Source organism: Paenibacillus sp. JT22N1, assembly GCF_059692155.1.
The window spans coordinates 1-56,558 of record NZ_JCAUAW010000033.1 but is presented as its reverse complement, the minus strand read 5'-3'; the positions used below and the strand labels follow the sequence as shown (position 1 = coordinate 56,558).

Here is a 56,558-nt window from a genome sequence, read left to right as displayed (position 1 = left end):
CTGAAACGAATATGTACTTGTGCTATCCCCAATTTTCCTAAAGTTTGCTGAATATAAACCTTCGCTTTTTCTTTGAAAGCCTCATCCTCGGTCGTCACAATTAAACTTAAAGATACGTTATCCTCTTTAAACATCACATCTCTAATTAAATTAAGTTCCACAACGCTTTTATTGTAATGAGGTTCCACAAGAGGTTGTAACGCTTCTAATAGTTGGTCTTTATTTATCATAGCCACACCACACCTTTATTCGGACATTGTAATTGTGGCCTTAATTATAACACATTTTGATTAAGAACCCACTTTTTCCCCAGCATAAAATCTTAAGATCCCTTGATAAACAGATGCTGCCACCATCTTCTGATATTTCTCACTTGCAAGCAGTCTTGCTTCTTCTGGATTTGAAAGGAAACCCACTTCCACGAGAGCACTCGGAATTTTCAGCGTTTTTAATAAATAAACGGTCTTGTCCGCCGGCTTGGCAACACGATCGGTATTCTCTAAGTTCTTCTTTAATTCCATCTGAATGAGTGCGGCTAGATTAGGGTTCTTTGGATTATTCGGGTAATAGAACGTTTGTGCGCCTCTCCATTTCTGAGAAGGTATGCTGTTTAAGTGGACACTGAGAAACAAATCCGCATTTTTCTCATCGATGAGATCTGCACGGTTGTGGAGATCTTGTGTCTTTCTTTTACTATATCCTTTCGTGCCGGGTTCAGCCAAATCGGTATCCGTTTCCCTTGTCATAATGACTAGTGCACCCGCCTGCTGCAAATAATCACGAAGATGAAGTGTGATCGCTAAATTGATATCTTTCTCAACAACTCCTTCCTTACTGGAAGCTCCACCATCAGGTCCACCATGGCCTGCATCCAGAGCAATTGTTTTACCTGACAAAGGTAAATTCCAATCCGACCACGTCTTCGTAGCCGGCAGCTCATAGGCATAGATGAAAACAACAAGTGCGACCAGCAAGGTCGAGAGAACAAGCTTAAGACTACTGTTAAAAGTCAGCCAGACGACCAGCCTCTTATTCCTTTTGCGCATAAAAAATCCACCTCTGTTCCCCATAGACTCTGTAACATCTATATGGGACAGGGTGGACAAATATACCTTGTTTAAACTTGATATTCAGGGTCTCTTAGACCTTCAATAAGAACCTGAGCTACCTCAGGACGCGTGAACTCCGGAGGCGGGCATTGACCGTCTCTAAGCAATCCACGAACCTTGGTGCCGGAGAGATGCATATGGTGGGACTTATCATGCGGACAAGTTTTACTAGAAGCCATATTGCCACATTTCGTACAGAAAAAGCTGTGCTCAAAGAATAGCGGAGTAATCCCAATTTCTTCTGCTGTAAAATTACTAAAAATCTCTTGCGCTTCGTACGTGCCGTAGTAGTCGCCAACACCCGCGTGATCGCGTCCTACGATGAAATGCGTACATCCATAGTTTCTACGCACAATTGCGTGTAGAATCGCCTCACGAGGTCCTGCATAACGCATAGCAGCCGGGTATACACCCAAGAAAGTTCGATCCTTCGGATAGTAGTTCTCGAGCAATACCAAGTAACTCTTCATACGAACATCTGCAGAGATGTCATCGGATTTAGTCTCACCTACAAGCGGATTAAGGAAAAGAGCATCCACGATTTCCATGGCTGACTTTTGAATGTATTCATGAGCACGGTGGACGGGATTACGTGTTTGAAAACCAACGACGGTTTTCCAACCATTTTCCGCAAAAATACGACGTGTTTCGGATGGATCAAAGTAAAATTCTTCAAACTTCTTAGGCTTTGGTCTGTTAAGCAGTTGAATAGGTCCTCCGATATTCGTAGAAGAACGCGAGAACAGTTTATCCACGCCAGGGTGAGCCATATCATCTGTCTTGAAGATCTTAATTGCTTCATTTTGTTGATCAACTGTGTAGATGCTAGTCGCATCTAAAATAGCATATATCACATCATCTTCTTCACCGATAAGTGCTACTTGTTCACCGATTGAGATGGAACCTGCAACTTCTGGGTCGATCGATAATGTAACAGGTATACTCCACACAGTACCATCAGTAAGACGCATGGTCTCTACAACAGAGGTATAGTTTTTCTCGTCCAGGAATCCAACCAATGGAGAAAATGCTCCCACCGCGATAAGATCAAGGTCAGAAATTGTCCAAGCATTTACACGAATTTGTTTTAATTCAGCTGCGCGTTTGAGAAGCTCTTCTCTTTGTTCCGCTGGAACCAAGCGGTTAATTAATTCCCCGCCATGAGGCTTTATTGTTGTCATTCCTTAGTACCTCCATGATCTCTATATCTACAATTATTTATGAAGTCCGCATTCTGTTTTCTCGATACTAGCCCAACGGCCTGCACGTGGATCTTCACCTTCAGCTACAGGACGCGTACAATGTGTACAACCGATACTTGGGAAGTTGCGATCATGTAAGGGATTGTAGATAACATCATTCTCACGGATGTAATTCCATACATCTTCCGAAGTCCAACCAGCAAGTGGATTAAATTTGATCAAACCAAATTTCACGTCATATTCCACTTTTTTAGCATTTGCACGAGTAGGTGCTTGGTCGCGGCGAATTCCTGTGATCCAAGCATCATAATTTTTAAGAATATCTGTTAATGGATCTACTTTTCGGATGTTACAGCATTGGTTAGCATCGCTTTTCCATAGCTCATCGCCAAATTTCTCAGCTTGTTCATCAAGTGTAAGCTTTGGCAGTACCTGAACGAATTTAGTGCCGTAATGCTGTTCTAGGCGATCTCTTGTCTCATAGGTTTCAGCGAAATGAACGTTTGTATCCAAGTAAAAAATATCTACATTCGGATTAATTTTTTGCAGCATATCAACAAGCACAACATCTTCTGCACCAAAACTGCAAGCAAGCGTTAAGCTTGGGAATGTTTCAACGGCAAGTTTCAATATCGCTTCTGGTGATTGATTTTCGAATTCTTCAGCAGCTTTCGTTACAAAAGCTTCTTTTTCAAAGAGATTCATATTAAATACCTCCTAAAGTTTATAATCCCGACTGTTATTGTATGATTTATATTTAATTATAGCTGAGTTCTTCTTTGTGTCAATTACTTTTTATCATTTTGGTATTAACTTCATTAAAATCCTTGTTGTTGGTTGGCTCATGTATATCTTTATGTACAAAAAGAAAAACCTTTCCAGCATAATGCAGGAAAGGTCCCTCTTGAGCGCCAAAGGCGCAAAATCTTAACGTTTGGAGAATTGAGGAGCGCGACGAGCGGCTTTCAATCCATATTTTTTACGCTCTTTCATACGGGAATCACGTGTTAAGAAACCTGCTTTTTTCAGGGATCCACGGTATTCCGGATCAGCTTTCAACAATGCACGGGAAATCCCGTGACGAATTGCTCCAGCTTGTCCGCTGATTCCACCACCATTTGCAAGAACTAGAACATCGTATTTACCGACAGTTTCAGTTAATGTCAATGGTTGTTTAACGATCAGTTTCAACGTTTCTAGACCGAAATACTCATCTAGATCACGTTTATTGATAATGATGCGTCCTTCACCCGGTACTAAGCGCACGCGCGCTACCGAGTGTTTACGACGACCCGTTCCATAATATTGAACTTGTGCCACGAAACGTTCCTCCTTATATTAACCGCGAAGATTCCAGACTTCTGGTAGTTGTGCTTGGTGCGGGTGCTCTGCTCCACCGTAGACTTTAAGCTTAGTTTTCAAGCTGTCGCCAAGACGGTTCTTAGGAAGCATACCGTGTACGGCAAATTCGATCATGCGATCAGGCTTGCTATTCAGCAAATCCTGAGCAGAAGTCACTTTTAAACCACCTTGGTATAAAGAGTGACGGTAGTACATTTTGTTTTGCATTTTCTTACCTGATAGCTTAATTTGGGAAGCATTGATAACAACAACGAAATCGCCAGTATCTACGTGTGGAGTGAACTCCGGTTTGTGCTTACCGCGGATAATGCTAGCAACTTCACTTGCAAGACGGCCAAGTGTTTGGCCTGCAGCGTCAACAATGTACCATTTACGCTCTACTTCATTTGGCTTAGCCATATATGTGGTGCGCATGCTTAATCCTCCTAAAAATATATCTCAAACATAATTATTATTGTTAATTTACATAAATGATGGATGGTTGACGGCCATTTGTGATCAGGGGCTGTGGGGTAGCCGATCACGAAACGCCAAGTTATATTTTACACGAAATATCGATAAGAAGCAAGTAGTGTTTTAAGCTTTTTAATAGTCGACTCTCCATAACGTTAAACCCATAGCTTCGGCCGTAGGACCTGCTTGAGATCGGTCTCTAGCCTCAAGAATCCGCTGCATATCGCTGCTGGGTCTCTTGCCTTCACCAATCTGAATTAGCGTTCCTGCGATAATCCTAACCATGTTATAAAGGAAACCATTACCCGTTACGATTAATCGTATTCGGGCAATTTTCCCCGTCGTAGATAACTCGTCAACTTCCGTCTCCAGACGAACCTCGTAGAGGGTTCTCACCTTTACTTCCTTATCTGTTCTCACCGTACAAAACGAAGTAAAATCATGCTCACCTAGCAAGCAAGAGAGCGCCTCTCTCATGGCTTCCACATTCAAATGTGTAGGATGATGGTATTCATAGTTGCGGTGAAAGACATCAGGGAAGCGCGCCGAGCGAATTGAAAAGCAGTACGTTTTGCGTTTCGCGGCTTTGCGAGAATGAAAGGAAGGAAGGACTTCTTCCGCGGTATGTGCGACGATATCTCTGGGTAGTCTAGCATTTAGAGCTAAACACCAACGTTCCACTGGTATCTTTGAATTCGTGCTGAAATTAATAACTTGCGCTTTCGCGTGTACACCGGCATCTGTACGCCCGGATGAGATGACTTTCACCCTCTCACCAGTCAACATGAAAACAGCCTGCTCTAAACGGAATTGAATCGTGTCTGCTTTGGGCTGAATCTGAAAACCTGAATAAGCAGTTCCATCATAACTTATGGTAAAGCGTAGATTTCTCAAGGCTTGTTCCTCCATGAGTCATCCTTCCTATCTAAGTGATTAGCCTTAGCTAAATTCACTTCTAGAGAGCGTGCTAAGACTGCAAAAAAAGGGCTTCACCAGAATCTATGATTCCGTCCACCCTTTCCCATCCGTCTTTATGCGCGATCTACTAGCTCTAGGTAAACCATTGGTGCTGCGTCACCGCGGCGTGGTCCCAGTTTAAGGATACGAGTGTATCCACCTGGACGCTCGGAGTAACGAGTAGCCAAATCGGAGAACAGTTTTTGAATCGCATCTTGATTCTCGTTTACAGCTTCTCTACGAACAAAAGCAGCAACCTGACGGCGTGCGTGAAGATCTCCGCGCTTCGCAAGAGTGATTAACTTCTCAGCGATGGAACGAATTTCTTTTGCTTTTGCTTCTGTAGTTTGGATGCGTTCATGTATGAACAGATCTGTAACCAGATCACGGAATAATGCTTTACGATTACTGGAATCGCGGTTCAACTTTCTGTAGTTCATTGAATTAACCTCCTTCTGACAAGATTATTCCTCAGTACGTAGTCCCAAACCCAGCTCTTCGAGCTTCTCTTGAACTTCTTCAAGTGATTTGCGGCCTAAGTTCCGAACTTTCATCATGTCTTCTTCTGTTTTGGTAATCAGCTCTTGTACGGTGTTAATCCCTGCACGCTTGAGGCAGTTGTAAGAACGAACAGATAGATCAAGTTCTTCAATAGTCATCTCCAGAACTTTCTCTTTCTTATCTTCTTCTTTCTCTACCATAATCTCAGCATCTTTTGCTTCATCCGTCAAACCGACGAACAAGTTCAAATGTTCAGTTAAGATTTTGGCACCCAAGCTCACTGCTTCTTCTGGTCGAATACTTCCATCGGTCCACACTTCGAGGGTCAACTTATCATAGTTAGTCACTTGGCCGACGCGAGTATTCTCAATAGCATAGTTTACTCGGGTAATAGGCGTGTAGATCGAATCAATTGGAATCACACCAATTGGTTGTTCTTCATGCTTATTTTTGTCCGATTGGACGTAACCGCGACCTCTGCCCGCATGAATCCTCATATGAAGACGCGCATCTGGAGATAAGGTAGCGATATGCAGATCCGGGTTAAGAATCTCCACATCACTATCACCACGAATATCTGCCGCGGTAATATTACCTTCCCCTTCTGCATCAATTTCAAGCACTTTCTCCTCATCGGAGTGAATTTTCAACGATAGGCCTTTCAAGTTGAGGATAATTTCCGTTACATCCTCAAGCACGCCAGGAATCGTTGAAAACTCATGTAAAACGCCATCGATTTGGACAGAGGTTACTGCTGCCCCCGGTAAAGAGGACAGTAAGATACGACGTAGTGAGTTACCTAAGGTTGTACCATAGCCACGCTCCAACGGCTCGATGATAAATCTACCATAAGCGCCATCTTCACTTAATGCTACGGTTTCTATTTTTGGCTTTTCGATTTCGATCATGAAATGTACCCTCCATTCAATACGTCGTTTCCCTCTGGATACTTCGCCTGAAAATTTCATAGTATTCCTATCCTTCAAACCATTATTCACGATTTTGGGATAATTATACTACAAAGTGATCCTGAATTATACGCGACGACGTTTTGGAGGACGGCAGCCATTATGAGGAACCGGAGTCACGTCTTTAATCAGGTTAACTTCAAGACCTGCTGCTTGCAAAGAACGAATTGCTGCTTCGCGGCCAGCTCCTGGACCTTTAACCATTACTTCAACAGTTTTCAAGCCGTGCTCCATAGCTGCTTTAGCTGCTTTTTCAGCTGCCATTTGTGCCGCAAAAGGAGTACTTTTACGGGAACCTTTGAATCCAAGGTTTCCTGAACTTGCCCAGGAAATTGCGTTACCATGCGGATCCGTGATCGTTACGATCGTGTTGTTAAATGTTGAACGGATGTGTGCTACACCGCTCTCAATATTTTTCCGGTCACGACGTTTCGTACGGACTACTTTTTTAGGTTTTGCCATTAGCTCTAACCCCCTTTATTATTTCTTCTTATTAGCTACCGTACGACGAGGACCTTTACGTGTACGAGCATTAGTTTTAGTACGTTGTCCACGAACAGGAAGACCACGGCGGTGACGAAGACCACGGTAGGATCCGATTTCGATTAGACGTTTGATGTTTAGGGAAATTTCGCGGCGAAGGTCGCCTTCTACTTTAAGGGTTTTGTCAATTACATCACGGATCTTGCTCACTTCATCTTCAGTCAAGTCACGAACGCGAGTACTAGCGTCGATACCTGTGGAAGCAATGATTTTCTGAGCAGTTGTAGTGCCGATACCGAAAATGTAAGTTAACGCGATTACAACTCGTTTGTCACGAGGTAAGTCAACTCCAGCTAAACGTGCCATCTACAGATTGCACCTCCTTTTAACCTTGTTTTTGTTTGTGCTTAGGATTTTCACAAATAACCATTACATTACCTTTACGGCGAATAACTTTGCATTTCTCGCAAATCGGTTTTACTGACGGTCTAACTTTCATTTTTAAGCCCTCCTTATCATCGTAAGCAACCATGTTGCGTTTTCTGTTAGAAAACTTGCTTCGTAAGCATACGCCTTGAGAGAGTAACTTACATGTAAGCCGAACATTTATTTAAAACGGTAGGTTATACGGCCTCTCGTTAAATCGTAAGGCGATAATTCTACGGTAACCTTATCTCCAGGCAAAATGCGGATAAAATGCATTCTGATCTTACCGGATACATGGGCTAGGATTTTATGACCATTTTCCAATTCAACCTTAAACATTGCATTCGGAAGAGGTTCAATCACTGTACCTTCTACTTCAATTACATCTTCTTTGGCCACAGTCATTCTCCTTTCTCTATTGTGCTTCATCTTGCATAAGTTCAACGAATTTGGCAATTGCGAAGCGCAACTTTCCATTAGTAACACGACCTGTTTCCCTAATGCTTGACTCCACTTCACTGCTAATCGTTTCTTGTAACTGAAGATGATTCAGGTTCTTCTTCTTCGGTTGATCGAATTTGCGATTATCACCGTCGGCAAGCCAGACAAAGCGATGATCGACAATTCCAATTACGACCGCATATTCTCCGGGATCTCGACCGCGAAGCACCTTTACGATTTGACCCACCTTCGGAATCTTGCTATCCATTCATCATCACCTACGATCTAGGCAAAGTTAATATTTCATAACCGGCTGCCGTAATTGCAATCGTATGTTCAAAATGAGCACATAGGGTCCGATCCGCAGTGACTACAGTCCAATCGTCTTCGAGTGTTTGGACAAATCTTTCGCCAACGACCACCATCGGTTCAATGGCTAGGACCATGCCTGGTTTGAGACGAGGACCTTTGTCAGGTACACCATAATTCGGAATTTGAGGTTCTTCGTGAAGTTCCGTTCCGATACCGTGACCGACATACTCTATAACCACGGAGAAGCCTGCGTCTTCAATACAAGTTTGGATTGCATGCGACAACGTGTAGAGTCTAGCATCCGGTTTAGCTTCTGCTATGCCTCGATACAGTGATTGTTCTGTCACAGCTAACAAACGCGCAGCTGTTTCAGAAATTTCACCGACAGGATACGTCCAAGCAGAATCTCCATGATAACCTTTATACTGAGCACCAATATCTATACTGATAATATCGCCCTCAGTCAGCTTTCTTGGACCAGGAATACCATGAACTAATTCTTCGTTGACTGAAGCACAAATGCTTCCAGGAAAACCGTTATAGCCTTTAAAAGATGGAATCGCTCCCTGACTGCGAATGAATTCCTCTGCGATCTGATCAAGTTCTTTCGTTGTAATGTTCGGACGAATCGCCCTTGCCAATAAGCGGTGCGTTTCGGCTACGATACGACCAGCTTCTCGCATTAGGTCTAGTTCAACCTCGGACTTACAAATGATCATTACGCTAGACCTCGTAGCAGTGAGCTAATTTGTTCGGTTACCGCATGAATGTCTTGTTCCCCGTTAACCTCACGCAATAATTCCCTCTTTTGGTAGTAATCCAGCAGCGGAGCCGTTTTATTGATGTATTCATCCAAACGCGTTCCGACTTTCTCTTCCGTATCATCAGATCGTTGGTACAACTCACCCGAACATTTATCGCATACGCCTTCTTGCTTTGGTGGGTTGAAGATTACATGATACGTAGAACCACAGGATTTACAAATTCTTCGGCCAGTTAGTCTTGCAAGCAAGAAACTGCGATCAACGGAAAGATTGATAACTACTTCAATCTTCTTACCTAATGAATCTACGATTTCAGACAATGCATCTGCTTGAGCAACAGTTCTTGGGAACCCATCAAGCAAAAACCCTTTATCGCAATCCGGTTGGGCAAGACGCTCTCTCACAATACCGTTCGTTATTTCATCAGGAACAAGAAGTCCCTTATCCACATAACCTTTGGCTTCAACACCAAGTGGTGTTCCTTGACTCATCGCCAAGCGAAAAGCATCTCCAGTCGAGATATGAGGAATTTGAAATTCGTTAACGATCTTTTCAGCTTGCGTACCTTTGCCTGCACCAGGAGGCCCCATAAAAATTACGTTCACATTTAAAACCTCCCATCGCACTCGGCATTACGAACAGCACAATAGGTGCCGATGTCGCAGATATTGCCCCATCAGAACCTATTAGCTATTTATTGATAAACCCTTTGTAATGACGCTTAATCAATTGGCTCTCGATTTGTTTCATCGTCTCAAGACCAACGCCTACTACGATAAGTAAAGATGTACCACCAATCCGAACCGAACTAGGCAAACCGGCAAGTCCTCCGAATAGCATTGGAAGAATCGAGATCGCTGAGAGAAACAAAGCTCCAGAAAGAGTAATTCTAGTCATTACGCGTGTCAGATAAGTCGATGTTGTCTTACCGGGTCTAATACCTGGTATGTAGCCACCATTTTTCTTCATCTGGTCAGCCATTTGAACTGGATTAATTTGTACGAAGGTATAAAAGTATGTGAATCCAATAATCAGCAGTACGTATAGTACAATCGCTAGTGGTGCAGTTTGGTTAATACTTAAATTGTTAATTATCCATTCTGCAACAACATTACCTCGCCAGTAACTAGCAATGGTAGGAGGGAACATCAATAACGATAGCGCAAAGATTACAGGGATTACACCAGCCGCATTCACTTTAAGAGGAATGTGAGTGGTTTGACCACCATACATTTTACGACCAACTACCCGTTTCGCATATTGTACAGGTATCTTACGGATACCTTGCTGCACGAATATGACCCCGGCAATAATCAGTATAACAACCAAAGCAATAATGATCAGTTTCACGATATTCAGGAACAAAGCTCCTTCGGTCGCAAAAAGTGTTTTGTAAATTTGTTGAATGCTTGTTGGAATCGCCGCGACGATACCAGCAAAGATGATAATGGAAATACCGTTTCCAATCCCATATTCCGTGATTTGCTCACCGAGCCACATCAAGAAAGCTGTACCAGCTGTCAGTACGAGAGCGATTAGAGCAAAGGTTGTGACACCTGGATCAATCACGAGTCCGCTATACAAACGGTTAAACCCAATTGAAAGTCCAAAAGCCTGAATCACACCCAGAATAATCGTACCGTAACGAGTTACTTGTGTCATTTTCTTTCTTCCGACATCGCCTTCTTTTGCCCATTGCGCAAAGCGTGGAATTACATCCATGGACAAAAGCTGAACAATGATAGAAGCTGTGATGTAAGGCGTAATTCCCATCGCGAAGAGGGAAAATTGGAAGAGCGCACCGCCAGAAAACGTGTTAAGCAAACCAAAGACATCACTCTGATTCGCTTGGTCTTGAAGTTTCAGAACATCCGTATTAATGTTAGGTACCGGAATAAAGGCACCTAAGCGGTAGACGATTAGCAAGATGAGCGTAAAGAAAATTCTTCTGCGTAAATCTTCTACTTTGAAGATGTTGGCTATGGTATTAAACATTAAATCACCTCGGTTTGACCGCCGGCAGCTTGGATTTTCTCAATTGCTGATTGAGAGAACTTATTCGCTTTAACGGTTAATTTTACTGTGATTTCACCGTTTCCTAAAATCTTGATACCATCTTTAGGAGCTTTAACAATACCAGTCTCCATTAATACTTGTGGAGTAACTTCGGTACCAGCTGCGAAATTGTTCAAATCTTCAAGGTTTACGATTGCGTATTCCGTACGGAAACGATTCGTGAAACCACGTTTAGGTAAACGACGGTATAACGGATTTTGTCCACCCTCGAATCCAGGACGAACGCCTCCACCGGAACGTGCGTTTTGACCTTTATGCCCGCGAGTTGATGTTTTACCCATGCCGCTACTTGTACCACGGCCAACACGTTTACGAGTGTGACGAGAACCAGTAGCAGAACTTAGCTCATGTAACTTCATCGTTGCACACCTCCTCTAGATCTTAATATCTTGCTACTATGCTTCGATTTCTTTAACTTCTACCAAATGGCTCACTTGATTAACCATGCCTCTGATCGCAGCATTATCTTGATGAAGAACAGTTTGGTGCATCTTGCGAAGACCAAGTGTTTTCACAGTAACGCGTTGTGTTTCAGGGCGGCCAATCAGGCTGCGTTTTAGGGTAATTTGTAATTGTTTCGCCATGTTTACCCCTCCTAACCTAATAGCTCTTGAACTGTTTTACCGCGAAGCTTTGCAACTTCTTCCGCTTTTTTCAAGCGGCTTAAGCCTTCAAGCGTTGCGTTAACCATGTTCATGGAGTTCGATGAACCAAGGGATTTTGTCAAGATATCGCCGATACCAGCAAGTTCAAGTACTGCACGAACTGGTCCTCCTGCGATAACTCCTGTACCTTGGGAAGCTGGTTTAAGCAGAACGCGTCCTGCACCAAACTTACCTGTTACAAGGTGAGGAATCGAAGTGCCTACGATAGGAACATGAATCAAGTTCTTTTTCGCATCTTCAATGCCTTTGCGGATTGCATCAGGAACTTCGGAAGCTTTACCGATTCCTGCGCCAACCCAGCCATTGCCATCGCCAACGACAACAAGTGCGCTGAAGCTGAAACGACGTCCGCCTTTTACTACTTTAGCTACGCGATTAATATTAACAACTTTTTCTGTTAGCTCTAAAGTATTAGGATCTACACGCAAGTCTTTTACCTCCTTATATATGTTTTTCCTAGAATTCAAGTCCAGCTTCACGAGCTGCGTCAGCTAATGCTTGAACACGTCCATGATAAAGGTATCCACCGCGGTCAAAAACCACTTTGTCTAAACCTTTTTCTTTCGCGCGTTGAGCGATTAATGCGCCAACTTTACGAGCAGCTTCAACGTTACCGCCATTACCAATTTCACTTTTCAGTTCTTTATCTTGAGTCGATGCAGCAACGATTGTAATACCCGTTGTATCATCGATAAGTTGAGCATACATGTGTTTGGAAGAGCGGAATATGTTCAAGCGCGGACGAACAGTTGTACCTTCGATTTTCTTACGAACACGAAGATGTCTTTTCAAACGAGCTTTATTTTTATCGCTTTTAGTAATCATCTATACTTACACTCCTTTCATCATCTTATGATGCGAGGCTTATGCTTACGTAGCAAGTTTTCACTCGAAAACTCTTAGCTATTACCCGCGATCTAACGATCTTATTTCTTCTTACCAGCCTTACCTTCTTTACGAAGAATACGTTCGCCTTCATACTTGATACCTTTACCTTTATACGGCTCTGGCTCACGTACGGAACGAACTTTAGCTGCCATAGCGCCCACTAATTCTTTATCAATACCTTTAACGATGATTTTCGTGTTCGTAGGAACATCGAACTCAATGCCGTTTTCAGGAGTGATTTCAACTGGATGGGAGTACCCAACGTTGAGAACTAATTTGTCGCCGCTCTTGTTAGCACGGTAACCAACGCCAACTAGATCCAAAGATTTCGTGAAACCTTCCGTTACGCCACTTACCATGTTGGCAACAACACTACGTGTTGTACCATGCAGGGAACGGTGGAGTTTGTTATCGGAAGGACGCTCAACGGAAATCTCGTTTTCTAGAACATTTACTTTCATATCTTTATGAAGTTCACGGGACAAAGAACCTTTAGGGCCTTTAACCGTGATTTGAGTATTGTCTAGTGTTACATTTACACCACTTGGAATGGTGATTGGCTTACGACCAATACGAGACATGTTTGCACCTCCATTCAATTACAATTGTATTACCAAACGTAGCAGATAACCTCTCCGCCAGCTTTGGATTGACGAGCATCTTTATCCGTCATAACTCCTTTAGATGTGGAGATGATGGCAATCCCTAATCCGCCCAATACACGAGGGATTTCTTGTGATTTAGTGTAAACGCGTAGACCTGGTTTGGAAATTCTTTTCAAACCGGAGATAACACGCTCATTGTTTGAACCGTATTTCAGGAACAAACGAATGATACCTTGTTTGCTATCTTCAACGTACTCAGCGTCACGGATAAATCCTTCTTTTTTAAGGATTTCAGCGATTTCCCTCTTCACTTTTGACGCAGGAATTTCAACTGTTTCATGACGTACGATATTCGCATTACGAATGCGAGTTAGCATATCTGCAATTGGATCTGACATGACCATTTTGTGTAAACCTCCTTCCCGAAAATAGGGTGATTACCAGCTTGCTTTTTTAACGCCTGGAATCTGACCTTTGTGTGCTAATTCGCGGAAACAAATCCGACAAATTTTGAACTTGCGAAGCACTGAATGCGGACGTCCGCAGCGCTCACAACGTGTGTATGCTTGCACTTTAAACTTCGGGGTACGTTGCTGTTTGACTTTCATCGAAGTTTTTGCCACTTAATATAACACCTCCTGATAGGTACGACTGGTAACCTATTTAACGAAAGGCGCTCCGAGTTGTGTTAAAAGCTCGCGAGCTTCCTCGTCGGACTTAGCCGTTGTAACGATAACAATATCCATACCACGAACTTTATCAACTTTATCATACTCAATTTCTGGGAAAATGAGTTGTTCTTTCAGACCAAGTGTGTAGTTTCCACGGCCATCAAAAGCCTTGTTGGAAATACCACGGAAGTCACGTACACGTGGAAGTGATACGTTGAAAAGTTTATCCAAGAAATGATACATACGCTCGCCGCGAAGAGTTACTTTCACGCCGATTGGCATATTTTCACGAAGTTTGAAACCCGCGATCGCTTTTTTGGATTTTGTTACAACTGGTTTTTGACCAGAGATCTTTTGAAGATCTTCTACTGCAGTGTCAAGTACTTTGGAGTTCGATACAGCCTCACCAACACCCATGTTGATAACGATTTTCTCGACTTTAGGAACTTGCATAACTGTTGAGTAGTTAAACTTTTGAATTAACGCTGGAGTGATTTCGTTCAAATAACGATCTTTCATTCTTACTGCCATGACTCATTTGCCTCCTTTCCATGCTTGTTTGTATTAATCGATAACTTCGCCGGATTTTTTCGCGATACGAACTTTCGTTCCGTTATCCAATACTTTGTATCCTACGCGAGTAGGTTTGCCGCTCTTAGGATCAATTAGCATCACGTTAGAAACGTGGATTGCAGCTTCTTGATTCAAGATACCGCCTTGTGGATTTTGTTGAGATGGTTTCGCATGTTTCTTAACCATGTTTACACCTTCTACTAGCACACGGTTTTGACGAGGATAAGCAGCGATAACGCGACCCTTCTTACCTTTGTCTTTACCAGTGATTACAAAAACCGTATCGTCTTTTTTCACGTGCAGTTTATTGTTATGAGATTCTAATCTCTTTTTTAATCTTGGCATTAGCTTCTACACCTCCTGAGGTTTCCCGTTAGGAAAACAAACATCGTAACTGTTCTTAGATAACTTCTGGAGCCAAGGATACGATCTTCATGAAGTCTCTGTCACGAAGTTCGCGTGCAACTGGTCCAAAGATACGTGTACCACGTGGACTTTTATCTTCTTTCACGATAACAGCCGCATTCTCATCGAATGAGATATATGATCCGTCTTTACGGCGAGCACCGCTCTTCGTACGAACGATAACTGCTTTAACAACGTCACCTTTTTTGACAACGCCACCTGGTGTTGCTTCTTTTACTGAACAGACGATCAAATCACCAATGTGACCAACGCGACGACCAGTACCACCCAAAACGCGGATACACATTAATTGTTTCGCACCTGAGTTGTCAGCGACAGCCAAACGAGTAAATGGTTGAATCATCGTATTCCCTCCTTTCGGGGTTCATGTCTAGATTATTAGATAACAACAGCAACTTCAATAATTTCAACCAATCTCCAGCTTTTATCTTTGGATAACGGTCTAGTTTCACTGATTTTTACAGTGTCACCAATTTTAGCTTGGTTGTTTTCATCATGAGCTTTAAATTTTTTCGTATATTTGATTCTCTTGTGATAGAGATCATGTTTTTTGTAAGTTTCAACAGCAACAACAATGGTTTTATCCATTTTATCACTGACAACTTTACCGACCTGCACTTTACGATCGTTGCGTTCAGCCATCTAAGGAACCCTCCCTTCTAGATTTGGTTACCCAATCCCCAATTCTCTTTCACGCAAAATAGTCTTGGCACGAGCGATCTCTTTACGCAAATCACGAATTTGAGTCGGGTTGTCCAATTGACCAGTAGCTAGTTGAAAACGGAGGTTAAAGAGTTCTTCTTTAAAACCATTAACTTTTTGCTCAATTTCAGCAGTGGTTAAGTTCCGGAATTCACTACCCTTCATTTGCTTCACCGCCTACTTCTTCTCTTTTCACGAATTTCGTTTTGATTGGAAGCTTGTGAGCAGCAAGACGCATCGCTTCACGAGCGACCTCTTCACTTACACCAGCAAGTTCAAACAAAATTTTACCCGGTTTTACTACTGCTACCCATTTCTCCACGTTACCTTTACCACTACCCATACGGACTTCAAGCGGTTTTTGTGTAACTGGTTTAGCTGGGAAGATTTTAATCCAAACTTTACCGCCACGTTTGATGTAACGTGTCATGGCAATACGTGCTGCTTCGATTTGACGGTTGGATACCCAAGCCGGTTCTACCGCTTGCAGACCATATTCGCCAAAAGCTACTTCCGTTCCGCCTTTAGCGCGACCTTTCATGTTACCGCGGTGTTCTTTACGGTGTTTTACACGTTTAGGTACTAACATGATTTAAATTCCTCCTTCCGGCTGAGCCTTTTTCTTAGCTGGCGGAAGCACTTCTCCACGATAAATCCATACTTTTACACCGATACGTCCATAAGTAGTGGCTGCTTCAGCAGTACCATAGTCGATATCCGCACGAAGCGTATGAAGTGGAACTGTTCCTTCGCTATATCCTTCCGTACGAGCAATCTCAGCACCGCCAAGACGTCCGCTAGTTGCTACTTTGATACCTTTAGCGCCGGATCTCATTGTTCTTTGCATAGCTTGTTTCATAGCACGACGGAATGAAACGCGACGTTCCAATTGAAGTGCGATAGCTTCAGCTACGAGAATTGCATCAAGATCTGGGCTTTTGATTTCAGAAATGTTGATGTGAACTTTTTTATTGGACATACCAGCGATGTAGTTGCGAATAACTTCAACTTCAGCTCCGCCTTTACCAATAACCATTCCTGGTTTAGCAGTATGAATCGTAACGTTCACACGGTTAGCCGCGCGTTCGATATCGATATGGGAAACTGCTGAGTCTTTAAGTTTATTTTTTAAGTATTCGCGGATTTTGACGTCTTCAAGCAACAGAGTTCCGAAATCTTTCTCTGCGAACCATTTGGACTCCCAATCACGAATAATACCAATTCTAAAGCCTACCGGGTTTACTTTCTGACCCACACGTTATCCCTCCTTATTTTTCAGATACCACGATTGTGATGTGGCTGGTACGTTTTTTGATCGCGCTAGCGCGGCCCATTGCACGTTGTTGGAACCTTTTCATTGTAGGTCCTTGGTTAACAAACGTCTCAGATACCACTAATTTATTAGGATCTAATGAATAGTTATGCTCTGCATTGGCAATTGCGGAATTCAGTAGTTTCTCCAGAATTGGAGAAGCTGCTTTAGGTGTGTGACGCAGAATCGCAATCGCTTCACCTACCGCTTTTCCCCGAATCAAGTCAACAACTAGCTTTGCTTTACGAGGAGCAATCCGAGCGTGGTTCAATATTGCTTTAGCTTGCATGGTAGTACCTCCTCTCGGTTAAAAATGAAATTAACGTTTTCCGGTTTTCTTGTCGTCATCGTGACCTTTGTAAGTACGAGTTGGTGCAAATTCACCAAGCTTGTGTCCAACCATATCTTCGGTTACATACACAGGCACGTGTTTTCTTCCATCATATACTCCGAAAGTGTGACCAACGAATTGCGGGTAAATCGTAGAACGACGGGACCACGTTTTGATAACCAGTTTTTTGCTGGAAGTGTTCAAGTCTTCTACTTTTTTCAGTAAGTATCCATCAATAAATGGACCTTTCTTTAAGCTGCGACCCATGGGTGTTCCTCCCTTCCTTGAACCTCAAGAGAATTCATATATCCTAGATTACTTCGTACGGCGACGTACAATGTATTTATCGGATGCTTTGCCTTTTTTACGAGTTTTGAAACCAAGCGTCGGTTTACCCCATGGTGACATAGGTGATTTACGTCCGATTGGTGCGCGTCCTTCACCACCACCGTGTGGGTGATCATTCGGGTTCATTACGACCCCACGAACTTGTGGACGATTGCCTTTCCAACGATTACGTCCTGCTTTACCGATTTTCACGAGCTCGTGATCTTCGTTACCAACAGAACCGATTGTTGCGCGGCAAACTTTAAGGACTTTACGAACTTCACCGGATGAAAGGCGAATGGTTACGTAAGTTTCTTCTTTACCAAGAAGTTGAGCTTCCGTACCGGCAGCGCGCACTAATTGTGCACCTTTACCAGGCTTCAACTCGATGTTGTGGATAACTGTACCAACTGGAATGTTTTCCAATGGAAGAGCGTTACCTACTTTGATATCTGCTTGTGGTCCAGAAACGATACGATCGTCCACTTTAAGACCTTTAGGAGCGATGATGTATTTTTTCTCACCATCAGCATAATGAATCAATGCGATGTTTGCGGAACGGTTAGGATCGTACTCAACTGTAGCAACGCGTCCTGGTATTCCATCTTTAGTACGTTTGAAATCGATAATACGGTATTTACGCTTGTGTCCACCACCGTGGTGACGAACCGTAATTTTACCTTGGTTGTTACGACCAGCATGCTTGAACAGAGGAGCAAGCAATGATTTCTCTGGTGTTGATGTTGTGATTTCTTCAAAAGTAGAAACCGACATCGCACGTCGAGCTGGTGAGGTTGGTTTGTATTTTTTAATTGGCACTCTGATTTCCTCCTTACTTCAAGAAATGGGTTATACCGATTCAAAGAATTCCAATTCTTTGCTTTCTGCGCTTAGGGACACGATAGCTTTCTTCCAAATGGAAGTGTAACCGGAGTGTTTGCCATAACGTTTAGGCTTAGCTGGCATTCTCAATGTGTTTACATTTGTAACTTTTACTTTGAAGATAGCTTCAATAGCTTGTTTAATTTCTGTTTTGTTAGCGCGAAGACCCACTTCGAAAACATACTTTTTGTTAGCCATTAGGTCGCTTGTACGCTCAGTGATGATCGGGCGCTTGATAATGTCGCGTGGATTTTTCATTGTGCAAGCACCTCCTCAACTTTCTGTACAGCCTCTTGTGTTAAGATCAATTTGTCATAAAGCATGACATCAAGAACGTTAACTCCATCAGCAGCAACAAATTTCACACCTGGGATATTACGAGCAGACAAAGCAACATTGGAGTCGTTAGCAACGCCCACAACTAGTACTTTGCTATCTACTTTCAGGTTGTTCAGAATAGCAACGAAATCTTTCGTTTTCGGAGCATTCAATTGAAGTTGATCCAATACGATCAAGTTGTTATCGATAAGTTTCGAGGACAAAGCGGATTTAATCGCTAAGCGACGAACTTTTCTAGGCAATTTGAAACCATAGCTACGAGGTGTCGGTCCGAATACGGTACCGCCGCCTTTCCACTGTGGAGCACGAATACTACCTTGACGCGCACGACCTGTACCTTTTTGTTTCCAAGGTTTACGACCACCGCCGCGAACTTCCGAACGACCTTTTGTTTTGTGTGTTCCTTGACGCACAGCTGCTTGTTGCAAAAGAACAGCTTCGTGGATCGCATGAACGTGAGGCTCAATTCCGAAAACAACGTCAGACAGTTCAACTTCTCCTACCTGAGCACCTGTTACATTATATAAAGCTACTTTTGGCATCTGTCTTCCTCCTTTCTTACTTTTTCACAGCAGACTTCACGCTAACGTAGCTGTTTCTAGGACCCGGAATGGAACCTTTAACTAGCAACACGTTACGCTCAGCATCTACTTTAATGATTTGCAGGTTTTGCAAAGTTACTGTTTCGTTACCCATGTGCCCTGGCAATTTCTTACCTTTAGGAACGCGGTTTGCTTGAATGGAACCCATGGAACCTGGTCCGCGGTGATAACGTGATCCGTGAGCCATAGGGCCTGTGGATTGGTTATGTCTTTTGATGTTACCTTGGAAACCTTTACCTTTGGAAGTACCCGTTACATCAACGAATTCGCCCTCTGTAAACAGATCTGCTTTCAGTTCTTGACCAACTTCATAGTCACCCAACTGAATGCCACGAATTTCTTTAACGTAGCGCTTAGGCGTTGCCCCTGCTTTTTTCGCATGGCCAAGCTCTGGTTTAATGATTCTGCTTGCTTTCACATCATCAAAACCGATTTGGATGGACTCATAACCGTCGTTATCCACATCTTTCTTTTGCAGTACCACACATGGTCCCGCTTGAATGACAGTTACCGGAACTACATTACCCTCCGGAGTAAACAACTGTGTCATCCCAAGTTTTTTTCCTAAGATACCTTTCATCGTTGACACCTCATTTCCTTCCTAAACGTTCATTCTATAGTTGTTTTACAGTTTGATCTCAATATCAACGCCAGACGGTAAGTCTAAACGCATTAGAGCATCAACTGTTTGTGGTGTTGGATTCACAATATCGATAAGACGCTTATGCGTACGCATTTCGAATTGCTCACGCGAATCCTTGTACTTGTGCACCGCACGAAGAATCGTGATGATTTGCTTCTCTGTCGGAAGCGGAATCGGACCGGATACACCTGCACCGGAACGCTTGGCAGTTTCCACGATTTTCTCAGCTGATTGATCAATAATTCTGTGATCATAAGCTTTCAAACGGATACGAATTTTTTGCTTTGCCATGATAAGTCCCTCCTTCTATCGCCCAATTTATTATCGGACATACTCCGCGAAAATTCTCCAACAACCATCCCCATGGCAAAGGGGCCTGGTGTGTCGGCAACCTTTCGCATCATCGCAACGTCACAGACCAACGTTTTATATTATATAAAATTTGAAAACGAAAAGCAAGCGAAATTTTAGGCATATGCATAAAAAAAACACCCACCGCCTAAACGATGAGTGTTTCTTCTATATATAGGTATTATTTTTGAATTGTTGCAACCGCGCCCGCACCAACTGTACGTCCGCCTTCACGAATCGCGAAGCGTGTTCCTTCTTCGATTGCGATTGGGTTGATTAGTTCAACAGTAACAGTGATGTTATCACCAGGCATAACCATCTCTGTACCTTCTGGAAGAGAGATGATACCCGTTACGTCAGTTGTACGGAAGTAGAACTGTGGACGGTAACCTGTGAAGAAAGGCTTATGACGGCCACCCTCTTCTTTAGTTAGAACGTAGATTTGTGCAGTGAAGTTCGTGTGTGGTTTAACTGAACCTGGTTTCGCAAGTACTTGTCCACGCTCGATATCTTTACGGTCTACACCACGAAGCAAAGCTCCAATGTTGTCACCAGCTTGAGCGGAATCAAGCAATTTACGGAACATCTCTACACCAGTTACGATGCATTTACGAGTTTCTTCAGCGATACCAACGATTTCAACTTCTTCTTGTACTTTAACAGTACCACGCTCAACACGACCAGTTGCAACTGTTCCACGACCAGTGATTGAGAATACATCCTCAACTGGCATAAGGAAAGGCTTGTCAGTTTGACGTTCAGGAGTTGGGATGTAAGTATCAACTTGTTCGAACAACTCGATGATTTTGTCAGCCCAAGGACCTTCTGGGTTAGCAAGAGCTTCACGAGCTGCACCACGGATGATTGGAGTATCATCGCCTGGGAACTCATATTCGTTAAGAAGGTCGCGAACTTCCATCTCAACCAATTCAAGCAACTCTTCGTCTTCAACCATATCACATTTGTTAAGGAATACTACGATGTAAGGTACGCCTACTTGACGGGAAAGAAGGATGTGCTCGCGAGTTTGCGGCATAGGGCCGTCAGCTGCGGATACAACCAGGATCGCTCCGTCCATTTGAGCAGCACCAGTGATCATGTTTTTAACATAGTCAGCATGTCCTGGGCAGTCAACGTGTGCGTAGTGACGGTTAGGTGTTTCGTACTCAACGTGAGCTGTGGAGATTGTGATACCGCGCTCGCGCTCTTCTGGTGCTTTATCGATTTGGTCGAATGCTACTGCAGCTCCACCGTATCTTTTGGACAGTACTGTAGTGATAGCAGCTGTCAAAGTTGTTTTACCATGATCGACGTGACCAATAGTCCCGATGTTAACATGCGGTTTGTTACGTTCAAATTTAGCCTTTGCCATTTTAAACGATTCCTCCTTAGAGTAACTAGTATTTTTATATTAAGCGCCTTTGCCTTTTGCAATAATTTCTTCTGCAATGGACTTAGGTACTTCTTCATAATGCGAAAGTTCCATGGAGTAAACACCACGGCCTTGTGTTCTCGAACGAAGTGTTGTGGAATATCCAAACATTTCGGACAAAGGCACCTTAGCACGGATGATTTGCGCGCCATGACGGTTATCCATACCTTCAATACGTCCACGACGGGAGTTAAGGTCACCCATAACATCGCCCATGTACTCTTCTGGTACAGTAACTTCAACCTTCATGATTGGCTCAAGAAGAACCGGCTTACATTTTTCTTTAGCTGCTTTAAGTGCCATGGAACCTGCGATTTTGAACGCCATTTCATTGGAGTCAACATCATGGTAAGATCCATCAACAACTGTAGCTTTGATATCCACGAGCGGGAATCCTGCGATTACACCATTCTTCATGGACTCTTCGATACCCGCTTGAATAGGAGCAATATATTCTCTAGGAATAGATCCACCCACTACTTTGCTTTCGAAAATGAAACCTGTACCAGCTTCTTGAGGTTCGAACTCAACCCAACAATGTCCGTATTGACCACGACCACCGGATTGACGAACGAATTTACCTTCAACTTTAGCTGATGCACGGAACGTTTCACGATAAGCTACTTGCGGTTTACCAACATTGGTTTCTACTTTGAACTCACGAAGCATACGGTCAACGAGGATTTCAAGGTGAAGCTCACCCATACCTGCGATGATCGTTTGTCCTGTTTCTTCGTCTGTGGAAGCACGGAAAGTCGGATCTTCTTCAGCAAGTTTTTGCAATGCGATACCCATTTTATCTTGGTCGGCTTTCGTCTTCGGTTCAACAGCAAGCTGGATAACCGGTTCAGGGAAGACCATTTTCTCAAGAATAACTGGATTTTTCTCATCACAAAGTGTATCACCTGTCGTTGTATCTTTCAATCCAACGGCCGCGGCAATGTCACCAGAGTATACAATGCTGATTTCTTGACGGCTGTTCGCATGCATTTGCAAGATACGACCAACGCGCTCACGTTTGCCTTTCGTTGCGTTAACAACGTAGGAACCGGAGTTCAAGGTACCAGAGTAAACACGGAAGAACGTAAGACGACCAACGAAAGGATCTGTCATGATTTTGAATGCAAGCGCTGAGAAAGGTTGATCGTCAGCAGACTTACGAACCACTTCAGTACCATCGTCAAGTACACCTTTAATGTCAGGTACATCAAGAGGGGATGGCAGGTAGTTAATTACCGCATCCAACATCAATTGAACACCTTTGTTTCTGTAAGAAGACCCTACGATAACTGGGAAGATTTTCACTTCGCAGACACCTTTACGTAGAGCTGCTTTGATTTCGTCAACAGAAATTTCTTCGCCTTCAAGATACTTCATTGTAAGCTCTTCATCGAGCTCAGCAACTTTCTCAATCAATTCCAAGCGAAGTTCTGCAACTTGATCTTTGAACTCAGCAGGAATCTCGATTTTCTCGATATCCTTACCAAGATCGTCTTTGTACATATAAGCAACTTCATCAACCAAATCAATGATACCTTTGAATTCATTCTCAGCACCGATTGGAAGTTGAATAGCTACTGCATTTGCACCAAGTTTTTGACGCATGGATTCAACAACTTGCAAGAAGTCTGCACCGATGATATCCATTTTGTTTACGTAAGCAATCCGTGGAACGTTGTATTTATCAGCTTGTCTCCAAACTGTTTCCGATTGAGGCTCAACGCCCTCTTTCGCACTAAATACACCAACTGCTCCATCCAACACACGAAGGGAACGCTCTACCTCAACAGTAAAGTCAACGTGTCCCGGGGTATCAATAATATTGATGCGGTGACCTTCCCATTGCGCAGTTGTAGCGGCGGAAGTAATCGTGATTCCACGCTCTTGTTCCTGCTCCATCCAGTCCATCGTAGCTGCACCTTCGTGCACTTCTCCGATTTTGTGAACTTTACCTGTATAGTACAGAATGCGCTCTGTTGTTGTCGTTTTACCAGCATCGATATGAGCCATGATCCCGATATTACGTGTGTTTTTTAAGGAGAACTCTCTAGCCATAGGTCGTTATGTCTCCTTTCTGATATTGATTTAGAATTCTACCAACGATAGTGAGCGAATGCTTTATTAGCTTCAGCCATTTTGTGTGTATCTTCACGTTTCTTAACGGAAGAGCCTGTGCTGTTGCTAGCATCGATGATTTCATAAGCCAATCTTTCTTCCATCGTCTTCTCACCGCGTAGACGTGAGTAGTTTACCAACCAACGCAAGCCTAATGTCGAACGACGATCAGGTCTTACTTCGATAGGCACTTGATAGTTTGCTCCACCAACACGGCGAGCTTTAACTTCTAGCACTGGCATAATATTTTTGATAGCAGCTTCAAACACTTCCATCGGCTCTTTACCTGTACGATCTTTCACGAGGTTAAAAGCGTTGTATAGAATGGTTTGTGCTACCCCTCTTTTTCCATCAACCATAATGCGATTGATAAGACGAGTAACTAGTTTGCTATTATAAATTGGATCTGGCAATACGTCTCTGCGAGTAACTGGACCTTTACGAGGCATAGTTATCCCCCTTTCTTATAAGAATCATCACTGATTATTATCTCTTATTTTTTAACTTTCGGACGTTTTGTACCGTATTTGGAACGGGATTGCTTACGGTTGTTAACACCGGAAGTATCCAGCGCGCCACGCACGATGTGATAACGTACCCCTGGAAGATCTTTAATTCTACCTCCACGGATCAATACAACACTGTGTTCTTGCAGGTTGTGACCGATACCTGGAATGTAAGCTGTCACCTCTACGCGGTTCGTTAAACGAACACGTGCATATTTACGAAGTGCGGAGTTAGGCTTCTTAGGAGTCATAGTACCTACACGCGTGCAGACACCACGTTTTTGAGGTGCACTCAAATCCGTTGCTTCTCTTTTCAAAGCGTTAAAACCTTTTTGCAAAGCTGGTGATTTAGACTTATCCACCTTCGCTTGACGACCTTTACGTACTAGTTGGTTAATTGTTGGCATATCGCCACCTCCTCCCTACATTCATAACATGATGTTCTTCTTGCAAGCCCACAGATCCAGGCGAGTCATAAATGAGCAAAGAGAAAGTCCTTGCCATGGATAGCTGCGAAAAGTTATAAAAACTTATGTAGGCTATGGCCACTAACAAAAACGTCTTTAGCGTTTATTCATTTACAACAGCTGCTACCGCAGCTCCAACTTCAATTCCACATGCTTTACCTAGCATCTTCATAGAATCCACATAGGTAATAGGTACACCCTTCTGCGTACAGAGAGTTACCAGATTTATCGTCAATCGCGGATCTGCATCTTTGGAAACAAAAACTTCGACTGCCTTACCTTGTTCGACTATTTTTGTAACTTTCTTCGTACCTACACTTATATTCTTCGCCTGTTTGACTTTATCATAAGACATAAGGCACCCCCTTCAAAGAAAAGGAAAGAATATCGACTTAGGCACACTACGATATAGTAGCACTTTGAAACTCGGGTGTCAAGGAATTACTTCATATATTTTATTAGTCTTGCTAGATTAGTAAAAGTAAATCAGAAGGGACAGCGCACTTCATTATAAAGTGGCTATCCCTCCTGATTACATAGCGAATCTATTCAACAGTGACAGTTTCTTTTTCAAGATCCTCGTCTTGTACAACCACTTCGTTCGGATCCGTAATACGGATATTCCGGTAACGAGGCATACCCGTACCTGCAGGTATAAGTTTACCGATAATAACGTTCTCCTTAAGACCAAGTAATTGGTCAACCTTGCCTTTAATTGCTGCATCCGTCAAGACACGTGTCGTTTCTTGGAAAGACGCCGCAGATAGGAAGGAATCGGTCTCTAGGGACGCTTTAGTAATACCGAGCAAGATAGGTCTTGCAACAGCAGGTTCACTACCAGCGAACAAGGCAACTTTGTTGGCAGCTTCATATTCATGAATGTCTACGAAGGAACCAGGAAGAAGCGTTGTATCTCCAGCGTCAACGATACGGATTTTCCGTAACATTTGGCGAACCATAACTTCGATATGTTTATCGTTAATTTCTACCCCTTGGTTACGATATACGCGTTGAACCTCTTGCAGAATGTAGTTCTGCACGCCGCGGATACCTTTGATACGGAGCATTTCCTTCGGATCGATAGAACCGTCAGTCAACTCGTCTCCAGCTTCCACTTGTTGATTCAATGAAACACGTACACGTGAACCGTAAGGAACTGCATATACTTTGGATTCCGCTTCCCCTTGGACTTCGATCTCACGACGGTCCTTAGCTTCACGGATTTCTTTCACAGTACCATCAATTTCGGAAATGATCGCTTGACCTTTCGGATTCCGAGCTTCGAAGAGCTCTTGAATACGCGGCAAACCTTGCGTAATATCATCTCCGGCAACACCACCGGTATGGAACGTACGCATCGTTAACTGTGTTCCTGGCTCACCAATGGATTGAGCAGCGATAATACCAACTGCTTCACCAACCTCAACAAACTGGCCAGTAGCTAAGTTACGACCGTAACATTTCTTACAAACACCATGATTGGTACGGCAGCTAAGAACGGAACGAATTTGAAGTTTCTCGATACCTGCTTCAATAATTGTATCTGCAATACCCGATTCGATGAGTTCATTGCGTTGAACAATGACTTCACCTGTTTTCGGATGACGAAGAGTTTCATAAGCATAGCGACCCTCAATACGGTCATAGAGATCTTCAATAACCTCTTTACCATCTTGAATTTTGCTAACCATGAAGCCTTTGTCAGTTCCACAATCATCTTCACGAACGATAACGTCTTGTGCTACGTCAACGAGACGACGAGTCAGGTAACCGGAGTCAGCTGTACGTAACGCTGTATCGGCAAGACCTTTACGCGCTCCGTGCGTGGAAATAAAGTACTCCAAGATTGTCAAACCTTCACGGAAGTTCGATTTAATTGGCAACTCCATAATTTTACCGGATGGATTCGCCATCAAACCACGCATACCACCAAGCTGTGTAATCTGAGATTTATTACCCCGCGCTTTGGATTCAACCATCATGCTAATAGAGTTGTATTTATCAAGGGATTTCATCAAAATATCTGTGATTTCATCCTTCGCTTTACTCCAGATCGCAATAACTCGGTCATAACGCTCTTCATCTGTAATCAAACCACGGCGGTATTGGTTCGTAACTACACGTACTTTCTCTTCACATTCTTTGAGGATTGCTACTTTTTCAGTAGGAACAACAACGTCAGAGACAGCTACGGTAATACCCGCTTTGGTGGAGTACGTGAATCCAAGCTCTTTAATTTTATCAAGGATCATGGACGTTTGAGTTGTGTGGTATTTACGGAAACACTCAGCAATGATAGAACCGAGATATTCTTTACCTACCGCTTTGTTCTCTTCACGTTCCAACATAATAGCTCTAAGATCAGCACCTTTTTCAAAAACAAAGTGAGCATCAGGAATCCCATTCAGCAGGTTTGTTTTAGTTGGTTCATTAATGAATGGGAAGTCGCTAGGGAAAATCTCATTCATAATGATTTTACCGATCGTCGTGATCAAGATTGCATTTTGCTGTTTCTCAGTGAAACTAACTTTGTTCAATGCTCTTGCAGGAATAGCAACCCGAGCGTGCAGTGCCATTTTGCCCGATTGGTAGGAAGAAACTGCTTCATGCACCGTTCTAATAATAGAACCAGCACCTTTAGCGAATTTGTTATCTGTTGTTAAATAGAAGCTTCCCAGAACCATATCCTGTGAAGGCGTAACAACAGGCTTACCGTCTTTCGGATTCAAGATGTTACCTGACGCCAGCATGAGCAAGCGAGCTTCGGCTTGAGCTTCAGAAGACAATGGTACGTGAACGGCCATTTGGTCACCGTCGAAGTCAGCGTTGTAAGCTGTACAAACGAGCGGATGAAGCTTAATAGCGCGGCCTTCTACCAGAATCGGTTCAAAAGCTTGAATACCAAGTCTATGCAGCGTAGGGGCACGGTTCAGAAGAACCGGATGCTCCTTAATTACTTCTTCAAGAACATCCCAAACATCTGGACTTACGCGCTCAACTTTACGTTTTGCACTTTTGATGTTATGGGCCAAACCTTTATTCACAAGCTCTTTCATCACGAAAGGCTTGAACAACTCAAGTGCCATTTCCTTCGGAAGACCACATTGGTACATCTTCAGGTTAGGACCTACAACGATAACGGAACGACCGGAATAGTCAACACGTTTACCGAGCAAGTTTTGACGGAAACGTCCTTGTTTACCTTTTAGCATATGGCTGAGGGATTTCAAAGGACGGTTACCAGGGCCTGTTACCGGACGGCCGCGACGACCGTTGTCGATAAGAGCATCAACAGCCTCTTGCAGCATCCGTTTCTCATTTTGAACAATGATATCCGGAGCGCCTAGGTCGAGCAATCTTTTCAAACGGTTGTTACGGTTGATAACGCGGCGATACAGATCATTCAAGTCAGAAGTCGCGAAGCGGCCACCATCGAGCTGTACCATCGGACGAAGCTCCGGAGGGATGACTGGAAGTACATCCAGAACCATCCAACCTGGTAAATTCTTCGAGTTACGGAATGCTTCCATAACTTCCAGACGCTTAATCGCACGATTTCGACGTTGACCTTGCGCTGTTTTGAGTTCTTCTTTGAGTGTATCTACTTCACGCTCGATATCAATATCGACTAGAAGTTTTTTAACGGCTTCCGCACCCATTCCCGCTTGGAAAGCATAACCGTACTTCTCGCGATAGCTTCGGTATTCTTTCTCGGAAAGCAGCTGTTTCTTCTCCAAAGGTGTATCCCCTGGATCAGTTACCACATAGGAAGCGAAGTAGATAATTTCCTCCAACGATCTTGGAGACATATCTAACGCAAGCCCCATACGGCTTGGAATACCTTTGAAGTACCAAATGTGGGATACCGGAGCGGCAAGTTCAATATGACCCATGCGCTCACGACGTACCTTTTGACGTGTTACTTCAACGCCACAACGGTCACAAACAACGCCTTTATAACGAACTCGTTTGTATTTACCGCAATGACATTCCCAATCTTTGGTAGGCCCGAAGATCTTTTCGCAGAAAAGACCTTCTTTCTCAGGCTTTAAGGTTCTGTAGTTAATCGTTTCCGGCTTCTTTACTTCCCCACGGGACCAAGAGCGAATTTTATCGGGTGATGCCAAGCCGATTTTCATAAACTCGAAGTTGTTAACGTCCATCAAGGAGCAACCCTCCTTTAAGAATTTAAACCCACTATACAGTGAATCGTTCTCGATCTATTGTGGTGTTCTTTATTCATTGACTCCTAATTCAGAGCCCTCTAAGTTTAGGTTTAATTTATCGCTAGTGACTTCGTCGTCATCGTCGGCTTCTCTCATTTCGATCTCTTCTTCGTCGCCGGAAAGGATTTTAACATCCATACCTAAGCTTTGAAGCTCTTTGATCAAAACTTTGAATGATTCCGGAACACCAGGTTCTGGAACATTCTCGCCTTTAACGATAGACTCATATGTTTTCACACGGCCTACAACGTCATCGGACTTCACGGTAAGAATTTCTTGCAGTGTATAAGCAGCTCCATAAGCCTCGAGTGCCCATACCTCCATCTCCCCGAAACGTTGTCCACCGAACTGCGCTTTACCACCCAGCGGCTGCTGAGTAACAAGGGAGTAAGGTCCTGTTGAACGGGCATGGATTTTATCATCAACCATGTGTGCCAGTTTAATCATGTACATGACACCAACGGTAACTTCGCGTTCGAACGATTCGCCTGTACGACCATCGTACAGAATCGTTTTACCGCTACGCTGCATACCTGCTTCTTCCATCGCATCGAACACGTCATACTCACGCGCTCCATCGAATACTGGCGTTGCAGCATGGATACCCAGGTACTTGGAAGCCATACCTAAGTGAACTTCAAGCACTTGACCGATGTTCATCCGTGAAGGAACCCCTAGTGGATTCAATACAACTTCAACCGGTGTACCATCTGGAAGGAAAGGCATATCTTCTTCCGGAAGAATACGTGCAACTACCCCTTTGTTACCGTGACGTCCTGCCATTTTATCGCCTTCGGAAATTTTCCGCTTTTGTGCGATATAGACACGAACGAGTTGGTTCACACCAGGAGGCAGCTCATCGCCGTTCTCACGAGTAAATACTTTCACATCTACAACAATACCGTCTGTACCATGCGGTACGCGAAGGGATGTATCACGAACCTCACGAGCCTTCTCACCGAAGATCGCATGCAGCAATCTTTCTTCCGCAGTCAACTCAGTTACACCTTTAGGTGTTACTTTACCAACAAGGATATCGCCTGCGCCGATTTCGGCACCGACTCGGATAATACCGCGCTCGTCAAGATTTTTCAGTGCATCTTCCCCAACGTTCGGGATATCACGTGTGATTTCTTCAGGTCCCAGCTTCGTATCACGAGCTTCGGACTCGTATTCCTCGATGTGAATAGAAGTGTATACATCTTCTTTAACAAGCTTTTGGCTAAGCAAGATCGCATCCTCGTAGTTGTAACCTTCCCAAGTCATGAAGGCTACGACAACGTTACGCCCAAGCGCCAATTCGCCTTGTTCTGTTGAAGGTCCATCTGCAAGAATATCGCCCGCTTTAACCAATTGGCCTTTTTTCACAATCGGACGTTGATTAATACATGTACCTTGGTTAGAACGCATAAATTTGTGCAGTTTATATTTGACGATGTTGCCGCTAACTAGCTTGCCATCGACCAATTCTTGGCGACGCAGCCAAATTTCATTCGCAGCAGCTTTCTCAATAATTCCATCGAATTTGGAGACAATACATACTCCTGAGTCTTTTGCGACCTTATGCTCCATACCTGTTCCTACAAGAGGTGCTTTCGGGATCAAAAGCGGAACCGCTTGACGCTGCATGTTTGAACCCATAAGCGCACGGTTGGAGTCATCATTTTCAAGGAACGGAATTAACGCCGTTGCCACGGAAACAACTTGCTTCGGAGAAACGTCCATGTAATCGACACGTTCAACCGGAAGTGTTAAGTTGTCATCCTTATAACGAACGATAATTGCGTCTTCAACGAATTTATTATCTTCCGTCAATTGTGCATTCGCCTGAGCGATAACATAGTTATCCTCTTCGTCTGCTGTCAGGTAAGCGATTTGGTCGGTTACAAGTCCTGACTTCGGATCTACCCAACGATATGGCGCCTCAATGAAGCCATACTCATTAATACGGGCAAACGTAGACAAGGAGTTGATCAAACCAATGTTCGGTCCCTCTGGCGTCTCAATTGGACACATACGGCCATAGTGAGAGTGATGCACGTCACGAACTTCCATACCTGCGCGCTCTCTCGTCAAACCGCCGGGTCCGAGTGCAGACAGACGTCTTTTGTGCGTCAATTCAGCAAGCGGATTCGTTTGGTCCATAAACTGAGAAAGCTGTGAGCTACCGAAGAACTCTTTGATCGATGCGATAACAGGTCGAATGTTGATTAATGCTTGTGGTGTAATCACATTCGCGTCTTGAATCGACATACGCTCACGAACAACACGTTCCATACGGGAAAGACCAATACGGAATTGATTTTGCAGCAATTCACCTACAGAACGAAGTCTACGGTTACCTAAGTGGTCAATATCATCCGTATTTCCGATACCGTGAAGCAAATTGATGAAATAGTTAATGGATGAAATAATATCGGCAGGCGTGATGTTTTTGACAGTTTTATCAATAACACCGTTAGAAATAACTTTAACGACCTTGCCCTCTTCTGTTGGTGAATAAACGTTGATGCACTGAACTGGAATCGTATCCGCGCCCGTTACACCTTTAGGAATCGTAAATTCTTTATACCCTGCACCTTTTTCAATAAAAGGAAGGATTTCATCTAAAACACGACGATCAAGCAATTGCCCAGCTTCTGCAATGATTTCTCCAGTCTCGGAGTCCACCAGTGTTTCAGCCAAACGTTGATTGAACAATCTGTTTTTGATGTGAAGTTTTTTATTGATTTTGTAGCGACCTACATTCGCCAAATCGTAACGCTTCGGATCAAAGAAACGAGCAACGATCAAGCTTCTAGCATTATCAAGTGTAGGAGGCTCGCCCGGACGAAGACGCTCGTAGATTTCGATTAACGCTTTTTCCGTAGAATCCGTGTTATCTTTATCGAGCGTATTACGGATGTATTCATTGTCACCCAGCAAATCCAAAATCTCAGCATCTGTACCAAATCCTAAGGAACGAAGAAGGACAGTTACTGGGATTTTACGCGTGCGATCGATACGAACATAGATGATATCCTTCGCATCAGTCTCAAGCTCTAGCCACGCTCCACGGTTCGGAATGACGGTTGCGGTATATGTTTTTTTGCCGTTTTTATCCACTTTCGTGCTATAATAAACACTGGGTGAACGAACGAGCTGGGAGACGATTACACGCTCCGCACCGTTAATAATGAACGTTCCCGTGTCAGTCATGATAGGGAAATCCCCCATGAACACTTCTTGTTCTTTGACTTCACCGGTTTCCTTATTAATCAAACGGACTTTGACTCTTAACGGCGCCGCATAAGTTACGTCGCGTTCTTTGGATTCATCAACTGAATACTTAGGCTCGCCTAAGCTATAGTCAATAAACTCCAGTACTAGGTTACCTGTAAAATCCTGGATCGGAGAGATATCCTGAAACATCTCGCGAAGTCCTTCTTCCAAAAACCACTCATACGATTTTTGCTGGATTTCAATCAGGTTTGGAATGCCCAGCACCTCATTAATTCGTGCATAAGTCCTGCGTTTACGTCGTCCAAATTGAACAAGATGTCCCGCCAACTTTCATTCACCCCTCAACTCTACTCAATAAATAAAAAGAAGAAGAAAAACTTCTACCGACGTACACTCAGGACGCCTCCGTTAGTGGAGCCCGTCCGAATTAAGCGACTGTATGAAGGAAGGTTTTTCCCTGTAATCAATAAGACTTTTCCAAATATTTCTTCCCATCCTGTTAGAGTTTCCTAAAATTCAAACATTATACGTTACAAGTTCAAATTTTATTCATCCAGGAAGAAAAAAACACTTGACATTTTTGTTAACTAAAGACATGTGTCCCATCTTAATACTGACATTTTTTAATAATACCACATTTGAAATGTCAAGTCAAACAAATTCCCACGATTGTCAGTTACGATTTCATCCCACTTCAATGAGCTTTCGATTACTTCGTAGCTTTGAGAATTTTGTACCCTTTATCTTTGGATACCTCAGTAACTTCACTGTACAAGGACTCGAGTTTTTTCATGGCCGATGGAGCACCCTGCTTTTTTTGAATAACAACCCAGATAGCCCCGCCGTCAACTAAGCAATCATAAGCATCCGTAAAAATGCGATGAACGACTTCCTTGCCGGCACGAATCGGCGGATTGGTTAAAACAGCATCAAAGCGCTGCCCCTGCACTTGTTCCAAGAGATCACTTTGGAGGATGGTCACATTCGTAATTCCGTTACGCTTCGCATTATCAGCTGAAAGCTCGATCGCTCTCTCGTTGATGTCGACCATTGTCACATGCCCTTTCGGACACATGACAGCAGCGCTTAGCCCAATAGGACCGTAACCACACCCTACATCAAGAACCTTAGCATCCTCGCACAGCTCCATGGTTTCAATTAAATGCTTACTACCATAATCGACACCTTTTTTCGAAAAGACTCCCGCATCCGTCAGGAACGTATATGTTTTACCACGCAGCACTTCTTGCATAGTGTGGACATCTCGTTTAACCGTCGGTCGCTCAGTATAGTAATGCTCTGACACGTTATGAATTCCTCCTTCACTTTTACCTTTAGGAAAATCAAATAACGAGAGCGTTCCTAAGGCTTTCCTAAGGGTAAAAACCTCATCTTATAACGGTTAAAAAAACCTCTTGAAGTCAAGCTTCAAGAGGTTTCCTATTGAAAGATTACTTAACTTCTACGGAAGCGCCAGCTTCAGTAAGCTTAGCTTTAACAGCTTCTGCTTCTTCGGAGCTAACTTTTTCTTTAACTGCTTTAGGAGCTCCATCAACCAAGTCTTTCGCTTCTTTCAGACCAAGACCTGTGATTTCGCGAACTACTTTAATTACGTTGATTTTGGATGCGCCAGCGCCAGTCAAGATAACATCAAACTCAGTTTGAGCTTCTTCAACTGCTACTGCTGCGCCACCGCCAGCTGCTACTGGAGCTGCTGCTGTTACGCCAAACTCTTCTTCAATTGCTTTAACCAGGTCGTTCAATTCCAAGATTGTCATGCCTTTGATTGCTTCTAGGATCGTTGCATTGTTGCTCATGGTTAAACCTCCATTATCATTCATATATTTTGTGGTTGTTGTGGTAAAACAAAATTAAGCTTGACCTTCAGCTTCTTGTTTCTCAGCAACTGCTTTAACAGCAAGTGCAAAGTTACGAACTGGAGCTTGAAGAACGCTAAGCAACATGGAGAGAAGACCATCTCTGGATGGAAGTTCAGCAAGTGCTTTGATTTGATCATATCCAACTACGCGGCCTTCGACCACGCCGCCTTTTACGCTCAATTGATCATTCTTTTTCGCAAATTCAGTCAAGATTTTCGCTGGAGCGACTAGATCGTCATTGCTGAAAGCAATAGCAGTTGGACCTGTTAGGTACTCATCCAATGCGCTTAATTCAGCATTTGCCGATGCGCGTCTAGCCAACGAGTTCTTGAGAACTACGAATTCAATACCAGCTTCGCGCAAGGTTTTGCGCAGCTGCGTTACTTGAGCTACGTTCAAACCGCGGTAGTCTGCTATGATTGTAGAAGCACTAGCTTTAAACTTCTCAGTTACTTCAGCTACTGCTTGTTCTTTCTGTGCAAGAATTTTCGCGTTTGCCATAGTACACCTCACTTCTTATGCATTTATCTTTCAAGATCGCAAACAGTAGGAGCATCAGCATTCCTTATCTAAAATAAGAAATGCCTTCGTAGACGCTACGAAGGCATGATGTGTTCACTATTTCCCTGAAGTACAAAGAAATCGCTATATATATCATAACACCTCGGTAGGAAATTAAGCACGTTGGCACCTACTGTCTACGGTTTGCATATTCATTTTTATGACCTTTGATAGAGTATCACGCCCAGCAACCGAAGTCAACTGGTAGCTTTTACTTATCTGAAGGATTGCAGGTTCACACGAACGCTTGGGCCCATTGTGGAGGATACAGCAATGTTTTTCAGGTAAACACCTTTAGCAGCTGCTGGTTTCGCTCTTACAAGTGCATCAACCAATGCTTTGAAGTTTTCGTTCAACTTATCAGCATCGAAAGATACTTTGCCAAGTGGAGCATGGATTTGGCCCGCTTTGTCAAGACGGTACTCGATTTTACCTGCTTTGATCTCTTGAACAGCTTTGGTAACGTCGAAAGTAACTGTTCCTGCTTTAGGGTTTGGCATTAAACCTTTACCCCCGAGGATACGACCCAGTTTACCAACTTCGCTCATCATGTCCGGAGTAGCTACGCAAACGTCAAATTCGAACCAACCTTGTTGAATTTTGTTGATCATGTCAGCATCACCAACAAAATCTGCACCAGCTGCTTCAGCTTCTTTCGCTTTCTCGCCTTTAGCAAATACAAGTACACGTTTCGTTTTACCAGTACCGTGCGGAAGTACAACGACACCACGAACAGCCTGATCTTGTTTTCTTGGGTCAACACCCAGACGAACTGCAACATCTACAGTTTCATCAAATTTAGCAGTAGCTGTTTTCTTAACAAGCTCGATTGCTTCTGACGGATCATACAAAGCTTCAGCATTTACAAGCTGAGATGCTTCGCGGTATTTTTTACCGTGTTTAGGCATTTTAAAATCCTCCTTAGTGGTTTTAGCGGATAATCCTCCCACCGAGCGGCTGAAGAGTTTCCTCGAAGAAAACCCACTTCGATAGCTTGCGCTTATCGTTTAACCGCATTCCTTGCGGAATTAATCTTCGATAGTGATTCCCATGCTGCGAGCAGTACCTTCAACCATACGCATTGCAGCCTCAACGGATGCAGCATTCAGGTCAGGCATTTTTTGTTCAGCGATTTCGCGAACTTTTGCGCGTTTCACAGTTGCAACTTTCTTTTTGTTTGGTTCACCGGATCCTTTTTCGATACCAGCAACGACGCGAAGAAGAACTGCAGCCGGAGGCGTTTTAGTGATGAATGTAAAGGAACGATCCTCGAATACTGTGATTTCAACCGGAATGATAAGACCAACTTGATCAGCAGTACGAGCGTTAAACTCTTTACAGAAAGCCATGATGTTCACACCTGCTTGACCCAATGCTGGACCGATCGGTGGTGCTGGATTTGCTTTCGCAGCTTGAACTTGAAGCTTAACGATTTTAATAACCTTTTTTGCCATGATAGACACCTCCTTGCTTTTAATATGGGATCTCATTGCCATCCCACTAACGAAGGTCTATCCCGAGGAATAGACCTGGTAGAAACCCTTGGTTGTCTTGTTTTATAGCTTTTCCACTTGGTCGAAATCGAGCTCAAGCGGGGTTTCTCTACCAAACATGTTGACATGTACCTTAAGTTTACCCTTGTCAGCAACAATTTCTTCAACAGAGCCGACAAAGTTTGCGAAAGGTCCTACCTTGACGCGTACGGTTTCTTTGAGTTCGAAGTCGATTTTCTCCTTCGGCTCTTCCATACCCATATGCTTCAGGATAGATTCAACTTCCTCAGGTAATAATGCAGTCGGTTTAGAGCCGGATCCTGTAGAACCTACGAATCCAGTTACTCCTGGCGTATTACGTACAACATACCAAGAGTCATCCGTTTGAATCATTTCTACGAGGACATAACCTGGATAAACTTTACGCATGACGACTTTTTTCTTGCCGTCTTTGTTTACCAGCTCTTCTTCCATAGGCACAAGCACACGGAAGATCTTGTCCGTCATTTCCATAGATTCAACGCGTTTCTCTAAGTTGGCTTTTACTTTGTTCTCATACCCTGAATAGGTATGTACGACGTACCATCTTTTTTCCATGAATAAATTCACCTATAGTCCTGTTTATTTAAAAACAAGGCGCAGCAACTCAGAAATTCCTAGATCCAGCACAAAAAAATAGATGGCAACAAAAGTTACGGTACCCAATACGACAAGCGTATAAGTAGTCATCTCTTTGCGACTTGGCCACTTGACCTTTTTGAGTTCTGACCAACTGTCGGTGAAGAAGGAAAAAGTGGATCCGAAGCTTTGTCTCATTCTAGCCAAGAACGCCACAAACTACACCTCCAAAGAACTACCTAGTCTCGCGATGAGCAGTATGTTCATTGCAAAATTTGCAATATTTCTTCAACTCAATACGGTCGGGATTGTTGCGCTTATTTTTAGTGGATGCATAGTTTCTTTGTTTGCAATTTGTGCACGCTAATGTGATGATGACCCGCATGATGTACACCTCCTACAGACACTTTCTAATTAAAGCCCTTCTAAGCGCGTCAAAAAGAAAGCGACTTTTAGGGCTACCTGAAATACTTTATCACAACCCGTAATAGGGTGTCAAGGCAGAAGTCTCATAAATGCGAGAGTATCACCAGTATAGACTCTCTAGGCAATTGTTAAACACTCTCCCAAAGAAAAACACCCGCACAGCTTAAGCGGCACGGGTACTTCCTACAAATCTCGGACTTCTAGATAACGTTCAAGCTTGCGTTTAACACGTTGAAGAGCATTATCAATAGACTTCACATGACGATCGAGATCAACGGCAATTTCTTGATACGATCTGCCATCGAGATAGAGCATCAGTACCCTGCGCTCTAGGTCACTTAATATCTCTCCCATTTTATCTTCAAGGCCCGTAAACTCTTCTTGATTGATTACAAGCTCCTCAGGATCTGTAACCCGGGAACCGCTAATAACGTCAAGCAGCGTACGATCAGAATCTTCATCATAGATAGGCTTGTCCAGTGACACGTAGGAATTAAGAGGAATGTGCTTCTGACGCGTTGCTGTCTTGATCGCCGTGATGATCTGTCGCGTGATGCACAGTTCAGCAAAGGCTTTGAATGAAGCAAGCTTGTCTCCTCGGAAGTCGCGAATAGATTTATATAAACCTATCATACCTTCCTGCACAATGTCTTCTCGGTCTGCACCTATCAAAAAATAAGAACGTGCTTTGGCACGTACGAAATTCTTATATTTATTGATAAGATATTCCAACGCTTCGCTACTGCCTTCACGAACTGCTTCGACGATGTCTTCATCTGGCTTGAGGTCATAATCATACATTCTCAGTTCTTTGAGGTCGACACTCACCAACAATCCCTCCGGCCTGCAGGACTACCCAGATTCACTATAAAAGTTTAGGTTAAGTATACATGAAGCAAACTCACACCGTCAACGGGGAACCGCACCATTTCTAGCATTTGGAGGATTCACTCTCCTCTTCGCCACCGCTCGAACTGCTCTTTGAGCTCATGGCTCAGTTTACTTTCGAACGGATTACGCTTGGATGAAGTTTCAGGATGAATACGTTCTCTCACTTCTTTGCGATTCTGTTTGATTTTGACTAGCAGTTCACCAGCGGGCATCCGAAGAGCTCCTTTGCCGAAAATGACATGCTGCTCAATCATATCCGAGGTGGCTACGTAGATCTGCTTACGCCTTCCCATCAGATTCGTGACCAGGCGTTCGATCCGTTCATCTGCTGTTTCCTTCTCTTTGGTATAGAGTACTATAAGCTTACTCTGCACATATTTCTTACCAAGTCCAGGTACCATATAGGCATCAAAAACGAGGTATACCTTCATACCCGAGTAGGATTGATACTCCGCCAGCATATGAATTAACTGATCGCGAGCGCCCTCCAAATCCGTGTCCTTCAGCTTACTCAGCTCCGGCCATGCGCCAATAATATTGTAGCCATCAACAATCAGAAACTGTTCCATTTCATTTAACTCTTATTACGCTGTCTAACCACTTCATACATCAATACACCCGCGGCGACGGACGCATTCAAAGAATTCACATGTCCTGCCATTGGAAGCTTAACTAAGAAGTCACATTTCTCTTTAATTAATCGACCTACACCTTTACCTTCATTCCCTATAACAAGTGCTATTGGAATACTAAAGTTGGCTTTATACACATCTTGAGCAGCGGACACATCCGTTCCAGCGACCCAAACTCCCTGCTCTTTTAATTTCTCAATCGTCTGCGCGATATTCGTCACACGTGCAACGGGAACATATTCAACAGCCCCAGCCGAAGTCTTGGAAACTGTAGCCGTAAGTCCAACGGAACGCCGCTTAGGGATAATGACGCCATGAACACCTGTGCAGTCTGCTGTTCGCAGAATCGAACCCAGATTATGCGGATCCTCGATCTCATCAAGAATTAGGATAAAAGGTTCTTGCCCGAGCTCTTTAGCCTTATCCAGAATATCCTCTACTTCGACATATTCATAGGCAGCAACTTGCGCTACAACCCCTTGGTGTTGTAGTCCTTCGGCCATTTGGTCCAGCTTGCGCTTATCCGTAAACTGAACGATAATGCCTACATTTTTGGCTTCCGCTACAATAGGACCTGCGAATTGCTTCTGAGCACTCTCTGCGATCCATATTTTATTAATCGTCCGACCAGCACGAAGCGCCTCTAGAACGGAGTGCTTCCCGCCGATATATTCTTCATCCATTCCTGTTCCTCCTAAAAGTTTTGCTTGAACAATACTATCATCGTTAGCTTTAGCTACTTGTTCTGCTTGTAAGCAATCGCAAAGTCTAATATTTCCTTCAATCTCTCAAAAGATTGTTTATAGTACAAATATCCGATTAAGCACTCAAACGCGGTGCTGTGCCGGTATTCCAGCACCTCCGCGTTTTTGGCTGTAGTTCCTGATTTGGCATTGCGTCCCCGCTTTACCATGTCTACTTCTTCTTCCGATAGCATCGGCATCAAAGCCTCCAGCAATTTGGATTGTGCTTTGGCTGAGACATATCCCGTCGATGCTTTGTGCAAATGGTTCGGCCGATGATTAGCTCCAGAAATCACATATTGCCTGATGTACACTTCATACACAGCATCCCCTATATAAGCCAATACAAGCGGATTCAGTAAATGGGGACTTTTAGATGGCGGGAAAACAAAAAGGTTCGCAGCATCATGGATGGACTCACTCATTTACGGCGCCAGCGTATTCCCTGCGGTGTATCCTCAAGGAATATCCCTTTCTCCGTGAGCAGGTCACGAATTTCATCTGCGCGGGCCCAGTTCTTCGACTTACGCGATTCAGTTCGTTCGATAATCAACTGCTCAATCTCTTCATCTAACAGCTCATCCGTTTGCTGTGAAAGAAACCCTAAGGTTTGGTCGAACGCTTGCAGCTGATCCAAGAAAAGCTGCAGTGCGGCAGCATTTACCCGCTCCTGTTGCAGATACAGGTTAGCTTCAGCAACAAGGTCGAATACCGCTGTAATAGCATCCGGAGTATTGAAATCATCATTCATCTTATCATCAAACTGGCTCGAAATCGCAGCCAAACGATCGGTTAGTGCTGATTCTATTTCGTTAGTCGCAGAAGCAGTAGTAAGTCGATGTTTCAGGTTGTCATAAGCATTCTGGATACGTTCTAAAGCATTAGAGGCTTGTTTCAAGCTTTCATCGCTGAAATTCAGCGGATTGCGATAGTGCGCGGACAACATGAAGAAACGGAATACTTGTGGCTTGATTTGTTTAACTAGATCACGAATAAGAATCCCGTTACCAAGTGACTTGGACATCTTCTCATTGTCAATGTTAAGGAAGGCATTGTGCAGCCAATAATTAGCCATTGGATGCCCCGTTACAGCTTCCGTCTGAGCGATTTCACACTCATGATGCGGGAATGTCAAATCTTGTCCTCCACCATGTATATCAATGGTTTCACCCAAATATTTGCGCACCATGGCGGAGCACTCGATATGCCAGCCTGGACGGCCTTGCCCCCATGGACTATCCCAATAAATTTCTCCCGGTTTGGCCGCTTTCCACAGAACAAAATCCTGAGGACTCTCTTTGCGATCGTCTACTTCAATACGGATACCGTATTGGAGCTCTTCCAGATTTTGATTGGATAACTTGCCATACTCGGCAAATTTACTTGTTCTGTAATAAACGTCACCGCGGGCTTCATAAGCGAAATCTTTCTCAACGAGAGCAGCAATGAAATCGATAATTTCCTGGATGTTCTCCGTAACGCGCGGATTCAAGGTAGCATCGTGAACGCCAAGCGTTTTGACGTCGTCCAAAAAGGCTTGAATGAATGTTTCTGCAAGCTCTGGAACGGTAACAGCCAACTCCTCGGCTTTTCGAATCATTTTATCATCCACATCGGTAAAGTTCGTAATATAGGTTACTTCATACTTTTGAGACTCCAAATAGCGACGAACAACATCGAAGAAAATAACCGGCCTGCCGTTACCAATATGAATATAGTTATACACAGTAGGCCCGCAAACGTACATCTTCACTTTACCTGGTTCAATTGGCACAAATTCTTCTTTTTTCCGCGTTAGCGTATTATACACTCTGAGTGTCATGTTCTCTCGTTTCTCCATTCTTAAGGCGTTCTTGTTCAAGTTGCTGTTTTAAATCATTAATCTGATTCTGTAATTCCTGAAATATATCAACAATGGGATCAGGTAAGTTCCCATGGTCCAAACGATTCACACGAACCCCGTCCCGCTTCACAAGTTTAGCAGGGATAGTAACGACGGTACTATTTGATGGAACTTCTTGAATGACTACTGCATTAGAACCAATACGTGAATTTTCGCCTACAAGGAATGAACCCAAAATTTTGGCACCCGAGCCAATAACTACATTATTGCCAATAGTTGGATGTCTCTTACCTTTTTCTTTACCCGTACCCCCTAAGGTTACGCCTTGGTAAAGGATGACATCGTCGCCGATCTCACAGGTTTCCCCGATAACAACACCCATGCCATGATCAATAAACAACCTTTTCCCTATCGTTGCACCCGGATGAATCTCAATCCCTGTCATGAACCGGCTCCACTGCGAAACAACGCGAGCTATAGTATACATCTCCCGCTTGTAAAACCAATGGCCGATTCGATGGGACCAAATCGCATGAAGCCCAGAATACGTAAAAACAACCTCAAACCAGCTGCGTGCAGCCGGGTCGTTATCGAATACGGCGGATATATCAGATTTGATCGTTGCCCACATGTTCTCACCTTCTTCGTAGAAATTCATCATACAAGGATTCTTATCAATCAAAAAAAGCCCCTGCAGCCATATGGCTGCAGAGGCGTAGTTATCGCGGTTCCACTCTGCTTGGTGACTCGGAAGTCTCCCAACTTAAGTTCCCGTAACGTGGGTATTCCGGCTGCGCCTACCCTACTCTTACGAGTATTCGGCGCGGCAGCTCCCAGGTGCATTTCCGATTACAGGAATTGGATAACTCACAGCCAAAGCCTCGCGACTTTGATTATCCTCTCTGATAAATCCCTAGTTAAACGTACTCTCCTGATCATTGCATTCGATATTGAACTAAGTATAGCGAAAAGAAACTCGCTTTACAATAAGTTCCTTAGACGTGATGCGACTTTTTCTTTGCCAAGTAAGTAAAGAGACACATTTAAGTCCGGTCCGTGTACTTGTCCCGTTAGCGCAGATCGAATCGACATGAACAGTTGTTTCCCTTTGAAGCCCGTATCCTTCTGCACTTGTTTCAGCAAAGCTGGGATGGCTTCTACGGTGAAAGCTTCCGCTTGCTCGACTTGCGTTAGGAAGCTTGCCAGCACAACAGGCACATGCTCCTCTTTCAATACAGTAGAAGCTTCCTCATCGATAACCAGCTCTTCTTTGAAGAAAATGCTCGATAGCTCGACAATCTCTGCGGCGAAACGCATTCTCTCTTGATTGAGGCCTACCAGGGCCGTTACCCACTCTTGACCTGCTGCATCCAAATCACCTTGAATGTATCCAGCCTTTTGCAGATGAGGCACACTTAGCTCAACCACTCGGGAAAGCGGGGCCTTTTTCAAATAAGCATTGTTCATCCAATTCAATTTATCCATATCAAACACAGCCGGACTTTTGGATACACGATCCAGGTCAAACTGGGCAATAAGCTCTTCCTTCGTGAACATCTCTTCTTCGCCGCCAGGAGACCAACCGAGAAGGGCAATGAAGTTAACAACAGCTTCAGGCAGATAGCCTAGCTCTTTGTACTGTTCGATAAACTGAATGATGGATTCATCCCGTTTACTCATTTTTTTACGATCAGGATTCAAGATAAGTGCCAAATGAGCAAAGTCAGGCACAGGAAGTCCCAGTGCTTCGTACATGAGGATTTGTCTTGGTGTATTGGACAGATGCTCCTCACCGCGAATAACCAGATTGATTTTCATCAAATGATCATCCACAATGACAGCAAAATTATAGGTTGGAATGCCATCAGTACGTGCAATGATGAAATCACCAATCCCATTGGATTCAAATTCAACATGCTCTCGAACCTTATCCTCAAAGCCGATAATCCGGTCTTCTGGAACACGGAAACGAATGGATGCCTTACGTCCTTCAGCTTGATAAGCAGCAATCTGATCAGGTGTTAAGTTACGGCATTTACCTGAATAACCGCCCATTTCTCCGCGCGCTTCTTGCTCTGCTCGCTCCTGCTCCAAATCCGCTTCAGAGCAATAGCAATGGTACGCATGGCCGCTCTGAACCAATTGATCAAGATACGTCTGATAAATATCCAGTCGCTCCATCTGACGATAAGGACCGTATGGACCTCCGATATCTACGCTCTCGTCCCACTCTAAACCAAGCCATCTTAGGCCATTCAGTTGATCCTCGATACCAGACTCTTTATGACGAGTTTGATCCGTATCTTCAAAACGAACAACGAATGCACCGCCATGGCGACGCGCCAATAAATAATCAAACAGTGCTGTACGAGCACCGCCAATATGTAAATGTCCAGTCGGACTAGGTGCATAACGCACACGTAAAGGCTGATTCATGTGTGTTCCCTCTTCTCCCCAATATTACCTGCTATTCTAGCACATCTCGAATTAAACAAACAACCGATTGCGCAGCAATTCCTTCGCCTCGACCCGTGAAACCAAGCTGTTCAGTCGTAGTAGCTTTCACGTTGACTTGATCTGGCTTAGCATCTAGCGCAGCGGCAATAATTTCTACCATCTGCGGGATGTACGGGGCCATTTTGGGCTTCTGGGCAATGATGGTTGAGTCCGTATTCCCTAGGTGATAACCTTTGTCCTTAGCCAGCTGCCAAACCTGTTTCAGCAGTTCCAGACTGTCCGCATCCTTGAACTCTGCAGCCGTATCAGGGAAATGTTTTCCGATATCGCCTAAACCTAGCGCTCCCAGAATAGCATCACTAATAGCGTGCAGCAGTACGTCGGCATCTGAGTGACCGAGCAGCCCTTTTTCATAAGGAATTGTCACGCCTCCAATAATGCACTTGCGGCCTTCCACCAACTGATGAACATCAAATCCTTGTCCTACGCGAATCATAGCTGTCCCTCTCCCCTTACGTTGTGTAGTATCCATTCTGCCCATGGCAAGTCTTCCGGTGTCGTGATCTTAATATTATAATAGTCCCCTTCGACCACATGCACCGTCGTTCCTATTCGTTCCACCAACATTGCATCGTCCGTCCCCATGAAATCATCCTGAAGAGCCCGTTCATGCGCTTCCTGTAGAAGAGAAAGCCGAAAAGCTTGCGGCGTTTGGATCGCCCACAAGCTTCGTCTATCGGGTGTAGATTGGATTCGTTTCTCGGTATCTACGATTTTGATCGTATCCTTAACAGGAACGGCCAGCACTGCTGCATCCTGTTCTTGCGCTTTCAATAGGCAATCGAACACATGTTCTTTTTTTACGAAAGGCCTAACACCGTCATGAACGAGTACCCACGTTGTATCCCTCTGTAGGGAGTCCAGACCCCGTCTAACGGAATCTTGACGTTCGGCGCCTCCTGCTAGCACATGAGTGACCTTGGAAAGAGAGTGGTCCTGTACAAAGCCTCTACAGCGATCTACATCAGTTCCTCCAACAACGAGAATGATTTCATCCACTTCATGTATGTTTTGAAATAATTGCAAGGTATGTACCAGAATTGGCTTGTGTCCCAGTTGTAAGTATTGTTTACTTTCAGCCGTTCCCATTCGCGAGCCCTTGCCCGCTGCCACGATGATAACTCCTAGCTTCTCCATATGACCTCCAACTAAGTGCTTTCAGAAAGAAAGCTTTCTTCGTAAGCATAGGCCCAAGGATAAACGACTCCGTCGTCCTTTTTGGACGAGCGGTTTGTCAAGGTTGATGCAAAGCAAAAGTATAAAACTTATACTTTCCCATCAACTTGTAAGAGCTATGTTACATCTCCTTATCATACTGGTTTTACTGTGCTTTTTCCAATAGTTTCGGTTTCGCGAAAATCATACGTCCCGCCGATGTCTGCAGGACACTAGTGACCATCACTTCGAGTGTCATCCCGATGAATTCGCGCCCGCCTTCCACCACGATCATCGTACCGTCGTCCAGATAAGCTACACCTTGTCCATGCTCCTTGCCATCCTTAATGACTTGAACTATGATTTCTTCACCAGGCAGGACAACAGGCTTCACTGCATTCGCGAGGTCGTTGATATTGAGAACCGAAACACCTTGCAGTTCACATACTTTGTTTAGATTAAAATCATTCGTAATCACTTTGCCTTGCAGTACTTTTGCGAGCCGGACTAGCTTGCTATCTACTTCAGATATTTCCTCGAAATCTCCTTCGTAAATGAGCACTTTCACTTCAAGTTCCTTTTGGATCTTGTTCAAAATGTCCAGACCGCGTCGACCGCGATTCCTCTTGAGTAAATCCGATGAATCGGCAATGTGCTGCAGCTCTTCCAAGACAAATTCGGGAATAACGAGGGTACCCTCGATAAAACCTGTTTTGCAAATATCAGCGATCCGACCATCAATAATGACACTAGTGTCTAGAATCTTATGCTCCTCATAAGGACGGTGTGTCTGCTTCTCCGGACCTGTGGATCGGCTCTTTGCAATGATCTGAACGAGCTCTTCCCGCTTACTGTAACCGATACGGAAACCCATTACAGCTAGTACTGCAGATACAATGAACGGTAAAAAGGGACCTGCCCACTTCGCCTGCTCTAATACAGGGAACACCAATACCGATATAAGCAGTCCAATGACTAATCCTAATGTACCTGAGAGCAAATCGGATACCGGGATATCCGCAACATTCCTTTCGCCTCTCATAAGCAGCTTCATTCCCTGACTAGCAACCCATGACGAAAGGATGAACATACCTACTGCGCATAAACTATTAATCCAGATAACTTGTCCCGCATCACTCATTAACGCTGTCTTTCGAAGGATCGAATCACTCCAACTATAACCTAAACTACCACCCATGATGGCCAAAATGATTTGTACCCATTTCCTCATCACAGATTCACCCCCTAAATCAAACTTGTTTTAAGCCTTATTACAATTATGTTCCAATTTCTCCAACGTTAATCACTTCTTTACATGGAAAATTGAAATATTAGAGGGCTTCCTTTATAATGAAATTGGAAGTTACCAACACACCCGAGGTGGATGGAATGAGCTCCTTGACTTTAAAGCAGTTTCAGGATCAAGTATCCGAATTGTTACTCCGTCACCGAAGTCTGCTTGACGTCTTATCCAAGTTTCAACAGTCTGGCGCAGCTACTAATCGTTCCGTGGTCAAATCTATTACGGAATGTGGATGTATTCAGGTTCATGCAGCCAAGCAAGAGTATCATCCAGAGATGACTTTGGATGAAGCCAAGGATGTACTCGGTACTCATGTGTCTGGTCACTTATGTGAACAATGCATTGAGGTCGTAAGTACGGAGCTGGGTAGAAATCTCTTCTATATGTCCGCACTTAGTAACATCCTAGACGTTAATTTGGAGCAAGTCGTTGAGAACGAATCGAAGAAATGCACAACACTGGGACTTTTCAACATGTCATGAAGATGAAAAAAAGCATTTATTTTCTCTCTGAATCATCAGAAGAAAATAAATGCTTTTTATTTTCGAAACCTGTTTAAACGTCCGATTTCACTGAGTTGGTGTCGTCCATGCCGCGTCTTTTGTTCTTTCTCCGGAGACGGATGAAGAACCCATCAACGTTTTTTTTTAGGCCATATAGCGCGTACGCTAACAGGGGTACGAAAATCATTTTAGAAATCGATTCCGGCCATTTGATAGCAATCAATATAGCTCCAGCAACGATAATTGGCGTAATCCAGATCGCTGCCTTCGGAATACCGGCTTTCTTGAAGTTCGGATACTTCACTGTACTTACCATTAAGTAAGACAATAGAATTGTACTCACCAACAAAACATACACGTTAATTTCGTTCACGAACAACGCTAGTGTACAAAGTACACCGCCTGCTGCTGGAATCGGCAAACCGATGAAATAACCAGGCGTACCGGCAACGACATTGAAACGAGCTAAACGAAGAGCTCCACAAATCGGGAAGATCGCTGTAACAATCCAAGCAAATGCCGGACTAATTACATTCGGATCATTAAATGCAACCACATACATGATAAAAGCTGGTGCTACACCGAATGAAATGACATCGGACAGTGAATCTAACTCTTTACCGAACTCACTCTGCGCATTCAGAGCTCTGGCTACACGCCCATCAAGTCCATCAAGCAACATAGCGACAATAACTAGTACTGCTGCAATTCCATGTTCACCACTGAAAGCGAGAATAATTGACAGTACACCTAGGAATAAGTTCCCTACTGTAAAAAGACTGGGAATTGATTTCGTTAACATATGTTTTTGTCCACCTCTGGATTTACTATACCCTAATCTCGACTTAATAAAACCTCGACTGCATAAAACTACCTCGCCTTAACAAAACCTCAACAATGATACTTTATGATTGTATCTAGTTTAAATATGTCTGTCAATGAACACTTGTTCTTGAATTCTTTTGAGACCTTCTTTAATGGCGCGGGCTCTCACCTCTCCGATTCCGTCAACTTCATCCAATTCTTCAATTGTCGCCATCATCATGTGAGGCAGATAACCAAACTTTTCGACCAGATTGGCAATAATGATAGACGGTAGCCGCGGAATTTTCCCTAAAATCCGGAACCCTCGAGGGGAAACCGGTTCTTCGGCAATAGAATTCGTATGCGGATATCCAAGCAATCGGATGATTTGGTGCGGCTCCAGCAGTTCATCCGAGGATAAACGCTTTAGACCTGCTTGCATTTCCTTGACGCGGTCTTCCGATAAATCACGTACATAATCTTTTACGATCAAACGCGCTTCAAGTTCCGCATTCCCTACAAGTTCTTCAAGCTGCATGCTAATGAGTCGACCTTCATTCCCTAACTCATTAATGTATCGGTTAATCTCGGCCTTAATGCGTAGTACCATCTCAAACCGAGCAATGACATTGGTAACATCGTGCAATGTAACTAATTCCTCAAACTCGGATGCGCTTAGATTGGTCAGCGACTGATCCAGTACGACTTTGTAACGCTCCAATGTCTGGATCGCTTGATTCGCTTTAGTCAGGATAACACCAATATCTTTCAGCGCATAACGCAAATTACCTTGATAAAGTGTTATGACATTGCGCCGCTGTGAAATCGAAACAACCAACTTATTTGTTTGCTTCGCAACACGTTCGGCTGTCCGATGCCTGATTCCCGTCTCCGATGATGAAATAGAGGAATCTGGGATTAATTGTGTGTTCGCATATAGGATGCGTTTGATGTCCTCACTGAGGATAATCGCGCCATCCATTTTGGCAAGCTCATATAAATAATTGGGAGAAAAATCACAATCTATGGAAAAACCGCCATCCACGATTTCCGTTACTTCTGTACTATAACCAACTACAATAAGTCCACCCGTTTTGGCGCGTAGGACATTCTCTAACCCATCACGGAACGGTGTACCAGGTGCTACCATTTGCAGCAGTTGGCTCATGACGTCTCGCTTTATCTCTTCTTTGCTCATCATTTTCCTCCTGAAGGCTTGCAGGTTGAATGACCACGAGTTAACCCAGTGCCGCTTTCAATGCCTCTGCTACCGTGTTCACTCCGATAATCTCCATACCGGACGGATGAGTCCATCCCTTCAAACTTTTCTCCGGCATAATAACTCTACGGAATCCAAGCTCTTCCGCTTCCTTCACACGTTGATCAATCCGCGATACACCGCGGACTTCTCCGGTCAACCCGATCTCACCGAACACCACATCATAAGGCCTGGTCGGCTGGTAAGCATCTTGATTTTGTAAGAACCATACCCATGCGCTTCTCCAAAACCGCAATAATCAGGGAGAGTCGGTTATGATCAACGCCTGTCGCCATCCTGCGCGGAGAAGGGAAGTTTGTCGAACCAAATCGATTCTTGACTGCACACCCAATTCTCAATAAAATTCTTTTACACGATATAATAGACGATTGGATTAGACAGCATCCCAACCAATGCTCATAAACATTTGAATAAACCATTTGAAGCATATCCAATGAGTCCCGTCTATAATCTTCTTCTTAAAAATAATCCCTCTACATATATAATACATTTCACATTCGAAATTCATGCTGCTTTGATCCAACCTAACACCCTTAATCCGAACTGTACTACTGGATAGAGTCCAATTGCTAAATCCTTACAACTAAGTATAACGGAAAATTCATTCCTTTAAAAGAAATTGTATATAATGAAAGAACAGTTCTAATTTTCTTAGGATAACCAGTTTAGTTTATAACTAAGTTCGAAACTTTATCATTCAATCTAATGGTTCAAATTGGCAGGAGTCGATATGTGTAACTTCTTTATGTAGGTCACTCTCCGTTTAACTTGAAGTCTTTTACGCTCAACAATAAATGTTGTCTAATTATCTTCCTCATCCCAAGGTGCTTTCTCCTCTTTTCCTTTGGAAGAAGTGCCAAATACAGAGTGGATGACTTGGCTCAATGTCTTACATGGGATTACCTTTATTGTAGAAAACGTAGTTGTGCTTTTCAATCCATTGAGCGCAACATAGACACGTTTGAAACCCATTCTTTCAAGTTCTCTAATTCTTAGTTCTAACGTAGGTACTTTTTTTAATTCACCCGTTAATCCAATATCTGCGATAAATACAGTATCATTTGGGATACCTTGATTCTTGCAGGAAGATACAATGCTCATTATCGCAGCTAAATTTGATGATTGTTCTTTTAAACGAATACCACCTGTCGTTTTAACAACCACGTTCTTATCATGGAGAGGGATATTGGCTCTTTGCTCCATGATGCTGATAAGTGTATTCACATGGTCCTTTTTTAAACATTCAGCAATCCGGCTTGGGTATGGCATGAACGTGGTTGATACCAAACTTTCTATTTCCAGAATGATGGGTCTTGTGCCTTCTTTAACGACTGTTAATGCACTTCCACTAACTACATCATTCTCGTCTCTTTGTGTCATAAAGAACTCTGAGGGATTATCAATAGGTGTCAATCCTTGCTCACCCATTGTGAAAAATCCAAGCTCTCCTGTGCTGGCGTAGCGATTTTTAGTCGAAAATAGCTGTTTTAGCTCCTCGCCTTCCTCCCCCTCAAGAACAAGAACAGCATCTACCAAGTGTTCTAATGCTCTTAATCCAGCTAATTCGTTATCTTTGGTCATCTGCCCAACCATTATAATGGCTCTTGGTCTTTGTGCATCTTTTGCGACCTTTAAGAGAGTATTCGCGCATTCCATCGTCTGCGTGGGTGAGCCAGGTCTTTGCGGATATTCTTCTAATACAAAAGTTTGAATACTATCAATAATAATGAGGTCAGGGTCTACTTGGTCAATACAACCTAAGACATTATTCAAACTATTATCAGAATAAACCCAAACGTTTTTATGAATATCTTGCAAGACTCGCTCTGCTCTTCTCTTTATCTGACTATCACTTTCTTCACCTGAAGCATACAGCACTTTCAATCCTTGCTTTGCCACATCATCTGATATTTGCAATAAGAGTGTGGATTTTCCCGCACCTGGAACAGCCGTAATAATCGTAACAGAATCTTTAACGATTCCTCCACCCATTACACGATTAAATTCATTGTACTTGGTAACAATCCTATCACTGTTTTGGGATACGGTATCTGTAAGACGGTTTATGATAACATTCTTCTTTTTGTTTATGCCCTTCTGACCACCACTAGGAGCGTTTATAACATCATCTTCTTCAAGGGTATTCCACTCACGGCAACTACTGCACGAACCTTGCCATTTTGGATGCTCTTGACCACAACTGGTACATTTATATATGGTTTTCTTTTTCATAGTTAAGATTCACTTCCCCAATTAATCAAATAGTTTCTCAAACTCTCCTTAAATAAGGTTTCATTCTTTTCTCTATGTTCTTTATTCTTACTCTCATACTCAGCCAACTGGGTGATAACTGTTTGTTTATTTCTACATCCACCGTTCTATCATACATTTTTTTATGCATTTCTTACATATTTATCAACATGGTTGATACCGTTTGAGATACATTATTTATTTTAACAAACTTTATTACGTTCAAAGTAGCAATGAGCTATTATCTGCTACATATTCTATGTCTTTCTTGATCAGCTTTTTAGTCTCTTATCAGATTCAAAATTTTTATGAATAATGTCGAACAGCTCATTTGATAGGGGCTGTGATAAATAAAAAGCATTTTGCTACACCCTAGGCAGGATGGAGCAAAATGCTTCTTTGCTTTCATTATTTTACGGCTACGCCTTCGCCCTTCAGGACAACAAGCTCGCCATCTTTCTCATCAATGGTTAAGGAGTCGCCCTTGGCAATGTTGCCTCTGAGCAGTTCCTCTGATAAGCGATCCTCGATATGCTTCTGAATGGCTCTGCGCAGCGGTCTCGCTCCGTAAGTCGGATCGAATCCTTCTTTGGCAAGGAACGCCTTCGCTTTATCTGTTAACAAGAAGTCAACCTCTTGCTCTTTCAGACGTTTGCGTAGATCTTCTGCCATTAGGCTGACAATTTGCGCAATATGTGCTTCATCCAAGGAGTGGAACACGATAATTTCATCGATACGGTTAAGAAATTCAGGACGGAAGCTTTTCTTCAGCTCGCCCATTACTTTATCCTTCATATTGGTGTAATCTCTACCTGCATCAACAGCAGCCGTAAAACCAAGCGAAGAATTTTTCTTAATCATATCCGCGCCAACATTGGATGTCATAATAATCAATGTGTTGCGGAAATCAACCGTGCGTCCTTTGGAATCAGTTAAGCGACCATCTTCCAGCACTTGCAATAGAATGTTGAACACTTCTGGATGTGCTTTCTCGATCTCATCGAGCAGTACAACCGAGTATGGCTTACGGCGTACTTTCTCCGTGAGTTGACCACCCTCTTCGTATCCAACGTAACCTGGAGGCGCCCCTACTAATCTAGAAGTCGAGTGCTTCTCCATGTATTCCGACATATCAATTCGGACTACCGCGTTATCATCACCGAAAAGAGATTCTGCTAATGCACGTGCTAATTCGGTTTTACCAACACCCGTTGGTCCGAGGAATATGAAGGAGCCCATTGGACGCTTCGGATCTTTCAGACCTGCTCTGGCGCGGCGAATGGCACGGCTTACGGCTTTAACAGCTTCTTCTTGGCCAATGACACGCTCATGAAGAATATCTTCCATTTTGAGCAGACGCTCTGTTTCTTCTTCAGCAAGTTTACTTACCGGAATTCCTGTCCAGCTCGCCACAATTTGCGCGATATCATCTGGCGTTACTTCAGTGTCCAAACGACCTTGCTTCTCTTTCCAATCATTCTTCGTTGTATCCAGCTCTTCGCGAAGCTTCTGCTCCGTATCACGAAGACCAGCTGCTTTCTCGAATTCTTGACTTTGAACCGCTGCATCTTTTTCCTTACGGATGTTATCCAACTTGCTCTCAAGTTGTTTCAATGAAGGAGGTGTTGTGTAAGAACGGAGTCTTACTTTGGAGCTCGCCTCATCGATCAAATCGATCGCTTTATCCGGTAAGAAACGATCCGTGATGTAACGATCGGAAAGCTTTACAGCTTCTTGGATCGCAGCATCCGTAATTTTCACACGGTGATGAGCTTCATAGCGATCACGCAATCCATAAAGGATTTGAATAGCTTCCTCAGGAGATGGTTGATCTACTGTAATCGGTTGGAAACGACGCTCTAAAGCTGCATCTTTTTCAATATACTTACGATATTCATCCAACGTTGTAGCACCAATACACTGCAGCTCGCCTCTAGCAAGCGCCGGTTTTAGGATGTTGGAGGCATCAATTGCACCCTCCGCTCCGCCAGCGCCAATCAAGGTGTGAAGCTCATCAATGAATAGTACAATATTGCCCGCTTGACGAATTTCATCCATGATTTTCTTGAGACGGTCTTCGAACTCACCACGGTATTTGGTCCCTGCTACAACAGAGCCCATATCGAGCGTCATTACCCTTTTATCCTTCAACGTTTCCGGAATTTCATTGTTAATAATTTTCTGTGCGAGGCCTTCAGCAATCGCTGTTTTACCAACGCCTGGTTCACCGATCAGTACTGGATTGTTCTTCGTTCTGCGGCTTAACACTTGAATGACACGCTCAATTTCTTTGCTGCGTCCAATCACAGGATCCAGATGACCCTCTTTGGCATACGCCGTCAAATCTCTCGCTAAACCATCCAAAGTAGGTGTGTTTACATTTGGATTACTACCATGACTTGGTGACACAGTCTCACTGCTTCCAAGCAATTGAAGGACTTGTTGACGTGCTTTATTCAAAGAGACACCTAAGTTGTTAAGGACTCTTGCAGCAACACCTTCTCCTTCGCGAATAAGCCCGAGTAAAATATGTTCAGTCCCCACATACGTGTGACCTAATTTTCTCGCTTCATCCATCGAAAGTTCAATGACCTTCTTCGCTCTAGGTGTATACGCAATGTTGGTAGGCTGTTCCTGTCCTCTGCCAATCAGCGACTCGACTTCGTCTTGAATTTTCTCAAGACCTAAGCCCAAAGCGACGAGCGCTTTAGCGGCAATGCCTTCTCCTTCACGAATAAGACCAAGTAAAATGTGCTCCGTACCAATATTGTTATGCCCTAAACGAACAGCTTCCTCTTGAGCAAGAGAGAGCACCTTTTGCGCACGTTCCGTAAATCTTCCAAACATCATAGAGAACACCTCCAAAATTAGTATATCTATGGAAATCCTAAAGGATGAATCTTATCTTTCTTAAACCCTACCAAATCTTTCGCGAATCAACTCAGCCCTGCGTATATCTCGCTCTTCGGCATTTAATTTCTCACCGGCATATTGTTGAAGAAAACCAGGCTGCGTCATCACCAACAATTCATTCAAAACATTCGATGAAACGTTGTTGATAATTCCAAGGTCAATGCCAAGTCTTACATCTGATAAACGCTGCGCGGCTTCTTTCGAATCCATGATTCCCGCATAAGACAGAATACCTAATGATCGGTTCACACGATCTATTATCCGCATTCGGGACTCTTGAATCAGCTTATGTCTCGCAGCACGTTCATGCTCTATAATTTGCCTTGCAACACTGTGTAAATTATCAATAATCTCATCTTCGGATTGGCCAAGCGTAATTTGATTCGATATTTGAAACAGATTTCCTAAAGCTTCGCTACCTTCCCCGTATAATCCTCTAACTGTCAATCCAACTTGCGTAACAGCTGATAAAATCCGATTAATTTGTTGGCTGAGCACCAACGCGGGTAAATGCATCATCACCGAAGCGCGGATCCCGGTACCGACATTCGTAGGGCAGCTTGTTAAGTAGCCCCTCTTTTCGTCATAACCGTAATCCAGCTGTGTTTCAAAAATATCATCGATTTGGTTCGCCAAATCCCATACTTCTTTAATCTGAAAACCGGGACATAAACATTGTATGCGAAGATGATCCTCTTCGTTGATCATAATACTGATGGATTCATTTTCGCTTAAAATAACGGCGCCATTCCTGGACTCGTTAGCTAAATTAGGACTAATTAAATGCTTTTCTACCAGAACCATTCGCTCAAGCTCATTCAGATCAGATAGCGGAATAAGCGAAAAATTGCTTATCGTCTCCAACTCATCATTTTCAAGTACACCGGACAATTGATCCAGCACTTCTTGAGATTGTTGATTAGTCGCTAGCATTGGATAAGGGTAATCCCTAAGGTTGCGAGCAATGCGGATCCGACTACTGATGACGATATCCGATTCAGGCCCTTCGCCTTTCATCCATTCGCTTAATGCATCTGCTGTAAACCGCTGTGATGTCACTGGATTCACACCTCCTTACAAACTCACATACCCGCAATTTTCTTCTCAATTTCGCGAATTTGATCACGAATCTTTGCAGCCTGTTCGAACTCTTCTTGTTCGATACAGGTCATCATATCCTTCTTGAGCGTATCAATTTCCCGCTTACATTGGATGATGCCACCACTACGCTTGGGCACTTTCCCAACGTGAACGATATTTCCATGCACTCTTTTAAAGAGAGGATCTAACTTTTCTGAAAAGCTTTGATAGCATGATCCGCAACCAAAACGCCCTAATTTACTAAACTGAGAATACGTAAGGCCACAGCTCTCACAACGGATCGCCTGAGACTTTGCAGCGGATAGAGATGACGGTTCGAAATCAAGTAATCCTGATAACAGATTGTGAATCGAAAATCCGTTGGATGTTCCGGGAATCATTTCGCCCTTTTCACGAGCGCAATTCTCACAAATGTGGAACTCGTTCTTGTCTCCATTCACAATCTTTGTAAAATGAAGAGTCGCCGGTCGTTTCCCGCATTCCTGACAAATCATTTCATATGCCTCCTCATCTGCTAAGCAAGGATATCAGCATTGCTTTAAGAATCTTAGCCCGAATTTCATCGCGCAGCGGGAGCTTGAAGGTCAACACATCTCTCGAAATTGCGGCCCGAATCAGGTTAGCTTCTCGTGTTGAAATATAGTGGCCTTCTTGCAGTTGGTATACGAGTCCTTCTGAAGTAACTTGATCAATGTGCGTATGAATCGTGCGAAAAATGTGGTCTAAAATGGACCCGTGACTCTTGAGCTCAATTTTTTGGATACGTATGTATCCACCACCGCCGCGCTTGCTTTCCACAATGTAACCTTTTTCCAAGGTAAACCTTGTACTGATCACATAATTGATTTGGGAAGGCACACATTGGAACTGATCAGCTAGATCATTGCGTTGAATCTCAATGGCCCCTTCGGAACTCTGCTGCAAGACATGTTTTAAATACTGCTCAATAATTTCTGATACGTTGCGCATCAATTCGTCCTCCCAGATTGCCAGAAGTAAATTGACTTTGACTTTCTTTGACCTTAACTAGATTATAATCATTTCCTTTCTTTTTGACAAGTACTGCTCCTAAAATCCAATCCTTAATGATCCGATAACCAAAAGTGAACCTTACTATTGTTGACCTTACCTACAGTTTTATTCGAAATAAAAACAAAAAAGCCTTCTTGAGATTACTCTCAAAAAGGCTTTATCTTGTGCTTGGCAACGTTCTACTCTCCCAGAACCCTGCGGTTCAAGTACCATCGACGCTGGAGGGCTTAACGGTCGTGTTCGAGATGGGAACGCGTGGGTCCCCTCCGCCATCA

71 protein-coding genes, 1 rRNA gene, 1 pseudogene and 1 other annotated feature (1 of these 74 running past the window's edge) are annotated in these 56,558 nt (G+C 43.6%); of the genes and pseudogenes, 1 reads left to right on the top strand and 72 read right to left on the bottom strand.

Annotation, left to right across the window (positions count from 1 at the left end; all coding sequences use genetic code 11):
- From salA to AC58UU_RS36225, 63 genes are all read right to left on the bottom strand, one after another.
- A protein-coding gene (gene salA / locus AC58UU_RS36535; protein ID WP_497322341.1) for an iron-sulfur carrier protein/transcriptional regulator SalA crosses the window boundary here: on the bottom strand, positions 1-230 show its beginning. Its footprint begins 859 nt before the window's first position; the window shows 230 of its 1,089 coding nt (coding positions 1-230); it begins with the start codon at positions 228-230; the stop codon falls past the left edge of the window.
- A 60-nt stretch (positions 231-290) separates the two neighbouring features.
- Positions 291-1,046 (bottom strand): N-acetylmuramoyl-L-alanine amidase CwlD, encoded by a 756-nt coding sequence (cwlD, locus tag AC58UU_RS36530; RefSeq protein ID WP_497322340.1) that lies wholly within the window; start codon positions 1,044-1,046, stop codon positions 291-293.
- A 71-nt stretch (positions 1,047-1,117) separates the two neighbouring features.
- On the bottom strand, positions 1,118-2,290 hold the full coding sequence (gene sat / locus AC58UU_RS36525) for a sulfate adenylyltransferase (RefSeq protein WP_497322339.1): 1,173 nt from the start codon (positions 2,288-2,290) through the stop codon (positions 1,118-1,120).
- Positions 2,291-2,323: 33 nt separating this feature from the next.
- A complete protein-coding gene (locus AC58UU_RS36520; protein WP_497322338.1) occupies positions 2,324-3,016 on the bottom strand; it encodes a phosphoadenylyl-sulfate reductase in 693 nt (230 codons plus the stop codon).
- Between the two features lie 222 nt (positions 3,017-3,238).
- Complete coding sequence (rpsI, locus tag AC58UU_RS36515) at positions 3,239-3,631, bottom strand: 30S ribosomal protein S9 (RefSeq protein ID WP_029196439.1); 393 nt, start codon at positions 3,629-3,631, stop codon at positions 3,239-3,241.
- Between the two features lie 18 nt (positions 3,632-3,649).
- Positions 3,650-4,087 carry a 50S ribosomal protein L13 gene (gene rplM / locus AC58UU_RS36510; RefSeq protein ID WP_497322336.1) on the bottom strand — a complete coding sequence of 146 codons (438 nt, stop codon included), beginning with the start codon at positions 4,085-4,087 and terminating at the stop codon, positions 3,650-3,652.
- A gap of 171 nt (positions 4,088-4,258) precedes the next feature.
- Positions 4,259-5,020, bottom strand: a complete 762-nt coding sequence (gene truA / locus AC58UU_RS36505; protein ID WP_497322334.1) for a tRNA pseudouridine(38-40) synthase TruA — start codon at positions 5,018-5,020, stop codon at positions 4,259-4,261.
- Between the two features lie 137 nt (positions 5,021-5,157).
- Entirely contained in the window at positions 5,158-5,523 is a 366-nt protein-coding gene (gene rplQ, locus AC58UU_RS36500) for a 50S ribosomal protein L17 (protein ID WP_497322333.1), read from the bottom strand.
- A 24-nt stretch (positions 5,524-5,547) separates the two neighbouring features.
- Positions 5,548-6,492 carry a DNA-directed RNA polymerase subunit alpha gene (locus tag AC58UU_RS36495; protein ID WP_028557469.1) on the bottom strand — a complete coding sequence of 315 codons (945 nt, stop codon included), beginning with the start codon at positions 6,490-6,492 and terminating at the stop codon, positions 5,548-5,550.
- Between the two features lie 126 nt (positions 6,493-6,618).
- Positions 6,619-7,014 (bottom strand): 30S ribosomal protein S11, encoded by a 396-nt coding sequence (rpsK, locus tag AC58UU_RS36490; protein WP_028557470.1) that lies wholly within the window; start codon positions 7,012-7,014, stop codon positions 6,619-6,621.
- An 18-nt stretch (positions 7,015-7,032) separates the two neighbouring features.
- Positions 7,033-7,401: a 30S ribosomal protein S13 gene (gene rpsM / locus AC58UU_RS36485; protein WP_028557471.1), complete on the bottom strand. Its 369-nt coding sequence runs from the start codon at positions 7,399-7,401 to the stop codon at positions 7,033-7,035.
- Positions 7,402-7,420: 19 nt separating this feature from the next.
- Entirely contained in the window at positions 7,421-7,534 is a 114-nt protein-coding gene (rpmJ, locus tag AC58UU_RS36480; protein WP_003333770.1) for a 50S ribosomal protein L36, read from the bottom strand.
- A gap of 107 nt (positions 7,535-7,641) precedes the next feature.
- Complete coding sequence (infA, locus tag AC58UU_RS36475) at positions 7,642-7,860, bottom strand: translation initiation factor IF-1 (RefSeq protein WP_009676800.1); 219 nt, start codon at positions 7,858-7,860, stop codon at positions 7,642-7,644.
- Between the two features lie 16 nt (positions 7,861-7,876).
- Complete coding sequence (locus tag AC58UU_RS36470; protein WP_307550500.1) at positions 7,877-8,170, bottom strand: KOW domain-containing RNA-binding protein; 294 nt, start codon at positions 8,168-8,170, stop codon at positions 7,877-7,879.
- A 10-nt stretch (positions 8,171-8,180) separates the two neighbouring features.
- Positions 8,181-8,933, bottom strand: a complete 753-nt coding sequence (gene map / locus AC58UU_RS36465) for a type I methionyl aminopeptidase (RefSeq protein ID WP_497322332.1) — start codon at positions 8,931-8,933, stop codon at positions 8,181-8,183.
- Positions 8,933-9,583 (bottom strand): adenylate kinase, encoded by a 651-nt coding sequence (locus tag AC58UU_RS36460; RefSeq protein WP_029196447.1) that lies wholly within the window; start codon positions 9,581-9,583, stop codon positions 8,933-8,935. The genes map and AC58UU_RS36460 overlap by 1 nt, the downstream gene beginning before the upstream one ends.
- An 85-nt stretch (positions 9,584-9,668) precedes the next feature.
- Complete coding sequence (secY, locus tag AC58UU_RS36455; RefSeq protein ID WP_171691212.1) at positions 9,669-10,973, bottom strand: preprotein translocase subunit SecY; 1,305 nt, start codon at positions 10,971-10,973, stop codon at positions 9,669-9,671.
- A complete protein-coding gene (gene rplO / locus AC58UU_RS36450) occupies positions 10,973-11,413 on the bottom strand; it encodes a 50S ribosomal protein L15 (protein ID WP_029196449.1) in 441 nt (146 codons plus the stop codon). The genes secY and rplO overlap by 1 nt, the downstream gene beginning before the upstream one ends.
- A gap of 36 nt (positions 11,414-11,449) precedes the next feature.
- Entirely contained in the window at positions 11,450-11,638 is a 189-nt protein-coding gene (gene rpmD / locus AC58UU_RS36445) for a 50S ribosomal protein L30 (protein ID WP_029196450.1), read from the bottom strand.
- A gap of 11 nt (positions 11,639-11,649) precedes the next feature.
- Entirely contained in the window at positions 11,650-12,147 is a 498-nt protein-coding gene (gene rpsE, locus AC58UU_RS36440; RefSeq protein ID WP_029196451.1) for a 30S ribosomal protein S5, read from the bottom strand.
- 28 nt (positions 12,148-12,175) lie between these two features.
- On the bottom strand, positions 12,176-12,544 hold the full coding sequence (gene rplR, locus AC58UU_RS36435; RefSeq protein ID WP_047683179.1) for a 50S ribosomal protein L18: 369 nt from the start codon (positions 12,542-12,544) through the stop codon (positions 12,176-12,178).
- A gap of 101 nt (positions 12,545-12,645) precedes the next feature.
- A complete protein-coding gene (gene rplF, locus AC58UU_RS36430) occupies positions 12,646-13,188 on the bottom strand; it encodes a 50S ribosomal protein L6 (RefSeq protein WP_047683181.1) in 543 nt (180 codons plus the stop codon).
- A gap of 29 nt (positions 13,189-13,217) precedes the next feature.
- Positions 13,218-13,616 carry a 30S ribosomal protein S8 gene (rpsH, locus tag AC58UU_RS36425; RefSeq protein WP_029196454.1) on the bottom strand — a complete coding sequence of 133 codons (399 nt, stop codon included), beginning with the start codon at positions 13,614-13,616 and terminating at the stop codon, positions 13,218-13,220.
- Between the two features lie 33 nt (positions 13,617-13,649).
- Entirely contained in the window at positions 13,650-13,835 is a 186-nt protein-coding gene (locus AC58UU_RS36420) for a type Z 30S ribosomal protein S14 (protein WP_029196455.1), read from the bottom strand.
- Positions 13,836-13,871: 36 nt separating this feature from the next.
- On the bottom strand, positions 13,872-14,414 hold the full coding sequence (gene rplE, locus AC58UU_RS36415; RefSeq protein WP_171642881.1) for a 50S ribosomal protein L5: 543 nt from the start codon (positions 14,412-14,414) through the stop codon (positions 13,872-13,874).
- Between the two features lie 33 nt (positions 14,415-14,447).
- Positions 14,448-14,801: a 50S ribosomal protein L24 gene (rplX, locus tag AC58UU_RS36410; RefSeq protein ID WP_079418006.1), complete on the bottom strand. Its 354-nt coding sequence runs from the start codon at positions 14,799-14,801 to the stop codon at positions 14,448-14,450.
- Between the two features lie 55 nt (positions 14,802-14,856).
- Positions 14,857-15,225: a 50S ribosomal protein L14 gene (gene rplN, locus AC58UU_RS36405; protein WP_028557485.1), complete on the bottom strand. Its 369-nt coding sequence runs from the start codon at positions 15,223-15,225 to the stop codon at positions 14,857-14,859.
- 35 nt (positions 15,226-15,260) lie between these two features.
- Positions 15,261-15,524: a 30S ribosomal protein S17 gene (gene rpsQ / locus AC58UU_RS36400; RefSeq protein WP_090826701.1), complete on the bottom strand. Its 264-nt coding sequence runs from the start codon at positions 15,522-15,524 to the stop codon at positions 15,261-15,263.
- 27 nt (positions 15,525-15,551) lie between these two features.
- Positions 15,552-15,749, bottom strand: coding sequence for a 50S ribosomal protein L29 (gene rpmC / locus AC58UU_RS36395; protein ID WP_028557487.1), 198 nt, complete (start codon positions 15,747-15,749; stop codon positions 15,552-15,554).
- A complete protein-coding gene (gene rplP, locus AC58UU_RS36390) occupies positions 15,739-16,173 on the bottom strand; it encodes a 50S ribosomal protein L16 (protein WP_029196459.1) in 435 nt (144 codons plus the stop codon). The genes rpmC and rplP overlap by 11 nt, the downstream gene beginning before the upstream one ends.
- Before the next feature lie 3 nt (positions 16,174-16,176).
- On the bottom strand, positions 16,177-16,839 hold the full coding sequence (rpsC, locus tag AC58UU_RS36385) for a 30S ribosomal protein S3 (protein WP_029196460.1): 663 nt from the start codon (positions 16,837-16,839) through the stop codon (positions 16,177-16,179).
- 13 nt (positions 16,840-16,852) lie between these two features.
- Positions 16,853-17,185: a 50S ribosomal protein L22 gene (rplV, locus tag AC58UU_RS36380; protein WP_028557490.1), complete on the bottom strand. Its 333-nt coding sequence runs from the start codon at positions 17,183-17,185 to the stop codon at positions 16,853-16,855.
- A gap of 30 nt (positions 17,186-17,215) precedes the next feature.
- The gene (gene rpsS, locus AC58UU_RS36375; protein ID WP_029196461.1) at positions 17,216-17,494 is read right to left on the bottom strand and encodes a 30S ribosomal protein S19; all 279 of its coding nucleotides are present in this window, start codon (positions 17,492-17,494) and stop codon (positions 17,216-17,218) included.
- 48 nt (positions 17,495-17,542) lie between these two features.
- Positions 17,543-18,373, bottom strand: a complete 831-nt coding sequence (gene rplB / locus AC58UU_RS36370) for a 50S ribosomal protein L2 (protein ID WP_028557492.1) — start codon at positions 18,371-18,373, stop codon at positions 17,543-17,545.
- Positions 18,374-18,403: 30 nt separating this feature from the next.
- Positions 18,404-18,694, bottom strand: coding sequence for a 50S ribosomal protein L23 (gene rplW, locus AC58UU_RS36365; RefSeq protein ID WP_497322329.1), 291 nt, complete (start codon positions 18,692-18,694; stop codon positions 18,404-18,406).
- Positions 18,691-19,317, bottom strand: coding sequence for a 50S ribosomal protein L4 (rplD, locus tag AC58UU_RS36360; protein ID WP_057304268.1), 627 nt, complete (start codon positions 19,315-19,317; stop codon positions 18,691-18,693). The genes rplW and rplD overlap by 4 nt, the downstream gene beginning before the upstream one ends.
- A gap of 16 nt (positions 19,318-19,333) precedes the next feature.
- The gene (gene rplC, locus AC58UU_RS36355) at positions 19,334-19,957 is read right to left on the bottom strand and encodes a 50S ribosomal protein L3 (RefSeq protein WP_028557495.1); all 624 of its coding nucleotides are present in this window, start codon (positions 19,955-19,957) and stop codon (positions 19,334-19,336) included.
- Between the two features lie 45 nt (positions 19,958-20,002).
- The gene (rpsJ, locus tag AC58UU_RS36350) at positions 20,003-20,311 is read right to left on the bottom strand and encodes a 30S ribosomal protein S10 (RefSeq protein ID WP_028557496.1); all 309 of its coding nucleotides are present in this window, start codon (positions 20,309-20,311) and stop codon (positions 20,003-20,005) included.
- Between the two features lie 241 nt (positions 20,312-20,552).
- Positions 20,553-21,743 carry an elongation factor Tu gene (tuf, locus tag AC58UU_RS36345; protein WP_047683193.1) on the bottom strand — a complete coding sequence of 397 codons (1,191 nt, stop codon included), beginning with the start codon at positions 21,741-21,743 and terminating at the stop codon, positions 20,553-20,555.
- A gap of 39 nt (positions 21,744-21,782) precedes the next feature.
- The gene (gene fusA / locus AC58UU_RS36340; protein ID WP_497322328.1) at positions 21,783-23,858 is read right to left on the bottom strand and encodes an elongation factor G; all 2,076 of its coding nucleotides are present in this window, start codon (positions 23,856-23,858) and stop codon (positions 21,783-21,785) included.
- A gap of 38 nt (positions 23,859-23,896) precedes the next feature.
- A complete protein-coding gene (gene rpsG, locus AC58UU_RS36335; RefSeq protein ID WP_028557499.1) occupies positions 23,897-24,367 on the bottom strand; it encodes a 30S ribosomal protein S7 in 471 nt (156 codons plus the stop codon).
- Positions 24,368-24,411: 44 nt separating this feature from the next.
- Entirely contained in the window at positions 24,412-24,831 is a 420-nt protein-coding gene (gene rpsL / locus AC58UU_RS36330) for a 30S ribosomal protein S12 (RefSeq protein WP_028557500.1), read from the bottom strand.
- A gap of 163 nt (positions 24,832-24,994) precedes the next feature.
- A complete protein-coding gene (locus AC58UU_RS36325) occupies positions 24,995-25,246 on the bottom strand; it encodes a ribosomal L7Ae/L30e/S12e/Gadd45 family protein (RefSeq protein WP_171642877.1) in 252 nt (83 codons plus the stop codon).
- Positions 25,247-25,436: 190 nt separating this feature from the next.
- The gene (gene rpoC / locus AC58UU_RS36320) at positions 25,437-29,057 is read right to left on the bottom strand and encodes a DNA-directed RNA polymerase subunit beta' (protein ID WP_497322327.1); all 3,621 of its coding nucleotides are present in this window, start codon (positions 29,055-29,057) and stop codon (positions 25,437-25,439) included.
- A 69-nt stretch (positions 29,058-29,126) separates the two neighbouring features.
- Positions 29,127-32,666, bottom strand: a complete 3,540-nt coding sequence (gene rpoB, locus AC58UU_RS36315) for a DNA-directed RNA polymerase subunit beta (RefSeq protein WP_171642875.1) — start codon at positions 32,664-32,666, stop codon at positions 29,127-29,129.
- A 382-nt stretch (positions 32,667-33,048) separates the two neighbouring features.
- Positions 33,049-33,645, bottom strand: coding sequence for a class I SAM-dependent methyltransferase (locus AC58UU_RS36310; RefSeq protein WP_497322325.1), 597 nt, complete (start codon positions 33,643-33,645; stop codon positions 33,049-33,051).
- 145 nt (positions 33,646-33,790) lie between these two features.
- Positions 33,791-34,156, bottom strand: coding sequence for a 50S ribosomal protein L7/L12 (gene rplL / locus AC58UU_RS36305; RefSeq protein ID WP_497322324.1), 366 nt, complete (start codon positions 34,154-34,156; stop codon positions 33,791-33,793).
- Positions 34,157-34,210: 54 nt separating this feature from the next.
- Positions 34,211-34,720, bottom strand: coding sequence for a 50S ribosomal protein L10 (gene rplJ / locus AC58UU_RS36300; RefSeq protein ID WP_497322323.1), 510 nt, complete (start codon positions 34,718-34,720; stop codon positions 34,211-34,213).
- 66 nt (positions 34,721-34,786) lie between these two features.
- Positions 34,787-34,941 (bottom strand) — a sequence feature (ribosomal protein L10 leader region).
- 54 nt (positions 34,942-34,995) lie between these two features.
- Positions 34,996-35,688: a 50S ribosomal protein L1 gene (rplA, locus tag AC58UU_RS36295; protein ID WP_497322322.1), complete on the bottom strand. Its 693-nt coding sequence runs from the start codon at positions 35,686-35,688 to the stop codon at positions 34,996-34,998.
- 120 nt (positions 35,689-35,808) lie between these two features.
- Entirely contained in the window at positions 35,809-36,234 is a 426-nt protein-coding gene (gene rplK, locus AC58UU_RS36290; RefSeq protein WP_029196472.1) for a 50S ribosomal protein L11, read from the bottom strand.
- A gap of 102 nt (positions 36,235-36,336) precedes the next feature.
- Positions 36,337-36,870 carry a transcription termination/antitermination protein NusG gene (nusG, locus tag AC58UU_RS36285; protein ID WP_029196473.1) on the bottom strand — a complete coding sequence of 178 codons (534 nt, stop codon included), beginning with the start codon at positions 36,868-36,870 and terminating at the stop codon, positions 36,337-36,339.
- Between the two features lie 24 nt (positions 36,871-36,894).
- Positions 36,895-37,107 (bottom strand): preprotein translocase subunit SecE, encoded by a 213-nt coding sequence (gene secE, locus AC58UU_RS36280; RefSeq protein WP_171642872.1) that lies wholly within the window; start codon positions 37,105-37,107, stop codon positions 36,895-36,897.
- Between the two features lie 19 nt (positions 37,108-37,126).
- Positions 37,127-37,276: a 50S ribosomal protein L33 gene (gene rpmG / locus AC58UU_RS36275; RefSeq protein WP_079418041.1), complete on the bottom strand. Its 150-nt coding sequence runs from the start codon at positions 37,274-37,276 to the stop codon at positions 37,127-37,129.
- A gap of 224 nt (positions 37,277-37,500) precedes the next feature.
- A complete protein-coding gene (gene sigH, locus AC58UU_RS36270; RefSeq protein ID WP_028557511.1) occupies positions 37,501-38,145 on the bottom strand; it encodes an RNA polymerase sporulation sigma factor SigH in 645 nt (214 codons plus the stop codon).
- Positions 38,146-38,264: 119 nt separating this feature from the next.
- Positions 38,265-38,777 carry an NYN domain-containing protein gene (locus AC58UU_RS36265; protein ID WP_057304274.1) on the bottom strand — a complete coding sequence of 171 codons (513 nt, stop codon included), beginning with the start codon at positions 38,775-38,777 and terminating at the stop codon, positions 38,265-38,267.
- Positions 38,778-38,782: 5 nt separating this feature from the next.
- Positions 38,783-39,523, bottom strand: a complete 741-nt coding sequence (rlmB, locus tag AC58UU_RS36260) for a 23S rRNA (guanosine(2251)-2'-O)-methyltransferase RlmB (protein ID WP_047683217.1) — start codon at positions 39,521-39,523, stop codon at positions 38,783-38,785.
- 53 nt (positions 39,524-39,576) lie between these two features.
- Positions 39,577-40,008, bottom strand: coding sequence for a Mini-ribonuclease 3 (locus tag AC58UU_RS36255; RefSeq protein WP_497322321.1), 432 nt, complete (start codon positions 40,006-40,008; stop codon positions 39,577-39,579).
- A complete protein-coding gene (gene cysS / locus AC58UU_RS36250; protein ID WP_497322320.1) occupies positions 40,005-41,405 on the bottom strand; it encodes a cysteine--tRNA ligase in 1,401 nt (466 codons plus the stop codon). The genes AC58UU_RS36255 and cysS overlap by 4 nt, the downstream gene beginning before the upstream one ends.
- Positions 41,386-42,057: a serine O-acetyltransferase gene (gene cysE / locus AC58UU_RS36245; RefSeq protein WP_497322347.1), complete on the bottom strand. Its 672-nt coding sequence runs from the start codon at positions 42,055-42,057 to the stop codon at positions 41,386-41,388. Before cysE ends, cysS begins: the two co-directional genes overlap by 20 nt.
- Positions 42,058-42,407: 350 nt before the next feature.
- A complete protein-coding gene (gltX, locus tag AC58UU_RS36240) occupies positions 42,408-43,862 on the bottom strand; it encodes a glutamate--tRNA ligase (RefSeq protein ID WP_497322319.1) in 1,455 nt (484 codons plus the stop codon).
- A 31-nt stretch (positions 43,863-43,893) separates the two neighbouring features.
- Positions 43,894-44,379, bottom strand: coding sequence for a 2-C-methyl-D-erythritol 2,4-cyclodiphosphate synthase (gene ispF, locus AC58UU_RS36235; RefSeq protein ID WP_171642867.1), 486 nt, complete (start codon positions 44,377-44,379; stop codon positions 43,894-43,896).
- A complete protein-coding gene (gene ispD, locus AC58UU_RS36230; protein WP_497322318.1) occupies positions 44,376-45,080 on the bottom strand; it encodes a 2-C-methyl-D-erythritol 4-phosphate cytidylyltransferase in 705 nt (234 codons plus the stop codon). The genes ispF and ispD overlap by 4 nt, the downstream gene beginning before the upstream one ends.
- Positions 45,081-45,264: 184 nt before the next feature.
- Positions 45,265-46,332: a PIN/TRAM domain-containing protein gene (locus AC58UU_RS36225; RefSeq protein ID WP_376773851.1), complete on the bottom strand. Its 1,068-nt coding sequence runs from the start codon at positions 46,330-46,332 to the stop codon at positions 45,265-45,267.
- 155 nt (positions 46,333-46,487) lie between these two features.
- Here AC58UU_RS36225 and AC58UU_RS36220 point away from each other — a divergent pair, with 155 nt between their 5' ends.
- Positions 46,488-46,883, top strand: coding sequence for a hypothetical protein (locus AC58UU_RS36220; protein WP_047683251.1), 396 nt, complete (start codon positions 46,488-46,490; stop codon positions 46,881-46,883).
- Between the two features lie 73 nt (positions 46,884-46,956).
- On the opposite strand, the gene pssA is transcribed toward AC58UU_RS36220, so the two are convergent.
- From pssA to rrf, 9 genes and pseudogenes are all read right to left on the bottom strand, one after another.
- Positions 46,957-47,706 (bottom strand): CDP-diacylglycerol--serine O-phosphatidyltransferase, encoded by a 750-nt coding sequence (gene pssA, locus AC58UU_RS36215; protein WP_497322317.1) that lies wholly within the window; start codon positions 47,704-47,706, stop codon positions 46,957-46,959.
- Positions 47,707-47,826: 120 nt separating this feature from the next.
- Complete coding sequence (gene disA / locus AC58UU_RS36210; protein ID WP_082562248.1) at positions 47,827-48,906, bottom strand: DNA integrity scanning diadenylate cyclase DisA; 1,080 nt, start codon at positions 48,904-48,906, stop codon at positions 47,827-47,829.
- Between the two features lie 40 nt (positions 48,907-48,946).
- Positions 48,947-49,280, bottom strand: a pseudogene (locus AC58UU_RS36205) (DNA repair protein RadA); the annotation flags it as partial.
- Positions 49,281-49,788: 508 nt separating this feature from the next.
- Complete coding sequence (radA, locus tag AC58UU_RS36200; protein WP_047683235.1) at positions 49,789-51,219, bottom strand: DNA repair protein RadA; 1,431 nt, start codon at positions 51,217-51,219, stop codon at positions 49,789-49,791.
- Positions 51,220-51,645: 426 nt separating this feature from the next.
- Positions 51,646-54,087 (bottom strand): ATP-dependent protease ATP-binding subunit ClpC, encoded by a 2,442-nt coding sequence (gene clpC / locus AC58UU_RS36195; RefSeq protein WP_497322316.1) that lies wholly within the window; start codon positions 54,085-54,087, stop codon positions 51,646-51,648.
- A 60-nt stretch (positions 54,088-54,147) separates the two neighbouring features.
- Positions 54,148-55,167 carry a protein-arginine kinase McsB gene (gene mcsB / locus AC58UU_RS36190; RefSeq protein WP_497322346.1) on the bottom strand — a complete coding sequence of 340 codons (1,020 nt, stop codon included), beginning with the start codon at positions 55,165-55,167 and terminating at the stop codon, positions 54,148-54,150.
- Positions 55,168-55,232: 65 nt separating this feature from the next.
- Positions 55,233-55,745, bottom strand: a complete 513-nt coding sequence (gene mcsA, locus AC58UU_RS36185) for a protein-arginine kinase activator protein McsA (RefSeq protein WP_029196491.1) — start codon at positions 55,743-55,745, stop codon at positions 55,233-55,235.
- A gap of 13 nt (positions 55,746-55,758) precedes the next feature.
- Entirely contained in the window at positions 55,759-56,220 is a 462-nt protein-coding gene (locus tag AC58UU_RS36180) for a CtsR family transcriptional regulator (protein ID WP_029196492.1), read from the bottom strand.
- Between the two features lie 229 nt (positions 56,221-56,449).
- Positions 56,450-56,558 (bottom strand): 5S ribosomal RNA (rrf, locus tag AC58UU_RS36175); the annotation flags it as partial.

Excerpts from the sequence above, each read along its gene's own strand:
- cwlD (WP_497322340.1), bottom strand. The coding sequence starts at position 1,046 with ATGCGCAAAAGGAATAAGAGGCTGGTCGTCTGGCTGACTTTTAACAGT.
- sat (WP_497322339.1), bottom strand. The coding sequence starts at position 2,290 with ATGACAACAATAAAGCCTCATGGCGGGGAATTAATTAACCGCTTGGTT.
- AC58UU_RS36520 (WP_497322338.1), bottom strand. The coding sequence starts at position 3,016 with ATGAATCTCTTTGAAAAAGAAGCTTTTGTAACGAAAGCTGCTGAAGAA.
- rplM (WP_497322336.1), bottom strand. The coding sequence starts at position 4,087 with ATGCGCACCACATATATGGCTAAGCCAAATGAAGTAGAGCGTAAATGG.
- rplQ (WP_497322333.1), bottom strand. The coding sequence starts at position 5,523 with ATGAACTACAGAAAGTTGAACCGCGATTCCAGTAATCGTAAAGCATTA.
- AC58UU_RS36495 (WP_028557469.1), bottom strand. The coding sequence starts at position 6,492 with ATGATCGAAATCGAAAAGCCAAAAATAGAAACCGTAGCATTAAGTGAA.
- rpsK (WP_028557470.1), bottom strand. The coding sequence starts at position 7,014 with ATGGCAAAACCTAAAAAAGTAGTCCGTACGAAACGTCGTGACCGGAAA.
- rpsM (WP_028557471.1), bottom strand. The coding sequence starts at position 7,401 with ATGGCACGTTTAGCTGGAGTTGACTTACCTCGTGACAAACGAGTTGTA.
- rpmJ (WP_003333770.1), bottom strand. The coding sequence starts at position 7,534 with ATGAAAGTTAGACCGTCAGTAAAACCGATTTGCGAGAAATGCAAAGTT.
- AC58UU_RS36470 (WP_307550500.1), bottom strand. The coding sequence starts at position 8,170 with ATGGATAGCAAGATTCCGAAGGTGGGTCAAATCGTAAAGGTGCTTCGC.
- map (WP_497322332.1), bottom strand. The coding sequence starts at position 8,933 with ATGATCATTTGTAAGTCCGAGGTTGAACTAGACCTAATGCGAGAAGCT.
- secY (WP_171691212.1), bottom strand. The coding sequence starts at position 10,973 with ATGTTTAATACCATAGCCAACATCTTCAAAGTAGAAGATTTACGCAGA.
- rplO (WP_029196449.1), bottom strand. The coding sequence starts at position 11,413 with ATGAAGTTACATGAGCTAAGTTCTGCTACTGGTTCTCGTCACACTCGT.
- rpmD (WP_029196450.1), bottom strand. The coding sequence starts at position 11,638 with ATGGCGAAACAATTACAAATTACCCTAAAACGCAGCCTGATTGGCCGC.
- rplR (WP_047683179.1), bottom strand. The coding sequence starts at position 12,544 with ATGATTACTAAAAGCGATAAAAATAAAGCTCGTTTGAAAAGACATCTT.
- rplF (WP_047683181.1), bottom strand. The coding sequence starts at position 13,188 with ATGTCTCGTATTGGTCGTAAGCCAATCACCATTCCAAGTGGTGTAAAT.
- rpsH (WP_029196454.1), bottom strand. The coding sequence starts at position 13,616 with ATGGTCATGTCAGATCCAATTGCAGATATGCTAACTCGCATTCGTAAT.
- rplE (WP_171642881.1), bottom strand. The coding sequence starts at position 14,414 with ATGGCAGTAAGAATGAAAGATCGTTATTTGAACGAAATCACTCCAGCG.
- rplX (WP_079418006.1), bottom strand. The coding sequence starts at position 14,801 with ATGCCAAGATTAAAAAAGAGATTAGAATCTCATAACAATAAACTGCAC.
- rplN (WP_028557485.1), bottom strand. The coding sequence starts at position 15,225 with ATGATTCAACCATTTACTCGTTTGGCTGTCGCTGACAACTCAGGTGCG.
- rpsQ (WP_090826701.1), bottom strand. The coding sequence starts at position 15,524 with ATGGCTGAACGCAACGATCGTAAAGTGCAGGTCGGTAAAGTTGTCAGT.
- rpmC (WP_028557487.1), bottom strand. The coding sequence starts at position 15,749 with ATGAAGGGTAGTGAATTCCGGAACTTAACCACTGCTGAAATTGAGCAA.
- rplP (WP_029196459.1), bottom strand. The coding sequence starts at position 16,173 with ATGTTAGTACCTAAACGTGTAAAACACCGTAAAGAACACCGCGGTAAC.
- rplV (WP_028557490.1), bottom strand. The coding sequence starts at position 17,185 with ATGCAAGCTAAAGCAATATTGAACCACGCTCGGATTGCTCCTCGTAAA.
- rpsS (WP_029196461.1), bottom strand. The coding sequence starts at position 17,494 with ATGGGTCGCAGCTTAAAGAAAGGTCCATTTATTGATGGATACTTACTG.
- rplW (WP_497322329.1), bottom strand. The coding sequence starts at position 18,694 with ATGAAAAATCCACGCGACATTATCAAGCGCCCGATCATCACTGAGCGT.
- rplD (WP_057304268.1), bottom strand. The coding sequence starts at position 19,317 with ATGCCAAAAGTAGCTTTATATAATGTAACAGGTGCTCAGGTAGGAGAA.
- rplC (WP_028557495.1), bottom strand. The coding sequence starts at position 19,957 with ATGAAAGGTATCTTAGGAAAAAAACTTGGGATGACACAGTTGTTTACT.
- rpsJ (WP_028557496.1), bottom strand. The coding sequence starts at position 20,311 with ATGGCAAAGCAAAAAATTCGTATCCGTTTGAAAGCTTATGATCACAGA.
- tuf (WP_047683193.1), bottom strand. The coding sequence starts at position 21,743 with ATGGCAAAGGCTAAATTTGAACGTAACAAACCGCATGTTAACATCGGG.
- fusA (WP_497322328.1), bottom strand. The coding sequence starts at position 23,858 with ATGGCTAGAGAGTTCTCCTTAAAAAACACACGTAATATCGGGATCATG.
- rpsG (WP_028557499.1), bottom strand. The coding sequence starts at position 24,367 with ATGCCTCGTAAAGGTCCAGTTACTCGCAGAGACGTATTGCCAGATCCA.
- rpsL (WP_028557500.1), bottom strand. The coding sequence starts at position 24,831 with ATGCCAACAATTAACCAACTAGTACGTAAAGGTCGTCAAGCGAAGGTG.
- AC58UU_RS36325 (WP_171642877.1), bottom strand. The coding sequence starts at position 25,246 with ATGTCTTATGATAAAGTCAAACAGGCGAAGAATATAAGTGTAGGTACG.
- rplL (WP_497322324.1), bottom strand. The coding sequence starts at position 34,156 with ATGAGCAACAATGCAACGATCCTAGAAGCAATCAAAGGCATGACAATC.
- rplJ (WP_497322323.1), bottom strand. The coding sequence starts at position 34,720 with ATGGCAAACGCGAAAATTCTTGCACAGAAAGAACAAGCAGTAGCTGAA.
- rplA (WP_497322322.1), bottom strand. The coding sequence starts at position 35,688 with ATGCCTAAACACGGTAAAAAATACCGCGAAGCATCTCAGCTTGTAAAT.
- rplK (WP_029196472.1), bottom strand. The coding sequence starts at position 36,234 with ATGGCAAAAAAGGTTATTAAAATCGTTAAGCTTCAAGTTCAAGCTGCG.
- nusG (WP_029196473.1), bottom strand. The coding sequence starts at position 36,870 with ATGGAAAAAAGATGGTACGTCGTACATACCTATTCAGGGTATGAGAAC.
- rpmG (WP_079418041.1), bottom strand. The coding sequence starts at position 37,276 with ATGCGGGTCATCATCACATTAGCGTGCACAAATTGCAAACAAAGAAAC.
- AC58UU_RS36265 (WP_057304274.1), bottom strand. The coding sequence starts at position 38,777 with ATGGAACAGTTTCTGATTGTTGATGGCTACAATATTATTGGCGCATGG.
- rlmB (WP_047683217.1), bottom strand. The coding sequence starts at position 39,523 with ATGGATGAAGAATATATCGGCGGGAAGCACTCCGTTCTAGAGGCGCTT.
- AC58UU_RS36255 (WP_497322321.1), bottom strand. The coding sequence starts at position 40,008 with ATGAGTGAGTCCATCCATGATGCTGCGAACCTTTTTGTTTTCCCGCCA.
- cysS (WP_497322320.1), bottom strand. The coding sequence starts at position 41,405 with ATGACACTCAGAGTGTATAATACGCTAACGCGGAAAAAAGAAGAATTT.
- cysE (WP_497322347.1), bottom strand. The coding sequence starts at position 42,057 with ATGTGGGCAACGATCAAATCTGATATATCCGCCGTATTCGATAACGAC.
- gltX (WP_497322319.1), bottom strand. The coding sequence starts at position 43,862 with ATGAATCAGCCTTTACGTGTGCGTTATGCACCTAGTCCGACTGGACAT.
- ispF (WP_171642867.1), bottom strand. The coding sequence starts at position 44,379 with ATGATTCGCGTAGGACAAGGATTTGATGTTCATCAGTTGGTGGAAGGC.
- ispD (WP_497322318.1), bottom strand. The coding sequence starts at position 45,080 with ATGGAGAAGCTAGGAGTTATCATCGTGGCAGCGGGCAAGGGCTCGCGA.
- AC58UU_RS36220 (WP_047683251.1), top strand. The coding sequence starts at position 46,488 with ATGAGCTCCTTGACTTTAAAGCAGTTTCAGGATCAAGTATCCGAATTG.
- pssA (WP_497322317.1), bottom strand. The coding sequence starts at position 47,706 with ATGTTAACGAAATCAATTCCCAGTCTTTTTACAGTAGGGAACTTATTC.
- disA (WP_082562248.1), bottom strand. The coding sequence starts at position 48,906 with ATGAGCAAAGAAGAGATAAAGCGAGACGTCATGAGCCAACTGCTGCAA.
- radA (WP_047683235.1), bottom strand. The coding sequence starts at position 51,219 with ATGAAAAAGAAAACCATATATAAATGTACCAGTTGTGGTCAAGAGCAT.
- clpC (WP_497322316.1), bottom strand. The coding sequence starts at position 54,087 with ATGATGTTTGGAAGATTTACGGAACGTGCGCAAAAGGTGCTCTCTCTT.
- mcsB (WP_497322346.1), bottom strand. The coding sequence starts at position 55,167 with ATGAAAGGCGAAGGGCCTGAATCGGATATCGTCATCAGTAGTCGGATC.
- mcsA (WP_029196491.1), bottom strand. The coding sequence starts at position 55,745 with ATGATTTGTCAGGAATGCGGGAAACGACCGGCGACTCTTCATTTTACA.
- AC58UU_RS36180 (WP_029196492.1), bottom strand. The coding sequence starts at position 56,220 with ATGCGCAACGTATCAGAAATTATTGAGCAGTATTTAAAACATGTCTTG.